This window comes from Rhodococcus maanshanensis NBRC 100610 (genome assembly GCF_001894865.1).
Taxonomy (GTDB): domain Bacteria; phylum Actinomycetota; class Actinomycetes; order Mycobacteriales; family Mycobacteriaceae; genus Rhodococcus_G; species Rhodococcus_G maanshanensis.
In genome coordinates, this window is sequence record NZ_BCXA01000045.1 from 1 (window position 1) to 57,462 (window position 57,462).

A 57,462-nucleotide genomic window follows, 5' to 3' on the forward strand; every position below is an offset into this window, starting at 1 on the left:
GGCGTCGCACCCATCGACGGGGAGATGTTGGCGGACTCACCGGACATGGCGACGGTGACGACGGTGCCGTCGACCAGGGTCTTGCTGATGGTGCCACCGGGCAGCGGCACGAAGGTGTCGGCGTTCGCCGCGCCTGCGGACAGGAAGCCGAGGGCGATCGCGGCGGTGGCACCGACGGCGGCGGTCTGCAGCCCGCGACGCAGGCCGTTCTTACGGGAGTTCATGAATTCCTCTTTGCTGGTCGATGTTTCAGGATCCGGACTGTGCGTGATCGGTACCCCAGTCGGGGTGCAACACGCGCACGGGCGGCGCAGCCGCCTTGCTAGCCGATGCTGAAGGGCTGGCCGTACAGGGTGGTCTTGGAGTAGTTGTCGCCGACGATCTCGACCACCGTGTAGGAACGGGCCTGGGCGAACCCGCCGCAGTTCTGGATCTCGAGCTGGGTGTCCTGGTATTGGACCGAGTACTTGCCGTTCTTCTTGATGTCCTTGCCCGCGACGTTCACGAACTTGACCTGACCCGCGGAGACCGGGACGGTCAGCGAACCGGAGATCGAGGGACCGGAGAGGTCGATGCCCGCGCCGATGGATCCACCGAGGCCGGTGATGTCGACCTGGCAGCCGACGATGTAGCCGGTGCTGATCCGCGAGACGCCGTGCGTCGAGGAGTTGTTGGTGCCCTTGTCGTTGGTCGCGCCGTTCCAGGGACCTGCCTCGGTCTCCTTGGTGACGCCGGTGACGTCCGCGGTGACCGTGCCCGAGACCCACGCCGTGCGGCCGGCGCCGTTGGCGGCCAGCGACGGGGAGATCAGGGCGCTCTCGCCGGTGCGGGAGACGACCGCTCCCGGTCCGGCCTTCTGCCCGTCGGGCAGCGGCACGAGGGTGTCGGCGTTCGCCGCACCGGTCGACATCAGGCCGATCGCCACCGCCGCAGCGGCGCCTGCGCCTGCGATGCGGGCGCCACGGCGCGGGCCAGAGTTGTTGGTGTTCATGGATTTCCTTTTGGTAGGGGCCGAGGACCGGCCGATCGGGGACGAAGTGTGGACGAACAGCGCTCCACGGTCGCGGACTCCGGGCGCCGCGCGGGGACAGCTTCCGTTAATGGTAACCATTATCGGTAAGGGAGATTGAAGTGCCCCTGCATTCGACTCCCGTAGGTGGTCGGCGAACGCCCCGACGATTGCCCTGACTCGTCGCGCGGGCCCCATCGATTCATGTCGACGACATCGTCCGCGAGCGTGTTCACGACGGCGGCATCATGGCTGATGACGAGCAGAGACAGGTCTTGGGTGCGTGTGAGGCTCTGCAGGATCTCGAGCACACGCTGTTGTGCGACGGGGTCGAGGCCGGTGGACACTTCGTCGCAGATCAGCATTGACGGTGCCGCGGCGATGGCGCGTGCGATGGCGGCGCGCTGCGCTTCGCCGCCGGAGATCGCGGAGGGTCGTTCCCGCGTGATCTGCTCGTCGAGTCCCACCTGCTCCAGCGCGGTCCGGGCGGCCGCTGCCGCCTCCCTGTCGGTGGCGCCGCGGAGTCGGACGGGGCCGCGCAGGATCTGTTCCCACACGGTGCGGTAGGGGTCGAAGGCGGCTTTGGCGTCCTGGAACACGTATCCGATGGCGGCGGTCTGCTCCCGCGTTCGCCGCCGCGTCGTGCCGGCCAGCGGCCGGCCGTCGAGGAAGGCGCGGCCAGCGGTCGGCGGGTGCAGCCCGGCGAGGACCCGCGCCGCTGTGGTCTTACCGCAGCCGGACGGACCCACCAGCGCCACGCATTCTCCTGGCTTGATCGAGAGCGAGAAGTTCTGCAACACAGCGTTGTTGCGGAACCCTGCGGTGATGTTGTCCATGGTCACCCGGTCGGTGGTCGGCGCGATGATCCGCGCCGTGGTGCGGTCGGTAGTGTCCTTGCGTCCCGTTCGGGAGTGCGCCGCGACCAGTGCGCGGGTCTGCGCCTGCGTCGTCGTCAGCAGCATCCCGGTGGTGCCGGCCTCGATGACCTGCCCGTGGGCCATGACGATCACGTGCCGGGCGACCGAGTGGACGGCGTCGAGGTCGTGGGTGAGGAGCACGACGGTCAGGTCCTGCTCGGACAGCCTGGTGATCTCTCGGAGGATGGCCGCCCTGTTGGCTGGGTCCTGCCCCGTGGTCGGTTCGTCCATGATCAGGCAGGTCGGGCTCGTCAGCAGGGTTTGGGCGATGACCAGGCGTTGCTGTTGACCGCCCGAGAGTTGATGGGGAAAACGGCGGAGCATCTTCGGGTCGCTCGGGAAGCCGGCCCGTGAGAGCGCGTCGGGTACGGACACCCGGTGTCCTGCGCTGTGGGCGGCGCGCTCGATGTCGCGGAGCACGGTGCCGATGCGTAGGGCGGGATTGAGCACCGAGGAGGGTTGTTGTGGCACATAGCCGAATCGCACTCCCTCGGCGTCGCGGCAGTCCATCGACAGTGCCACCCCGGGTCGGTGCTCGCCCATCAGGGCCAATGCGGTGGTGGTCTTTCCGCTGCCGGAGCTGCCGATGATCGCGGTGACCGCGCCTGCGTGGATGTCGAGATCGACATAGTCGACGAGGACCCGTCCGGGGGTTCGCGCGATGAGCCCGCGAACCCGGATGGCGCTATGCCGAGTGGTTTCGGCGACGGTCGCAGGCATTGTCTCGGTCATCTCGAACTCCTCGGGGAGAATTCTCGCGCCGCCGCGCGGGCGCTCGCGTCGAACAGCAGATTCACGCCCATCGCCAGCGCGATGATCATCACTGCGGGCAACACGACCCCCCAGGGAGCCAGCGCGATGCCGCTGCGGTTGCGGTCGATCATCACCGCCCAGTCGGTGCCGGTGGCGTCCGCTGTCAGACCGAGGAAGCTCGCGGAAGCGATCAGGTAGATGGCGCCGACGAACCGCAGTCCGGCGTCCGCGGCGAGAACCGGGAGCAGTGCACGCCCCAGATAGCCGAGGTTTCGGCGCCACCAGGTTTCACGTTGAAGGCGCAGCGCTTCCATGGCAGGGGTGTGCGCGATGTGCAGGGCCGAGGCCCGTATCAGGCGCGCCGAGTCCGGGAACTGCAGCATTGCCACCGTCGCTGCCAACACGAATGGGTTGGCCTCGGTGAGGGCGACCACCAGCAGGAGTAGCAGCATCGAGGGCAGTGAGAGCAGCAGATCCAGCGGCCGCATCAACGACTCGTCGATCGCCCGGCGCCGTGATGTTGCGGCCGTGACCCCCCATGGCACAGCGATCAGGTAGGTGAGCAGGACCGCCGCTGCGGCCACCAGCACCAGCGAGCGGCCACCGAGAAGCAGTTGCGTCAGTACGTCGCGGCCCTCGGAATCGGTGCCGGCGAGCCAGTTCTCGCCCTGGGTGAAGGCCGGACCGCGGGCACCCTGCTCGGCACTCAGCGGACCGAGCATCGCGACGAGGAGCGGCACGGCGGTGAGCACCGCGCCGAGCAGGAAACGTGGGCGTGTGCTCATGAGGCCTCGCCCGCCGTGGGATTGAGCCGGTACGCCATGATGTCCGCGATCGTGTTCACCATGACGGTGATCAGGCCGAACAGCGCGACCAGACCCATCAGCAGCGAGATGTCGCGGCTGCGGATGGCGTCGACCAGGACTTGTCCGAGTCCACCGACGGCGAACACCGCTTCGATGACGACGACCCCGCCGAGCAGCCAGTCGGCTACCCGGGCGAGATGCTGGATCGCCGGGGTGAGCGACCCCGGAAGGGCGTGCCGCCACACCACTCGACGCTCCGGCACCCCCAAGCGCAGCGTGTGCCGGACGTGCTCCGAGTCGAGTGTGGTGATCATCGACGCGCGTACCAACCGCGACAGCGAGCACACCGGGCGGATCACCAGTACCGCCACCGGCAACACCCAGAGTTCCGGCTGCAGCAGCAGTGGCCCGCTGGCGCCGACCGCCGTAGGGGCGAACAATCCCAGCCCCACCGCGAACACGGCGACCAGGATGATCGCGAGGGCGAACTCGGGTGCCGCGTAGAGGGCCACGGCCATCCCCGAGATCGCCCGGTCGATCGGCCCGCCCCGCCCGACCGCGGCGGCGACGCCCAATCCGACCGCCAGCGGAACAAGGGCCGCCAGCGCGAGTGCCGCCAGCGTGAGGGTGGGCGCCAGCGCAGAGAACAGCAGGTCGGTCACCGGGCGGCCGGAGACCGCGGACGTGCCCAGATCGCCGTGTAGCAGCCCGCTCATCCAGTCGCCGAACTGGGTGAGCAACGGGCGATCGAGCCCAAGGGAGGTGCGCAGCTGCGCAATTCGCTCCGGGTCGGCATCGTCCGCAGCGATCACCACCGCCGCGTCCCCTGGCAGCACCGAGGCCACCGCGAAGACGATGCCGAGCACCCCCAGCACCTGAGCCACCCCGAGCGCGACCCGCACGCCGGCATACCGGGCGAGGATCAAGCCAGCCACGCCTTGTCGAAACGGGCGTACCCCAGGGTGTTGGTGGGAGCGCTCTGCGCCATCCCCGCCAGCTTCGGCGCGAGTCCGTGCAGGCTGTCGGAGAATCCCCACACCAGCAGGCCGCCCTCGCTGTACAGCTGTGACTGCATCTGCTGGTATGCGCGGGTGCGTACCCCGTCGTCCGTGCTCTGGCTGGCGGTCGCGAACAGCGCGTCGAAGTCCGGTCGCCGCCACTGGGTGTAGTTCTTCGACGAGGTCGACAGCATCCGCTGCGCGGTATGCGATTCGATGGGCATGGCACCGGAGCGGAAGCTCGACAGCACCCCCTCGTCGAGGGTTCGTGTCCAGTAGGTCGACCCCTCACCGATTTTCACGTCGACCTTCAGTCCGGCTCGACCTGCCTGCTCGGCGAAGATGTTCGCCGCCTCGACGAATCCGTTGGTGGCACCGGTGGTCTGCAACTCCACGGCCAGGTTCTGCGCGCCGGCCTTCCGGATCAGCGCCTTCGCCTCGTCCAGATCGACCCGGCGCTGCGGCAGATCACCGGCGTAGTACTTGGTGTCCTTGCCGAACAGGTCGTTGCCAACCACCCCCGAGCTGCCGAGCACGGTGGACACCAGCTCGTCGCGGTCGACCAGTGCGAACATCGCCCGGCGCAGGTCCAGGTTGTCGAACGGGGGGCGGTCCACCTTCATCGCGAAACCCGACATCGCGCTGCGCGGCGAGCGCAGGATCTGCACCCTCGCATCGGTTTCGTAGGTGCGCGCCGACGTCACACTCATGTCGTCGGCGTACTCCACCTGACCGCCGAGCAGGGCGTTGACCCGGGCCGTCTCGTCCGGGGCGGTGAGGATTTCGAGCTGATCGACGTGCGGGGCACCGTCCCAGTAGTCACCGAACCGTGCGGCGACGAAGGACCGGCCCGGCTCGAACGAGACGAAGGTGAACGGCCCGGACCCGATCGGGTGGCTGAAGTCGGTGGTGCCCTCGGGAATGATGTAGGCGCCGAAGGCCGCCAGCACGTTCGCCAGGTCTCCGCAGGGCCGGGAACACACGAATTCTATGGTGCGGTCGTCGATTTGACGGGACCGGGCGATGTCGATCACCTCGAGCGAGGCCCGCGGGCGCAAAGCGTTCTTCGGATCGACGATGCGCTGGTAGGAGTACAGCACGTCCGCGGCCCTCACCGGCCTGCCGTCGTGGAACACCGCCGGGCGCAGCTCCACCGTCCAGGCGGTGGCGTCTCCGTTGGGTCGCCAGGCGGTGGCGAGCCGCGGCACCGGGCCGAGGTCGTCCCCGTACTCGACGAGTTTGTCGTAGAGAGCGTTCGAGCGCGCCACGTCGGCGTACAGGTTCGTCTTGTGGGGGTCCAGCACTTCTTGCGCGCCGCCGCCCGCGAACACCGCGCGCAGCCGGCCGCCGTCCCTCGGCGTTGCGGTGGCCGAGGTGGCGGTCTCGCCCGAGGCGCAGGCACCAAGCAGCACGGCGCCGGTGGCGGCGGCACCGAGGCCGAGAAAGGACCGTCGGCTCAGGGCAGGCAGTGGGGACTTGATCGATCGGTGGGCCGGATTCATCGGTGTGTAACTCCTTGTAGGGGAGGGAAGGACCTGAACAGGAAGGGAGGGGAGGAAGCCGTCGCGGGAGGGTTGTGGTCGCGGGTCAGATCGCTTGGGCAATGACGTGCAGTCGGTCCCCGGACATCGGGCTCTCGCCGAGGCCGGTGAGGGCGGCCCGTCCCGATCCGGTGGGCCAGCCGTCGTCGGTTCGGGGGCCGGGGGTGTCGAACATCGCCCGCACCGCGAAGCCGGCGCGGCGCAGGTGGCCGGTCAGCTCCAGCGGGAACAGGAGCCGCCACGCGGAGGTCTGGACGAGTTCGTCGGTGGAGTCGGGGAGGTGCCAGCGACGGCGGCGGCGCAGCAATTGGGCGGCATGGTCGATCGAGAGGGTGGTCTCCGCCCGCCAGGTGCGGCCCTGCCACTGAAAGGACGAGCGGCTTGGGCCGTCGAGCAGTTCTGCGTTGCCGAGGAAGAAGGCGCCGTTGCGCATCTCGGCGACCAGCAGTCCTCCGGGACGTAGGTGGGTACGGGTGCAGCGCAGGCACGATTCCAGCTCGGTGTCGCTGTGGCAGTACAGCAGTGAGCTGTCCAGACAGATGACTGCGTCGAACCGTTGGCCGACCTCGAAATCCCGCAGGTCGCCCACCGCTGCGCTCACCCCTGGATAGCGTTGTTGCGCGTAGTCGACCATCGCGGGTGACTGGTCGAGTCCGTGGCAGCGGTACCCGAGTTGGGCCAGGTAGCCGAGGTCGCGGCCCGTCCCGCACCCGAGGTCCAGGACCGCTGCCGGGTGCGTCCGCGAGCCCACTGTGGCGTCCGGAAGGTACGCCTGCAGGATCTCGTCGACGAATCTCGCAGCGGTGTGGTCGGGGTCGGGGAACCGTGCCTCGTACAGCGTGGGGTTGTCGGTCAACAGGTTCCGGGACTCGGCGGTCGTCATGCCTTCACCCCGGCGGGATCGGCGAGCAAGCCCCGGCGCTGCAGCAACCAGACGCCTGCCGCGGAGGCCGCTGCGAGTGCGATGCACACCAGGGCGCCGGGCCACCCGTTGCCCAGCTCGATGCCGTAGCCGATCAAGGCGTTGCCCCCGGCCGCCGCGATTCCGGACACCAGGTAGAACATCCCGAACAGGGTGCCCGACATGCGGGAATCTCCATACGCCGGAATCAGTTCCATCACAAACGGCTGGGCGATCATGATCCCGGACTCGAGGATCAGGGCCGAGACCACCAGCGGCGCCATCGCGAGCGCCACCTGCCCGGCGGTGTGCCCGGGATCGACCAACAGGACGGGCAGCAGCAGGACGAACGCGCCACCCATCAGGGCCAATCCTGTGGTGATCGCGGCGCCGCGGCTGGTGCGGGCATCGAACCAGCGGGTCAGCCGCACTTGGAACAGCAGGCTGAAGATGGTGGTGCTCAGGAAGAGGACCGCGACCGCACCCTGCCAGCCGGTGATCCGCCCGGCCAGCGCCGGGTACACCAGGTACATCTGGGTCTGCAAGACGAACATGCCGAGCATGGCGACGGTGAACAACACGAATCGGCGGTTGGCCAGCACCACACCCCAGCCGCGGAGCACTGTCGTCGTGGAGGGTTCGACGGCGTGGGCGGGCAGGAACCGCAGTTGCGCCAGGGTGAGGGCGGCGAAGAGCGCCGCCGCTGCGATGGCGACGGTGCGGAAATCCACCGCGAGCAGGGCGCTGCCGATCAGCGGCCCGGACAGCGCACCCGCCTGCGCGAAGACGTTGAACGTCGCGAACGCCTCCGCGCGCCGCGTCGGTTCGGCGACCGCGATGTAGGAGCGGACCGCCGGATTGAACAGTGCCCCCGCCAGTCCCGAGAGGACGGACGCGAGCAGGAGCAGCGGCACGCTGGTGCCGAAGGCGAAGACCGCGAAGCCAACCGATCGCAGCGCGCAGCCCGCGATGATGACCCGATGGGGTCCCAGCCGGTCGGCGGCGGTGCCGCCGATCAGGAACAGTCCCTGTTGGCCGAGGGTGCGGACGCCGAGGACGAGGCCGGTGACCGTGAGGGTCAGGCCGAGGTTTCCGGTCAGGTGCATCGACAGGTAGGGCACCAGCATGTAGAAGCCGGTGTTGACCCCGTACTGGTTGAGCACGAGCAGCTGGACGGACCGAGGGAAGCTGCGGAGCAGGGCAAGTGTCCCCGGGCCCGAGGGAGTCTCGGTCATCGATCGTCTCCTGCGCGGGGATGCACGCCGAGGCCGATGGCGTCCCTTGGACGCAACACCCCGTCCTCACCGCCCAGCCCGGTCCACGGATCCCACGCGAGCAGCAGGTGCCCGTCCAGGTCGCACCACCGCGCCAGCGAGGCCAGATGCACAGCGGGAGCGATGCCGAGCGAGCTGCTCACCAGGCAGCCGAGCATGACGTCCATCCCGCGTTCGCGGGCCGCGGTGGCGATCTCGTGGGCGTGATAGACGCCGCCGCACTTCGAGAGTTTGATGTTCACGGCGTCCGCGAGGCCGACGAGCGCGTCCAGGTCGGCCAGTGTGTGGATGGCTTCGTCAGCGATCACCGGAATGTCCGTGCGGCTGCGCAACTCCCGTGCTCCGTCGCGGTCACAGGTCGGTAGCGGTTGTTCGAGCGCGACCACCGGCAGGCCTCTGGTCTCCTCGAGCACCCGCAGCGCGGCCGCGGCGGTCCATGACTCGTTCGGATCGACGATCAGATCAGCCCCGGGAGCGGCTTCGGTCACCGCCGCCAGCCGTCTGACCGACTCGGCCGTGTCGGCGTCCGTCTTCACCTTCAGTAACCCGACTCCGCTTTCGGCCAGGCCGGTGGCCACGGCTGCCATCTCGTGGGGTGACCCGATGCCGAGGGTGCGGGAGATGGGAATCTCGGTCGGTAGCGGCAATCCGAGATGCGCCGCGACCGACATCTCGGCCGTACGAGCCCGGTGCTCGGCAATCGCGGACCACAGTGCGGCGGCGACCGCGGGATGCACATCCGGGAGAACCGACTCCAGGCCGGCGTCCACGCCCGCGCACCGGTCACGGACCATCCGCAGCTGTGCCTCGATTCGGTCCCGGTCCAGTTCGGCGTACACCGAGGTGACGACCTCGCCACGGCCGACGACGTCGGAGTCTGTGTCGGTCACCGTCACCGTGACGGCCTCACGTGCGGACATCACCCCGCGGCTGATCCGGAACGGGCGAGTCAACTCGAGGGTGTGTGTTTTCCAGGTCAGTTTCATCTCGCGGTCGCCTCCGTCCTGGCACTGACGCTTCCGATCGGCGAGCGCACCGATTCACACCGGGTCCAGCACCAGGTGGGGTCTTCGCAGTCGTCGATTTCGTGCGGCTGCGTGTGTGGCGGCTCGAGTAGGTCTCTGCGGCGGCACCAGTCGTCGTCGAAGATGGTGCGCAGGTAGCGATCCGGGCCGTCCGGGAAGATCGTGATCACGCTGCCCGGCCACCTGGCGGCCGCCCAGCCGGCGACGGTCGCGGTCGCGCCGGTCGACCACCCGCCGGTGTGGAAACCGCCGCGTGCCAGACCACGGCAGGCGTGGACGGCCTCGTTGGGGCCGACCCAGTGGACCTCGTCGAACATGTCGTAGCGGACATTGCCGGGGTGCATGCTGCTGCCGAGTCCGCGCATGACGCGGGGGGTGGCGGGTTGACCGAAGATTCTCGATCCGAGCGCGTCTACGCCGATGATCCTCAGGTCCGGCCACAATTGGCGCAGCCGGTGCCCGACTCCGCTGCTGTGACCTCCTGTTCCCACGCTGCACACCAGCACCTCGGCCCGCTCGATGCCCGCCGCGGTGAGTCCGCTGACGATCTCGTCGGCGAGGGCGTGATAACCCGCGGCGTTGTCCGGATTGTCGTATTGGTTGGGCCAATACGCGTCGTCGCCTGCCAGGATGTGGTGCAGGGCGTCGAGTCGGGCCTGCTGCCACCCGCCCTCGGGATGGGGTTCATCCACGATCACCAAGGTGGCACCCAAGGCCCGCAACAGATTCCGCATCGCCGGCTCGAGTTCGCTGTCCACCACCAGCGTTATCGGGTGCCCCAGGGCCTGGGCGACGTACGCCAGGCCAACGCCCAACGTACCGCTGGTGGATTCGACGATCCGGGCGCCGTCGCGCAGCTCTCCACGCCGGCGTGCGCCTGCCAGCATCGACTGCGCGGAGCGCGCCTTGAGCCCGCCGATCCCCAGTGCCTCGATCTTTGCGAAGTAGCCGGGATGGGGCTGCGGCACCGGAGTGGTGATGCGCACGAGCGGGCTGTGTCCGACACGCTCGAGCGGTTCGAAGACGGTCATCGCGGACACGCCGCCCGGTACAGGTAGATCGAGCTGGTGTCGCCGGTCAGCCAGAAGAACGGGTACGGCTCTGCCGAGAGTGCGTCGACGCCGTGCCCGAGCAGCTCCCGGGCCACCGCCGCCCCGCTCTGCGCAAACAGCGTGACCGGCACCGGTCGCCCGCTCGCCGCCACCAGGTCGAGCAGGGGGTCGAGGGTGCCGTTGCCGAGCATCATTCCGCTGGCCAGCACCGCATCGGAGCCGTCGAGCCCATCGGCGAAGTCGGTGACGATCGGCTCACCCCACTCGGTGGTACCGCCCTTCAGGTCGCACGGCACGTACCGCAGGCCGCGCTCACGCAGGGACGCGAGCAGGGAGTTGACCACCCCGATCACCAGCACCCGGCCACCAGGCGGTGTGTCGATCAGCCCCGTCACTGCCCTCGCCCGGGTCAGTGAGCGCTGCAGCGAATCGCCAGGATCCACCTGGACGGCTACCGCGCGGGCATCGAACGGGTGCGGGCGCAGGTGGGCGAGGTAGGCGTCGAGCGCTGCGACCCGAACGGCCAGCTCGTCGTGGTGCAGTAGCTCGATGACCGGCCTTCCCGCGCAGGCGTGGACCACTTCTGGGTCGATCGATCCGGGTTCGACGGCACACGATCCCGTTGTCGAACCGACCCGCAGGCTGATCACGTGATTGCGGTAACCGCCGCTACGCCCGTTGTGCCGCACGCATTGTGAGGTGGTGAATGCCACCGCGACCGTGTCGTCGACCGGGGGCATCAGGTCGGGATCGCTGCGGTAGCGGTCGAGGAGCGCGCTGACGGGCCCCGACTTCGCGGTACCGATCTGTGCGGCGGTGGTCACGGTGTGAACTCCTCGCCGTAGGTGAGGGAGATCGACGCCAGCAGGTTCTCTGCGAGCGGCCGGGCACCGGCCCGATCGGGCGAGACGGTGATCACGGAACCCAGGTAGCTGTTGTTGTCGACTGCCGCAGTCGTTTTGTGCCCCGCCGCCTTGAACGACGAGGACACCACCGCTGGGTGATCGGCGACCGCTGCCGTGCCGTCAACGCTGGTGAGGATGCCCGCGTCGCTTGGTACCAGCATGCAAACCGCCGCACTCTGTGGCCGCTTTGTGTCCTGCCGGGCCGGTGGAGACGCCAGGTGGTGGGGTGTGTCGCCGAGCGCGAGCTCGACCGCGACCGTCGGCAGGTCGATCCCGGTGACGTGCCTGATCAATTCGGTGATCTGGTTGCCGGCCGGACGAGGGTTGATCTCGATGATGCGCGGTCCGGCCGCGGTGAGCCGCAGTTCGGTGTGCACCACGCCGTGATCGAGCCCAACCGCGCAGAGCGCGGCCTCCGCGGTCGCCACCAACTGGGTGCGCACTGTCTCCTCGACGGCGGCGGGGAACATGTGCCCGGTCTCCACGAAACCTGTTGCGCCGCCGAGGCTCTTGTCGGTCACCCCGACGGTGTGGATCGCGCCGTGTCGAATCCAGCTCTCGACGCTGAACTCCGGTCCATCGAGGAACTCTTCGAGCAACACCGCGGGATCCCGTCGTTGTCCGCGCGCATTGACGGCGAATCGATGCAGATACCCGGCTGCGGTTTCGAGCGCGGCCCAATCGTCGGCGCGCTGCACGAACATCCCGGCGCACAAGTCCGTTGGCTTGACCACCAGCGGGAAGCCCACGATCTCGGCCGCTTCGCGAAGTCGGGTCGCGTCATCGGCCGGCGCGGTCGCGTGACGCGGACCGGGAAGGCCGGCGCGGTCCAACGCCGCTCGGGTCAGAGCCTTGTTGCAGGCCGACTCGACCGCTTCCGGGATGGGGCCGGGAAGCCCAAGGGCATCGGCGATCCTCGCGGCGGTCGGGAGGTAGTAGTCGCAGCTCGTGAGGACTCCATCGATCGGACTGTCCGCGTGGATTCGTCGCGCGGCGTGGAGCGCTGCGGCCGGGTCGTTGGTCTCCGCGGTGACCACGGCGCGGCCGAGGCGAAGCGGATGCGGTGAGCCGTCGGGCGCGCACTGTGGGTAGTGCCCCGGGCTCCTGGTCAAGAAGGTGAACTCGGCACCGAGTTCGGTTACCGCCCTGGGTAGGAGCGTTCCCATCGCACCGACCCAGCTCTCCACTAGCAGTAGGTGTGGCACCCGTGATCCCTCGCCTTTCCTCGGATTCAGAACGCGAACAGTAATGAGAATCGTTATCAATATCAAGAGCGGCACTGCGAAGTCCTGGATGGATGGTGTGCGGGTGCGTGCTCGAAGCGTGGGGCGAGCGCATGGCGGTCGTCGCCGGTTGGGGCCGCGCCATCGGGTCGCCAATTGACAACGAAAGTCATGTCAATTGGCGAGATTGAAGTGTTTAACTTCTGAGTGGGAGCGCTCTATGGTTTCATCGCACCGGCGGACCACACCCCGGAGCGCCCACGCTCGGGACAGTAATTGGATCGCCACAGGCAGAGAGAGCGGCTCGGGACCGCGGCCGCCAGTGGGCACTGATGGTCCACATCGGTCGGATCGGAGACCGGCTTCGCGGAGGTCCGGCTCGAGATTCGAGTTCGGATTCCACCGGCTCGCCAACTCGATAGGCATGCGGCCATTTCCCGCGTGCGATCCGGTCGTTCGTTCGGCGCAAACTGCATGTCCGTGGAAGGTCGTGGATCGACCCGCTGCTCGGTCAACCCAATGGCGATCGTTCGGGACGGTCTGCCAGACGCCACAAGTCACACATCACGCTGATCGGGAGTGCACACTTCATGACACAACACGGCGCGCATCTTCGCCGGTTCACCCAGGCGCTCTGCGCCGCAATGGCACTGATCCTCGGCGGTACCGGGATCGCGGCCTCGCAGGCCACCCCCGCGCCGACCTCGCTCGGCGACAACCCGGTGTTCGGTTTGGCGAACGGCTGCTACGCGGTCAAGTCCGAGCAATCCGGCACGTTCGTGCGCCGCGACGGCGGCGGCTACCGGGTGGACGGCGCCGACCTTGCCGCGGCCGAGCGATTCCGGATGCACGCCGCGCAGCTGGGTCGGTTCATGTTCTACGGCAAGGGCGGCGACATGCTCGCCCACGACGGCAAGCGCGCGATCGTCTCGACCCGCGACGCGCTGCCGACCACCGACTGGACGCTGACGCACACCGACGGCACCTACGCGATCACCGCCACTTCGGACGGTAGCCAGCTCACCGTCGACGGCAACGGCTTGCGGCTGACCGATCCGGGCACCAACCCCCCGGGCGGCCGGTTCCTGGTCGTTCCCACCTCGGGCTGCGCGGACTTCCCCGACGCCGAGGTGAACGCCACGGGCACGCCGCTGTCCGGCACCGGCCCGAACGGTGAGGTGCGCGGGTTCATCGACGCGCACGTCCACCTCAACTCCAACCTGTTCATCGGTGGTCAGGTGCACTGCGGCAAGCCCTTCGACCCGCAGGGCGTTGCGGTCGCGCTCCGCGACTGCCCCGACCAAGGCGCCAGCAAGGCGTCGGCTCTGCTCGAGAGCATCCTCTCGGGCGGCTCACCGCTCGACGGGCGCGACACCACCGGCTGGCCCACCTTCGCGAACTGGCCCGCCCACGACTCGCTCACCCACGAGCAGACCTACTACAAGTGGATCGAAAGGGCCTGGCGCGGCGGACTGCGCATGTTCAACGACCTGCTGGTGAACAACCGGGTGCTCTGCGACCTGTACCCGTACAAGAACCGCTCCTGCAACGACATGGACACCATCCGGGCGCAGGCCAAGCAGGTGCACGAGATGCAGGACTACATCGACGCCCAGCACGGCGGCCCCGGCCGCGGCTGGTTCCGCATCGTCAGCAACCCCGAGGACACTCGCAAGGTGATCGGCGAGGGCAAGCTGGCGGTGACGATCGGCATCGAGACCTCCGAGCCGTTCGGCTGCGGGCTGCGCGACGGCGTGCCGCAGTGCAACGAAGCCGACATCGATCGGGGCCTGGACGAGGTGTACGCGATGGGCGTGCGGCAGATGTACGTCACCCACAAGTTCGACAACGCCTTCGGCGGCACGCGGTTCGACGCCGGCACCACTGGCGTCGCCGTCAACGTGGGCAACTTCCTCGGCACCGGCAGGTTCTGGGAGGTCGAGCCGTGCAAGGGCCCCGAGCACGACCAGCCGCTGATTCCCGTCGCCGAGGGTTCGGCCGAGGTGCTCGCGGCGCTGCCGACCGGCAGCGCAATGCCGGTCTACCCGTCCGGGCCGATGTGCAATACCCGTGGCCTGACGAAGCTGGGCGAGCACATGGTCCGCGGCATGATGGCGCGCGGCATGATCGTCGACATCGACCACATGAGCGCCAAGACCGCCGAGGACGCCCTGCGCATCCTCGAGGAGGCCAGGTACTCCGGCGTGGTCTCCACCCACAGCTGGACCGACCCACTGAACCACAAGCGGATCTACGCGCTCGGCGGCTTCGTCGCCGGCTACGCGTCCGGACTGGGCGGTCACTCGGAGGACGGCCATGATCACGGGAACTTCATCGACGCCTGGCGGCAGGCTCGAGCGGACCGCAGCGACAAGTACTACTTCGGATTCGGCTTCGGCGCCGATACCGGCGGGTTCGCGCCGCAGGCCCCGCCCCGCGAGGACGCCGGCGCCAAGCCGCTGCAGTATCCGTACAAGACCTTCGACGGCGGCACGACGATGGACCGCCAGCGCACCGGCGAGCGGGTCTTCGATCTGAACAAGGACGGCGTCGCGCACTACGGGTTGATTCCGGACTGGATCGCGGACATGCGGAACGCGGCAGGCAACGAGGGCGACCAGATCATCGACGACATGAGCCGCGGCGCCGAGGCCTACCTGCAGATGTGGGAGCGGGTCGCCAAGTAGGCGACCTGACCGCGGACTGCTCGCTCCACGCGAGTGAACACGGCGATGAACCCCTCGGGTCCGTGCGATGAACATCCGGCGATCTGCCCCCGTGACGCGAGTTCCCGGCTCGCGGGGGTCGATCGGCGTCGATACAGTCCGGCCATGCACGTCTTGTTCGTCTGCAACGGCAACGTGTGCCGCTCGGCGATGGCCGAGCGCCTCGCGATCGCCATTGCCGCGGAGCTGGGACCGGCCGCGCCCGGTGCGAGGACGCTCAGCGCGGAGAGTGCGGGGACGAGGGCGCTGGTCGGGTTCCCGATGGAACCGGTCGCGGCCGAGGTGGTCCGCGGGCTCGGCGGCGATCCGTCGGGCTTCGTCGCCCGTCGGTTGCGGACCGAGCTGATCGAACGGGCCGACCTCGTGCTGGCGATGTCGGAGTCCGTGCGCGACGAGGTGGTGCGACTGGTGCCTGAGGCCGCGCCTCGGACCTTCACGCTGCCGGAGGCGCACCGCATCGTGTGGCTGACCGGGGCCAGGACCGTCCGCGAGATGGCCGCGGGTCGCGACAACGTCCGGCCCGGCGGCGAGTCGATCAGCGATCCGGTGGGTTTGCGCCGCGAAGCGTTCGAGCGGGTGGGGGAGGAGATCGCGGAGGCACTGCTGCAGGTGATCCCCGCCCTGCACGCCGGCGGGCGGTCCGAGGTCGCGTGACGGGCGGGGTCGCCTGGCATCTGGTCACCCGGTGACGCGCTCCCTGGTGCTCGAGCCGTCGATCGGCAGGCCGGCGGACTCCCAGTCCGCGATGCCCTCCCGGTACTTGCGCACATCCGTGTACCCGAGCGCGCGGAGCCGGTCGGCCACGATCTCGCTGTTGCGGCACGAGATGTTCGCGCAGTAGGTCACGATTGCCGCGTCTCGGTCCGGAAGGACTTGCGGTGCCATCGATTCCACGTCGGCCTCGACGAGGTTCAGTGCGCCGCGGATGTGTGCCTTGTCGTAGTAATCGGCGGGGAGCGTGTCGAGGAGCACCACGGAGTCGGTGCGGAGCGCGGCGGCCAGTTCGTCGCGCGTGATCAGCTCGGTCATCGTGTCACCTTCCATCGGGTCGCCGCACTCATGTGCGTGCGTACGCACATTTAATATCAATGTGCGTACGCACGCAACTGATGGGGTGGATCCGGTTAGACTGCCCCGGTGGCAGCGACACGGAGTTCCAGGAGACGTCACCTGGAGACGAGCGCGTGGGGCGCGCTCCTGCAGGTCCATGCGCAGCTGGTTCCCGAGCTCGACGGTGACCTGAAGCGCACGACGGGCCTGCCGCTGGCCTGGTACGACGTGCTGCTCGAACTCTCGGGAGCGGGCGACACCCCGCTGCGCATGAGCGACCTCGGGGAGCGTGTGGTGCTCAGCCGCACCCGGGTCAGTCGCCTGGTCGCCGAGATGGAGACCCATGGGCTCGTGCAGCGGGGCGCGAACCCCGACGATCGCCGGTCGGCCTTCGTCACGATCACCGATGCGGGCAGGCGCCGATACCGTGAGGCAGCGCCGATCTACCTGCGCGGCATCGCGGAGCGCTTCGCGGACCGGCTGGCCGACGAGGAGCTCACCGCGATCACGGCGGCGTTGCAGAGGGTGCTCGAGCCGGCCGACGACAGCGGCGACCGAGCGGGGATCCGTCCGGCCTGACCGTCGGCGAGGGCCGAGCCGGCGGTCGCGGCGTCACCGGTGGACGCCGCGACCGTCACTCCGGGTCAGGCGCCGAAGCGCTCCTCGACCTCGGCGGCGGTGAGCCCGAACTCCTCGAGGGTGTACTTGTGTGCGGGCCGCCGGTCACCGGACCGGCTCTCCTCGTGCATCGCCTCCATGGCCTGCTGTGCCTGCGTGGTCAGCGGGATGTCGAAGCGGGAGTAGATCCCCTCAACGGTGCCGAGCGGATCGGCGACGAAGTCCTGGTATTCGACGTCGATGAACTGGGCCGGATCGTGTTTGGCCCGTGCGGCGTTGAACTGCTCGAGGCCGCGTGCCCACAGCTCGAGCTGGCTGCGCCCGATCACCTCGCCCTTGAACTTGTTCGACCAGCCGTCGGTGGCCTGCTCGGCCAGGCTGCACACGGACGGGATGATCGTGGTCGGCGGGCGGTGGGTCTGGATGATGAGCGCGTCCGGGTACACCGTGAGCAGTTCGTCGAGCGCGAACAGGTGGCTCGGGTTCTTCAGCACCCACCGGCGGTCCTGATCCGGAAGGCCGATCAGCTGCAGGTTCTTCTTGTGTCGCGCATAGGCATTGGTCCAGTCCTGCCCCTCGAGCCACTTCGAGTAGGTCGGCAGGTTGGCCAGGCACTCGTAGGACACCGACTTGAAGGTCTGGCGCAGCAGCTGCCAGCACTCCTCGACCTCGCCCGCCGACATGTAGTGCACGCCCATGAACTCGGGGTGCTCGATGTGGTGCTTGCTGAACTGGGCCTCGATGCCCTGGAAGACCGGGTTCGACTCCCAGCTCTCGCGCGGCGGTCGTGGCTGCGGCATCTCGGTCAGCCACATCTCCAGGCCCTGGTGGGCGGGATCGACGGTGAGCAGCCGGTGCAGCGCGGTGGTGCCGGTCCTGGGCAGTCCGGTCACGAAGATCGGCCGCTCGATCGGCACGTCGGCATGCTCGGGGTGCTGCTTCCACGCTGCCTCGCTGAGCAGTCGCGCGACCAGGGCGCCGCGCAGGAAGACCCGAGAGATCTTGCTGCCGAACGGCGTCAGGTCCTCGTCGCCTGCGTAGGAGTCGAGCAGGACGCCGAGCGCCTCGGTGTAGTCATCGGTGCCGAAGTCGGTCATGCCGGTCATCCGGGTGGCGGAGGCGTGCAGGTCCTCGACGGTGCCGACGGTGGTGCGTTCAGTCATGTGGTGCCTTCTCTGTGTTGTCCGGTCGTTCCGCGGGCTGCGCTCCTAGTGGTGGAACTCGCCGCAGTTGACGTCGAGGCACTGGCCGGTGATGGCGCTGGCCATCGAGGAGGCCAGGAAGATCACCGCGTCGGCGATCTCCTCCGTCTCCGGCAGCCTCTTGAGGTCGGTGGCCGCCGCGGTGTGCTCGTAGATCTGCTCGACGGTGATCCCGAACTTCTTCGCCTGGTGCTCGAAGTACTGCTTGAGGGTGTCGCCCCAGATGTAGCCGGGCGCGACCGAGTTGATCCGGATTCCCTTGGGGCCCAGCTCGGTGGCGAGCGACTGCGACATCGCCAGGAGGGCGGCCTTGGCCATCTTGTAGCTGCCGTAGCGCTCCTGCGAGTGGCGCAGCACCATCGAGTTGATGTTCACCACCGCGCCCTTGCTCTCCTCGAGGGCGGGGGTGAACAGCTGCGTCAGCCGCAGCGCCCCGAGCACGGTCAGCTCGATGCTGTCGCGGATGTGCTGGTAGTCGGTGCGCGCGAGCGGCTTCATCGACGGGATCGAGAACGCGTTGTTCACCAGGACGTCCACCCGGCCGTAGGCCTCGACGCTGGCGGCGACCAGGTTCTCGGCCGAGGCCTGGTCGGTGATGTCGGTGGACACCGTCACCGCGCGCCTGCCGAGGTCGGTGACCTCCTTGGCCACCTCGTCGAGCCGGGACTGGGTGCGGGCGGCCAGTACCAGGTCGGCCCCGGCGGCTGCGGCCTGCAGCGCGAGGGTCCGGCCGAGCGCGGGTCCGACACCCGAGATCACAACGACTTTGTCCTGCAAGAGATTTGTCATGGTCGTACTACCCCAGCATCCGGTTGGCGACGGCGGCCTGGCGCGCCGCGATGCGGGCGGTCCAGTCCTCCGGCGTGATCTTGTTCTGTTCGTGGAACGGCAGCTTCGACGCGACCTCGTCCAGGCTCACCACCTCGACCGTCGGCCCGTCGGCAGGCGTGTACTCCCTGGAGGTGCGCTGCCAGCGGAACTGCAGGTACCCGCGGGGGTGTCCGACCGTCTCGATCCAGTTCGTGACGCCGGGATTGCGCTCGCTGACCACCATCCGGATCATGCCGTCGGGATCGACCTGGGCCTGGCCGTTGTTCAGCGACGTCTGGTGTCCGGTGTAGTCCAGCGAGATGTACCAGAGGCTGCCGAGCTGGAAACCCTGGTACGGCGCATCGGATTTCGGGACGGTGATGATCATCGCCTGGTCGTCGGCGAGCTCGTAGTGGCCGACGGACGAGTACTGGGTGGCCAGGCCGCCCGGGGTCAGTCGCGGCTCGGTCATCGTGTTCACGGGGAGCTTGAGGTAGAACCACTCGGGGAACTGCAGCCACGTCTTGACCCGGCTGACCAGGGCCTTGCCCGCCCTGGTGAAGCGCTTCGCGGTCTCCTCTCGGGTGAGGGCGTCGCCGGGCACCCCGATCCGGTCCACGCGGTCGATCCGGATGGTGCCGCGCTGCTGGCTCCAGTCGCTGTAGACCTCGCGGACGACCAGCTGAGAGGAGTCCGGCGCGAGGGTGAAGTGGTTGATGCGGCCGTCCGCCGGGCCGGGCCCGAAGGTGGCCACGAACGAACCGTCCTCCTCGATGTGGAGCTCGCGGTCGTCGAAGGCGGTCACGCTGCCCGGCACGTTGGAGTTGGTGTAGTTGCCGCTGAGCACCTGGAAGCTCAGATCGGCTGTGGTCCCGCGCTTGCCGGTGACGACGTATTCCGCGTCGCCGTTGATCCGGGCGCCGAAGTAGAGGGTGTCCGGGTTGTCGAGGCCCATCTTCATGTACGGGCCGGTGCCCTGAATGAAGGTGGGGTGCGTCTTCTCGGTGGCCCATGCGGCGTGCACGGTGGCCAGGATGCCGCCCGCGAGGTACTGGTAGCCCTCGAGCAGGTCCTGTTCGGACCGGATGTGTGGGGCGGCCTCGACCAGCTTCTCGGCCTCGGCGATGGCCTCGGCCAGGGGTTCTGTCAGCACTCCCGCTCCTCGCGTTCAAGTGGTACAAATATGTACCTAGGTGGTAGACCGGTGATGGTCCGACAATAGAACGTGTTCTAAGGAGTGGTCAATGGCTGAAGAGCAGGACACCGTCGCCGGGCGCCGATCGCCCCCGACCGAGCGGGTGGTGCAGGTGCTCGACTACCTGGTGGCCCGCCAGGATCAGCGGTTCGGCCTGTCCGAGCTGGCCCGCGCGCTCTCGATCAGCAAGCCGACCTGCCTCGGGATCCTCTCCGCGCTGGTCGCCGGCGGGTATCTCACCCGTGATCCGGCGTCGAAGACCTACGGGCTCGGGCCCGCACTGATCGCGGCAGGGCGGGCGGCGCAGCGTGGCTTCGCGGTCGGCCCGATCGCGCGCACCCACCTCGACCGGCTCGCCGCCGAGTTCGGGTCGGTGTGCACGGCGTCCGCGGTGGTGGGCGACCGAATCATGATCCTCGAGGTGGCCACCCCTTCCGGCATGAAGGGCGGGCGGACCGCCGTCAAGGTGGGTCAGGCGTACCCGTTCGCGCCCCCGGTTGGGCTCATGTACGTGCTGTGGAGCGCCGACCACGACCTGGAGGCGTGGCTGCGTCGCGAACCGACGCTGCCGGTGGTGCTCGACCGCGACCTGTTGCGCGAGGTCGTCGAGGACTGCCGGGACGCGGGCTATCTCGTCGAGCGGTTGACCCCGATGGGGCGCAGGCTCTTCTCGCTCATGCAGGGCGTCGCCGGGCACGACCTGCCGTCCGAGATCCGCGAACTGCTCGGCGAGATGGTCTCGAGCCTGGGGGAGCGGGTGTATCTGGGGCGTGAGCTGGCCGCCGACGCCGAGTATCCGGTGAGCCTGATCGCCGCGCCCGCCTACGACGCCGACGGGCATCAGTCGCTGGTCCTGACCCTGGACGTGGGCTCGTCGATCAGCGGCGCCGAGGTCGAACGGCGCGGGAAGGCCCTCGCGGCTGCGGCCGACGCGGTGACGGCGGAGGTGGGCGGGCGGTGGCCGGACCGACGCGGCGATCCGGGTTCGTCGTCGATCGGTGGAGGGATTGACCCGACCTAGAACGCGTTCTATTGTCGGCTCAGACTTCAAATTCGAACCGCCCCGGTACAAAAATGTACCGATGGCTCGGACCCCGATCAGTCGAGGAGCCGCACATGACAACCCGACATGCCCCACCCGCCTACGAGCTGTCCCATCTGGGCGCGCTCGAGGCGGAAGCGGTGCACATCTTCCGCGAGGTGGCCGCCACCTTCGAGCGCCCCGTCCTGCTGTTCTCCGGCGGCAAGGACTCGGTGGTGATGCTGCACGTCGCCGCCAAGGCGTTCTGGCCCGCGCCGCTGCCGTTCGCGGTGATGCACGTCGACACCGGCCACAACTTCGACGAGGTGATCGAGTTCCGGGACCGCGTGGTCGAGGAGTTCGGCCTCCGTCTCGTGGTCGCGCGGGTGCAGGACGACATCGACGCGGGCCGCGTCGCCGAGGAGCAGGGGCCGCGGGCCAGCCGCAACCGGCTGCAGACCGCCGCGCTGTTGCGTGGCATCCGCGACAACGAGTTCGATGCCGTCTTCGGTGGGGCCCGTCGCGACGAGGAGAAGGCTCGCGCGAAGGAGCGGGTGTTCAGCTTCCGCGACGAGTTCGGGCAGTGGGATCCGCGCGCGCAACGACCCGAGCTGTGGAACCTCTACAACGGCAGGCACCGCAAGGGCGAGCACATCCGGGTGTTCCCGCTGTCGAACTGGACCGAACTCGACATCTGGCAGTACATCCTCGAGGAGGAGATCGAGCTCCCCGCCATCTATTACGCACACCGCCGCCGGGTGGTGCCGCGCGATGGGATGTTGCTGGCGCACACCAGGTTCCTGACTTTGCTCCCGGGCGAGGAGCCGTACGAGGAGCTCGTCCGGTTCCGGACCGTCGGCGACGCCACCTGCACCGGCTGCGTGGAGTCCTCGGCGGCCACCGCGGCCGAGGTCGTCACCGAGGTGGCGGCCAGTCGCATCACCGAGCGCGGGGCCACCCGCGCCGACGACCGGATCTCCGAGGCCGGGATGGAAGATCGCAAGAAGGAGGGGTACTTCTGATGTCGCAGTCCCACCACGCCCTGCAGCTGCTCCGCGTCGCCACCGCGGGCAGCGTCGACGACGGGAAGTCGACGCTGATCGGGCGGCTGCTCTACGACTCCAAGTCGATCTTCGAGGATCAGCTCGAGGCGGTCGAGCGCAGCAGCCGCGAACGCGGCGACGAGTACGCGAACCTCGCGTTGCTCACCGACGGGCTGCGCGCCGAGCGGGAGCAGGGCATCACCATCGATGTCGCGCACCGGTACTTCGCCACCCCGCACCGCAAGTTCATCATCGCCGACACCCCAGGTCACGAGCAGTACACCCGCAACATGGTCACCGGGGCCTCCACCGCGGACCTCGCGCTGATCCTGGTCGACGCGCGCAAGGGCGTGCTGGAGCAGACCCGCAGGCATGCCTTCCTGTCCACCCTGCTCGGGATCCCGCACCTGGTGCTGTGCGTGAACAAGATGGACCTGGTGGACTGGTCGCAGGAGCGCTTCGAGGAGATCAAGGAGGAGTTCCGGCAGTTCGCGATCAAGCTCGACGTGCACGACCTGACGTTCATCCCGGTCTCCGCGCTCAAGGGCGACAACATCGTCACCCGGACCGAGAACATGCCCTGGTACGAGGGCTCGTCGCTGCTGCACCACCTCGAGGACGTGCACATCGCCTCGGACCGCAACCTCATCGACGCGCGGTTCCCTGTGCAGTACGTGATCCGGCCACAGCGCCAGACCGACGCCGAGCTGCACGATTTCCGCGGCTACGCCGGCACCGTCGCCAGCGGCGTCTTCAAGCCCGGCGACGAGGTCGTCGTGCTGCCGTCGGGTTTCACCTCCACGGTCGAGGCCATCTTCGGCCCCGGCGGCACGGTGATCGAGGAGGCATTCGCGCCGTCCGCGGTGACCATCTCGCTCGCCGACAACCTGGACGTCAGCCGCGGTGACGTGCTCTGCCGGCCGAACAACCGCCCGCAGGTCGGCCAGGAGATCGACGCGATGGTCTGTTGGCTCACCGAACAGTCCTCGCTCTCCGAGAACACCCGGTACACCCTGCTGCACACCACCAAGTCCACCAAGGCGCAGGTGGTCCGGCTCGACTACCGGCTCGATGTCAACACCCTGCACCGGGACGAATCCGCGCAGTCGTTGTCGCTCAACGAGATCGGCCGGATCCAGCTCAAGACCCAGCAGCCGCTGCTGTTCGACCCGTACCGTCGCAGTCGGGTGACCGGCAGCTTCATCCTGGTGGACGAGTCGACCGGGAACACCGTCGCGGCAGGCATGATCCTCGGGCCGACGCTCAAGGAGTCGAAGGTCGTCTGGCACGCCGCGTCGGTCTCCAGGGCCGAGCGCGCCACCAAGGGTGCGACGGTGTGGCTGACCGGGCTGTCCGCGTCCGGGAAGTCCACGGTCGCCGTCGAACTCGAGCGCAGGCTGGTGGCCTCCGGGGTGCCCGCCTACCGGCTCGACGGGGACAATCTGCGGCACGGGCTGAACTCCGATCTGGGGTTCGGCGCCGCGGACCGGGCCGAGAACGTCCGGCGCGTCGGCGAGGTCGCCCAGTTGCTCGCCGATGCGGGGATGGTCGCTGTCGCCTCGCTGATCAGTCCCTACCGGGAGGACCGGGACCGGGTGCGGGCCCAGCACCTCGCTGCAGGCCTGCCGTTCGTCGAGGTGTTCATCGACACCCCCGTGGAGGTGTGCGAGGCGCGCGACCCGAAGGGCATGTACGCCAAGGCGCGGGCCGGGGAGATCACCGGCTTCACCGGCGTCGACGATCCGTACGAGGCCCCGACAAACGCAGAACTGGTGCTGCGCCCCGAGGACGGCGATCCCGTCGCCCAGGCCGCCACGATCATGGAGTATCTCAACCTTTAACGCCTCCCTTGCCTTAAGGCAGGAGATTTCAAGCTCGGACCGCAACCGGACCATCCACCCGAAGGGAGGTGATCAGATTGTCTGACGTCGTCAGCACTTGTGTGGCCGCGTTCTGCCACAGCCAGGATCACCCTGGCAGCGTTCCGATCGCGCCCTTCGGTGTAACCGCAGGCCGTGCATCGGAAGGTTCGCTGCGCGAGTTCGAGGGGCTGCTTGGCTCTCGCGAAGCACCTCGAACACGTCATCGTTGTGTAGGCGGGCCGTACCAACACCACCTTCCGGCCAGCCCGCATGCCGCGCTCGATCAGTTCCCGTTTCGCCGCACCGATTGCGGCGTCCGCAGCCTTGCGTGCCATCGTCAACCGCGACAGGAACGCCGGCTTGAAGTCTTCGATTGCGATCATCGCGTGAGAGTCGACAACCTGTTTCGCCCACACGCGGGAGTCGTACTGGGTTTGTCGGGCCGCCTTCTTGTGCAGCTTCGCAGCCGTGCGCCTGGCCCGCTGGTAGCCGTTCGACTGGCTTCGACCCTTGCGGTGTCGGCGCATCACCTTCCGTTGCTCCCGCGCAAGTTCGGCGGCGCACCGCTTCCGATGCCCCCGATATGGCAAGTCGAACTCGCTGCTCGTCGTGGTGGCGGTGCACCTAACGCCCCAGTCGATGCCGATGACACCATTAGCGTCCGCGGCCGGCGGTACCTCGCGGCGGACAACGAACGAGGCATACCAATGCCCGAGCGCATCCCGGGTTATGCGGACACTAGTCGGGTCGGAAGGCAACTCCCGAGACCACACCACCGGCACGCTGATCCCCTTTGGCAGCAGCAGGCGACCGTTGCGGATCCGAAACCCGCGCCGCGTGAACTCCACACTCGGCAACGCCTTCTTGCGGGGTTTGAACGTCGGCCGGCCTCGATCCTTCAACGTGAAGGAGTGCTCGAGAGCCTGCGCGTATGTGCGCAGCGTCTGCTGCTGCGCGACCTGAGATCCGTCCCGCAGCCACGCGTCGCGGCCGCGGACTTCGGTGAGGAGCTTGCTCAGCTTCCCGAATGCCAGCCGGCTTCCCGACTTCTGCTGGTGGACGGCCTCATTCCACAGGAATCGGCACCGATGCCACTCCGCGGTCAGGGCACGCTCCGCCAGCGCGCCGGGCCGCAGCCGAAACGTGTACCGCACCGTTTCCTCCACACCAGGCAACCTAATCGACACCACCGACAGGAAGGAGGGCGGCGCTTCTTCTCTCTCTCGTGAACGAGTGAGTATCCGCGCCGAACTACCTATGACGACCGATGCCGCACTCGCGCGTGAACTGGCCACCCGCGCAGGCGAACTCCTCCTGGAACTCAGGAACCGCGAGCTGGGGGAGACCCCGCTCGAGAAGGCGCAGGCGCGCGAGCTCGGCCGCAGGGGCGACAAGGAGGCGAACACGCTGCTGCTTGGGCTGCTCGGGGAACGGCGTCCCGCCGACGCCGTGCTGTCCGAGGAGTCCGCGGACGACCGTGCCCGCCTCGACAATCCGCGGGTGTGGATCATCGACCCGCTGGACGGCTCGCGGGAGTACGGGCTGCCGGGACGTCCGGACTGGGCGGTGCACATCGCGCTGTGGGAACGCGGCGTGGGGATCACGGCGGCAGCCGTCGCCCAGCCCGCGCTTGGCGAGGTCTATGTGAGCGGGTCGGCCCGACCGGTGGATCCGGCCGGGCGGGAGCGCCCGCGAATCCTGGTCAGCGACAGTCGCCCACCCGAGTTCATCGGGGCGCTGGCCGAGCGGATCGGCGCCGATGTCGCGCCGATGGGCTCGGCCGGCGCCAAGGCGATGGCGGTGCTGCGCGGCGAGGCCGACGCCTACCTGCACGCCGGCGGCCAGTGGGAGTGGGATTCGGCGGCGCCCGTCGGGGTGGCACAGGCCGCGGGCCTGCACTGCTCGCGGATCGACGGGACACCGCTGATCTACAACGAGGCGCACCCCTACCTGCCTGACCTCGTCATCTGCAGGCCAGAACTGGCCCGGCCGCTGCTCGACGGGATCGCCGAGCTGACCGGCGCGCCCGCCGACAGCCCACGGGTGGCGATGGCGCGCGAGTATCTCAGCAGCCTGGTCACCCACGACGCGAGCAAGGTACGGCTGTCGGCGGACTGCTTCCGGGTCGAGAACGGTCAGCGGACTGGCGATTCCGGGCCGGAGATCATCGCCGAGTTGGAGCACGGCGAGCAGTACAAGCCGATCACCGGGATCCGGGATCTCGAGTTCCGGGAGTGGGGTCCGAACGTGGTCGCGCGGTTCCTGCTCGACATGGGCGCGGGCGAGCACGTCATCAGCGTCGCGATCACCGAGCACTTCGCGGTGCCGGGCGGGGAGATCGAGTCGATCCTGGCGATCATCGAGCCGCACGCAGCGGCCGGGTGACGGCGGCGTGAAGGTCTTCACCGGGGCGGATCCGCGGATGGGGCTCGGCGACGTCGCGGCGTATGCCCGGCGCGTCGAGGCCGCGGGTTACGACGGCATGCACGTCTCGGAGACGGTGCACGATCCGTTCCTGCTCGCGCTGATCGCGTTGCAGAGCACCTCTCGGATCGTGGTGCGGACATCGGTCGCGCTGGCCTTCGTCCGTAGCCCGCTGCTCACCGCGTACACGGCGTGGGACCTGGCGCGGATGTCCGGCGGCCGGTTCCACCTCGGGCTCGGCAGCCAGATCAGGCAGAACATCGAGCAGCGGTACGCGATGCCGTGGGCGGAGCCTGCGGCGCGGATGGCGGAGTACGTCCACGTGGTCCGGGCGGCGTTCGAGACGTTCCGGACCGGGAAGCTGACGCCCTTCGAGGGCGAGCACTACGGCTTCACCCGGATGCAGCCGTACTTCAATCCGTACGACGCGACCGACGCCGAGGCGCCGAGCCCACCGATCTACCTGGGCGGGGTCGGCCGCCGGATGTGCACCGTGGCGGGGGAGGTGGCGGACGGCCTGATCACGCACCCCACCGGCTCGAGCCCGTGGTTCCTGCAGCAGGACGTCCGCCCGGCGCTGGCGGCGGGCGCGGCGGTCGCGGGCAGGAACCCCGCCGACTGCGAACTGGTCGCGGGATTCCAGGTGATCACCGGCGAGACGGAGGCCGACCTCGATGCCGAGCGTGAGCGGCACCGGCGTCAGTTCGCCTTCCTGTACTCGACCCCGGAGTACCGCCGCGAGCTCGAACACTGCGGCCTCGGCGATCTGCGCGAACCGTTGGCACGGATGGTCAGGGCGAACGACTGGGACCGGCTACCGGAACTGGTCACCGACGAGGTGCTCGACGCGATGTTGCCGTCGGCACGCTACGCGGAGTTGCCGAAGCTGATCCACGACCGGATCGGCGGGCTGGCCGACGCGGTCACCCTGCCGCTGCCGGCGGATCCGGCGCGCGACCGCGCGATGGCGGACGTGGTGCGGCGACTGCGCGAACTGGACTGAGGCGAGTGTTCCGCCCATCGGGCCGACGGTGCCTCGGGCGCTTCGGTCCGGCCTAGCCTCGGGGACAAACGAACTCAGGACGGAGACAATCATGGAATCGGCTCGACAGCTGTTCAAAGGCAAGGTGGTGGTCATCACCGGGGCCTCGAGCGGAATCGGTGCGGGCCTCGCGCGGCACGCCGCAGGCCTCGGCATGCGGGTCGTGCTGGCCGATGTCGACGCGGAGCGGACCGAGTCGCTGCGAGCTGAGATCACCGAGCAGGGCGCCGAGGCGGAGGCCGTGGTGACCGACGTCTCCGACCCGGCCGCAGTCGAGGCGCTGGCAGAACGGGCCTGCAGGCGATTCGGCGGGGTGGACATGCTGGTCAACAACGCCGGGATCATGGCGTTCGGGTACTCCTGGGAGATTCCGGCGGAGCGCTGGGACGCCATGCTCCGGGTCAACATCGGCGGGTACGTCAACGGCCTGCGCGCCTTCGTGCCGAGGATGCTCGATGCCGGGACCCCGGCGTGGGTGGTCAACGTGTCCTCGGTCGGGGGTCTGCTGCCCAGCCCGCTCATGGCCCCTTACAGCGTCACCAAGTTCGGCGTCCTGGCGCTCACCGAGAGCCTGCACTACGAGATGCAGATGAAGAAGGCGCAGATCCGGGTGTCCGTGGTGACGCCGGGGCACGTCAAGAGCGACATCTTCCGGGCCGCGCGCCCCGGTGCTGACACCCCACCCGAGGTGCAGGGATTCCAGCAGTGGCTCCAGAACGACGCGGACGAGCACGGACTCACCCCGGACGAGCACGCGGAGCGGGTGTTCGCCCAGATCGCCGAGGGGCGGTACTGGGTGGTGCCCCAGCCCGAGGCCCTCGACCCGGCGCTGCAGCCCCGCACCGACATGATCCTGGGACGGGTCACTCCCGTGGTGCAGTTCGGCGACTGACCGCGCCACGGTTCCGGTCGCCCGCAGCCGCGTTGTCGGCGCAGGAGACGGCGGCGCTGGACGCGGAGGTCCGGCGGTATGGGGAGTTCCTGGAAGTGCCGCGTGAGAAGGTTTCCGCACACGAACACCACAACCGAAGGGGAACCAGTGAATCCGGAGTCCGTCGTCACCGAGTTCTGCGCGCTCTGGGCGCAGGGCGATCCCGATGCGATCGTCGAGTTCTTCGCGGAAGATGCCGTCTACCACAACATCCCGATGGAACCGGTCGTCGGGAAGCCCGCGATCAAGGACTTCATCACGAGCTTCATCGGATCGTCCGGCGGCATCGCGTTCAACGTGCACCACCAGGTGGCCAACGGCTCGATCGTGATGAACGAGCGCACCGACGTCTTCGCCATGAACGGCAAGCAGATCGACCTGCCGGTGGTCGGTGTCTTCGAGATCGCATCGGACGGCAAGATCGTGGCCTGGCGGGACTACTTCGACATGGCGCCGCTGACCGCGCTCGGCAGCTGACCGGAACCGCCACTGCGCTCACATTCCGTGGGCGCAATGGCGGTTTCCGCGCTTTTGCGTCACACAGTGTGAGGAAATTCCGCTGATCGCGGCTGAGAACTGCACCGATCCATCGATGGTGATGGTGGTGCCCCCGGCAGGATTCGAACCTGCGGCCTTTCGCTCCGGAGGCGAACGCTCTATCCCCTGAGCTACGGGGGCCCGCCGATACTTCCGGCGTGCCATTGGGCGGGGTTAGCGTAACCCACGATTGGCCGGATCCATATTCGGACCCCCCGAATGGGTAAAGTGCCTGGTACGCACCCGGTGTCCGCTACGAATACCGAAGGGCTCGTCGATGGCCGATCAGTATTATCCCGATGCCGAACTCGACCTGGACCTGCGCTGGTGGGCCGCCGCCAACTATCTGACGGTCGCCCAGATCTACCTGCGGGACAACGCATTGCTGCGAGAGCCGCTGCGCGCCGAACACATCAAGCCGAGGCTGCTCGGACACTGGGGGACCAGTCCCGGACTGTCCGCGATCTACGCCGTGCTCAACCGGCACATCCGCCGCACCGACGCGGACTGGCTGTACGTCACCGGTCCGGGGCACGGTGGCCCGGCGCTGGTGGCGGCGACCTACCTCGAGGGCACCTACTCGCAGATCTATCCCCAGGTCGGCGCGGATGCGGCCGGGATCGAACGGCTGTGTCGGCAGTTCTCGGCGCCGGGCGGGGTGCCGAGCCACGTGAGCGTGCAGACCCCGGGCAGCATCCACGAGGGCGGCGAACTCGGCTACGCGCTCGCGCACGCCGCAGGAGCCGCGTTCGACCGGCCCGATCTGCTGGTCGCGTGCGTGATCGGCGACGGGGAGGCCGAAACGGGCCCGATGTCCGCCTCCTGGAAGCTGCCCGCCTTCCTCAACGCGCGCCGCGACGGTGCGGTGTTGCCGATCCTGCACCTGAACGGCGCGAAGATCGCCGGGCCGACGGTCCTCGGGCGCAGCGCCGACACCGACGTCGCCGCCTACCTCTCCGGGCAGGGGTGGGCGCCCGTACTCGTCGAGGGCGATGACCCGAGACTCGTGTTTCGTGCGCTGTCGGCAGCGGTGGATCAGGCGTATGAGGCGATCACCGCGATCCAACGGGGAGCCCGCGCCGGCACCGCAGCGGACCCGCCGCGGTGGCCTGCGATCGTGCTGCGCACCCCGAAGGGCTGGACGGGTCCGCACACGGTCGACGGTGCGCTGGTCGAGGGCACGCACCGGGCCCACCAGGTGCCGTTGTCGGCCGTACGCGCCAATCCGGACCATCTCGCCCAGCTCGAGCGATGGATGCGGTCCTACCGGCCGGATCAGCTCTTCGACGAGAACGGCACGCTGGCAGCCGAACTCGCGGCTCTCGCGCCGACGGGAGACAAGCGGATGGGGTCCACCCCGTACGCGAACGGCGGGCGGCTGCGCAGGGCGCTGCCGGTCCCGCCGCTCGAGCGGTACGCCCTCGACGTGCCCGCGCCGGGGACGACCTTCCACGAGACCACCCGGGTGCTCGGCGAGCTGCTGCGCGACATCTACGCCGAGGGCACCCGGCCCGACGGCGGTGGCGACTTCCGGCTGTTCTGCCCCGACGAGACCGCCAGCAACCGCCTCGGAGCGGTGTTCGAGACGACGGACCGCTGCTGGCAACTGCCCGTCACCGAATACGACGACGCTCGGGCCCGACGGCCGGGTGATGGAGGTCCTCAGCGAGCACCTGTGCGAGGGGTGGCTGGAGGGATACCTGCTCGCGGGCGGGCACGGGATGTTCGCGAGCTACGAGGCGTTCGCGATGGTCAGTGTCTCGATGCTGATCCAGCATGCCAAGTGGCTCCAACACGCGCGGACACTGCCGTGGCGGGAGCCGGTCTCCTCGTTGAACGTGCTCCTCACGAGCACCTGCTGGCGCAACGACCACAACGGTTTCAGTCACCAGGGCCCTGGCATGATCGACGCGGCCATCCCGTTGTCCCCCGAGGTGGTCCGGATCTGGTTGCCGCCGGACTCGAACACGCTGCTCTCGATCGCCGACCACTGCCTGCGCAGCACCGACCACGTCAACCTGATCGTCGTCGACAAGCAGCCGCACCTGCAGTACCTGAGTCTCGAGGAGGCCGACCGGCATTGCGCCGCAGGCGCCTCGGTGTGGCAGTGGGCGGGGACCGAGGATGACGGGGCCGTCCGTCCGGACGAGCCGGATGTCGTGCTGGCGGCGGCAGGGGACGTGCCGACCCAGGAGATCCTGGCCGCAGCCGAACTGTTGCGCGTCTGGGTGCCCTACCTGCGGGTGCGGGTGGTCAATGTCGTCGACCTCATGGCGCTGATGCCCCAGGGCGTGCATCCGCACGGGTTTGCGGACGCGAGCTTCACCGAGCTGTTCACCGAGGACACCGACGTGGTGTTCGCCTTCCACGGGTACTCACGCGCGGTCCACCAACTGCTGCACGGCCGACCGAACGCGGACCGTTTCCACGTTCGGGGGTTCAACGAGCAGGGCACGACGACAACACCGTTCGACATGGTGGTGCTCAACCGGATGAGCCGATACGACCTGGTGCTCGAGGCGCTGCGCCGCGCCCGCCGGGTGCCCCAACGGGGCGACGAGCTGGCGCGGTACTGCCGGGATCAGCTCGAGCGGCACCGCGACCACGTCGTCGCGCACCTCGAGGACATGCCGGAGGTGCGCGACTGGACGTGGGGGTCGACCGCCCCCGCCGAGCCAACGGCGCGTTGACCGTGGGCGGTCGGGACGGTCAGTTCATCGGCAGGGGAGCCGCGCCCTTCTCGGCGAGCATGGTGGTGATCCGGTCCGCCTCGCTCTGCTGGGTGTTGACCATGGTCTTGGCCAGCATCTGAACCGCAGGAACCTCGGCATGCTGTGCGCCGTACTCCATCATCGGCAGGCCGCCCTGGTGATGACGCAGCATCAGCTGCAGGTAGAGGACGTCGGCGGCCGGTCCGCGGGCCTGCCGCAGCGCGGCCATGTCCTCGGAGCTGGCCATGCCGGGCATCGCCCCCGTCGACGCGGGCGCTGCGGCGGCGGAGGTCATCGCACCCATGTCGTGGCCGGATTCGGCGTGCCCGTGCCCGTCGCCACCGTGTCCGGCCTCGTCCGAGCTCATCCAGGTCATGTAGTCGCCGGTCGGGAGCAGCGGCTGGTTCCACAGCGACAGCCAGCCGGTCATCTGGCCGATCTGGTTCTGCTGGGTGGTCAGGATGTCGTACGCGAGGTCGCGGACCATCGGGTCGGTGGCGTTGGCGATCGCGATCGCCGACATCTCCACCGCCTGGTTGTGGTGCACGCTCATGTCCTGCGCGAACCCGACGTCCACCGAGCCGGCGCCCGGGGCGGAGGCGCCGTCGTCGCGCAGCGGCAGGCTCGCCAGGAACCCGATGGCGAACCCGATCGCGACGGCGGCGATCAGGCCGAGCACGGCGAGGGCGGTGCGCTGGCTGCGCTTGCCGCCCTCTTGCGCCTGCTCGGGCGCCTGCTGCTGGGCTGTGTGCTGCTCGGCTCCGGTCTGATCGGTCATGTCAGCCAGCCGGTGCCGGTGCCGGTGCCTCGGGCGGGAGCTGGAGCTCCGGCGGCAGCTGCATGCCTCCGGGCAGTCCACCCGGTACTCCGCCGGTGCCCAGTTCGCCCTGGTCCTGTGCCAGGCCCTCGCCGTTCATCGGCACCGCGTCGGGGCCGGGCGCCGAGCCGTCGAAGGCGGGCGGGTTGTCCGGGTCGAACGCACCAGGGATGGTCGAGCAGCTGGCTCCGACCTCGGGGTAGACCCCGAAGTTGTTCAGTCGCAGCGCGGCGATGAACTGGCTGATCCGCGGGTCGTTCGCGTCGTCCAGCTTGAGCTGGTGTCCCCAGCTCTGCAGCGAGATCGGGGAGTCGAGGCCCGGGTAAGGCGACATCAGCATGTAGGACTTGCCGTCGACCCGGTCGGCGAGCGCTTCGCGCTGATCCTCCGAGACCTTGTCCGGGTTGTAGGCGATCCACACCGCGCCGTGCTCGAGCGAGTGCACGGCGTTCTCCGTGCGGATCGCGTTCGGGTACACGATGCCGGTGCAGGTGGCCCACGTCGCGTCGTGCGGGCCGCCGAACGGCGGGGTCTTGTCGTAGGCCACCCGCTGCGTGGCGCTCACGTGCAGCGCCGGGGGGTACTCGTTCCGCACGACGCCGTCGATCTCGATCGAGGGATCCTTGTTCTCCGAGCTCGGCGCGAACTTGTCGGCCTCGGCCTTGTCCTGGTACTTCGGGAACAGGTTCACCGCGAGCACGCCGATCAGGGCCAGCACGGCAACCACCGCACCGATGGTCAGCCACGGGATGTTGCGTTGTTTGGGGATCCCGGCCTTGGGCTTGGCGCCGCCGGCACTCTTGTTGGCGGCTTTGATGGCCTTGGCTGACTTGGCGCCCGAGTTCTTGGCGCCGCGATTTTCCGAACCGCTTGGCATCGGTGAGTGCTCTTTCGGTGGTGGGACAGTCACAGGGCGGCGGTGGGTCCCGCCGGGGCCCCACTCTACGTTCAGTGCCTGAGCGCAGGCCGTGAACGGCCAGACCATAGGATAGATACCTGTGACTCCTGCCGACCTTGCCGAACTGCTCCGAGGGACCGCCGCGAAGGTCCTCGCCGAGCGTGGGCTCGATGCGAGCGTCCTCCCGGCGACGCTCGCCGTCGAACGCCCCCGCAACCCCGAACACGGGGACTACGCCAGCAACGTGGCCATGCAGGTCGGCAAGAAGGCCGGCGCCAACCCGCGCGAGCTCGCGACCTGGCTGGCCGACGCGCTGACCGCCACCGACGGCATCGAGACCGTCGAGGTGGCCGGTCCCGGATTCCTCAACATCCGACTGGCGGCGGCCGCCCAGGGCGTCATCGTCGCAAATGCCATCGCCGCGGGCGAGGCCTTCGGTTCGTCCAAGGCGCTGGCAGGAAAGCGGATCAACCTGGAGTTCGTCTCGGCGAACCCGACCGGTCCGATCCACCTCGGCGGCACCAGGTGGGCCGCGGTCGGCGACGCGCTCGGACGCATCCTCGCCGCCCAGGGCGCGGCCGTGACCCGCGAGTACTACTTCAACGACCACGGCGCCCAGATCGACCGGTTCGCGCGTTCGCTGATCGCCGCGGCCAACGGCGACCCGGCGCCGGAGGACGGCTACGCGGGGGCGTACATCTCCGACATCGCCGCGGAGGTCGTCCGGCAGCGGCCGGACGCGCTCGCGCTGCCCGCAGACGAGCGTCAGGAGACGTTCCGGTCCATCGGCGTGGCGCTGATGTTCGACCACATCAAGAAGACCCTGCACGAGTTCGGCACCGACTTCGACGTGTACTTCCACGAGAACTCGCTCTTCGAGTCCGGTGCCGTCGAGACGGCGGTGGCGACCCTCAAGGCGTCAGGGAACCTCTACGAGGAGGACGGCGCCTGGTGGCTCAAGAGCACCGACTTCGGTGACGACAAGGACCGCGTGGTCATCAAGAGCGATGGCAACGCGGCGTACATCGCCGGCGACATCGCCTACTTCCAGGACAAGCGCTCGCGCGGCTTCGACCTGTGCATCTACATGCTCGGGGCCGACCACCACGGCTACATCGGCAGGCTCAAGGCCGCGGCCGCGGCGTTCGGTGACAACCCGGACACCGTCGAGGTGCTGATCGGTCAGATGGTGAACCTGGTCCGCGACGGTGTCGCGGTGAAGATGAGCAAGCGGGCCGGCACCGTCATCACCCTCGACGACCTGGTCGAGGCGATCGGCGTCGACGCCGCCCGGTACGCGATGATCCGGTCGTCCGTCGATTCGAGCCTGGACATCGACCTCGAGCTGTGGGCGAGCACCACCAGCGAGAACCCGGTCTACTACGTGCAGTACGCGCACGCCCGGCTCGCCTCGCTCGGCCGCAACGCAGCCGAGCTGGGCATCTCCACCGAGAACCCGAAGCTGGAACTGCTCACCCACGACCGGGAGGGCGACCTCATCCGGACCATCGGCGAGTACCCGCGGGTTGTGGCCGCGGCGGCCGAGCTGCGCGAGCCGCACCGGATCGCCAGATACATGGAGGAGCTGGCAGGCACCTATCACCGGTTCTACACCGATTGCCGGGTGCTGCCGCAGGGTGACGAGCCCGCAGGCGATCTGCACACGGCCCGGCTGGCCCTGTGCGCGGCGACGCGCCAGGTGCTCGCCAACGGACTCGCCGTGCTCGGCGTCAGCGCACCGGAGCGAATGTGAGCGCGCATCCGGCGGGACCCAAGCACGCCGAGATCCCGCACGCGCCCGGACTGCCGCCGCGGCCGGAGTCCGCGGCCGAGCTGACCGCGCTGCCCGTCGATGTCTGGCCCCGCAACGCCGCCCGCGGTGAGGACGGCGTGGTCCGGCTGGCCGGGGTGCCCGTCACGGAGCTGGCCGAGCAGTACGGCACGCCGCTGTTCGTCGTCGACGAGGACGACTTCCGCTCCCGGTGCCGCGACATGGCCCGTGCCTTCGGCCCCACCGGCAAGGTGCACTACGCCTCGAAGGCATTCCTCTGCGGTGAGATCGCCCGCTGGGTGGCCGAGGAGGGGCTGTCGCTGGACATCTGCTCCGGCGGCGAGTTGGCCATCGCGCTGAACGCGAACTTCCCGGCCGAGCGAATTGCCATGCACGGCAACAACAAGTCGGTCGCCGAGCTCGAGGCCGGGGTGGCCGCGGGCGTCGGGCACATCGTGCTCGACTCGACCCAGGAGATCGACCGGCTGGACCGCGTCGCGGGCGCGCACGGCGTGGTGCAGGACGTGCTGATCCGGGTCACGGTCGGCGTCGAGGCGCACACCCACGAGTTCATCGCCACCGCCCACGAGGACCAGAAGTTCGGGTTCTCGCTCTCGGACGGGTCGGCGCTCGAGGCCGTCCGCCGGGTGTTCGCCACCGAGAACCTGCGGCTGGTCGGGCTGCACAGCCACATCGGCTCGCAGATCTTCGAGGTCGACGGATTCGAGCTCGCCGCGCACCGCGTGATCGGGCTGCTCCGCACCATCGTCGCCGAGTTCGGGGTGGAGAAGTCCTCGCAGATCTCGATCGTCGATCTCGGCGGCGGGATGGGGATCTCGTACCTCGAGAGCGACGACCCGCCGCCGGTGGACGACCTGGCCGCCAAGCTCGGGCACATCGTCGCCACCGAGTCGGCGCTCGCCGGACTGCCGGTGCCGACCCTCGCGGTCGAACCGGGCCGGGCGATCGCGGGACCGGGCACGGTGACCCTCTACGAGGTCGGGACGGTCAAGGATGTTCGCTTGGGCGCCAACGCAACCCGTCGATACATCAGCGTGGACGGCGGGATGAGCGATAACATCCGCACGTCGCTGTATCAGGCCGAGTACGACTCGCGTCTGGTCTCGCGCGACAGCGCGGCCGACCCGGTGGTCGCCCGCGTGGTGGGGAAGCACTGCGAGAGTGGCGACATCGTCATCCGGGACACCTGGATGCCCGAGGACGTCAACGCGGGAGATCTGCTCGCGGTCGCCGCCACTGGCGCATACTGCTATTCGATGTCCAGCCGCTACAACCTGCTCACCCGGCCCGCCGTGGTCGCGGTGCGTGACGGTCAGTCCCGACTGATCTTGCGCAGGGAAACAGTGGAAGATCTGCTCAGCTTGGAGGTACAGCAACATGACTGAACCGAGTGGCAACGCCGCGATCGGTGTGGCGGTCCTCGGCCTCGGCAACGTGGGCAGTGAGGTCGTGCGAATTCTGCGCGAGCACGCCCGCGAGCTCGAGGCGCGGGTCGGCGCACCGGTGGTGCTGCGCGGTATCGCGGTGCGCCGGATCGAGGGTGACCGCGGGGTTCCGGCCGAGCTGCTGACGACCGATGCGGACTCTCTGGTCACGCGCGCGGACGTGGACATCGTCGTCGAGGTGATCGGCGGCATCGAGGTGCCCCGCAAGCTCATCCTCGCCGCCCTCAACTCGGGCAAGTCGGTTGTCACCGCGAACAAGGCCCTGCTGGCCGACTACACCGGCGAGCTCGCCGAGGCGGCCGAGAACAAGCGGGTCGACCTGTACTTCGAGGCCGCGGTCGCGGGCGCCATCCCGGTGATCCGCCCGCTCACCCAGTCGCTCGCGGGCGACCGGGTCAACAAGGTCGCCGGAATCGTCAACGGCACCACCAACTTCATCCTCTCCGCGATGGACGAGACCGGCGCCGACTACGCCGACACGCTCGCCGAGGCGGGCCGCCTCGGCTATGCCGAGGCCGATCCGACCGCGGACGTGGAGGGCTACGACGCCGCGGCGAAGGCCGCGATCCTGGCGTCGATCGCGTTCCACACCCGCGTCACCGCCGCCGACGTCTACCGCGAGGGCATCTCGAAGATCACCTCGGCGGACCTCGAGGCGGCCAAGTCGCTGAACTGCACGGTCAAGCTGCTCTCGATCTGTGAGCGGGTCAACGGCACGGACGGCTCCGAGCGGATCTCCGCCCGGGTATACCCGGCGCTGGTCCCGCTCGACCACCCGCTCGCCTCGGTGAACGGCGCGTTCAACGCGGTCGTGGTCGAGGCCGAGGCCGCCGGACGGCTCATGTTCTACGGGCAGGGCGCGGGCGGTTCGCCGACCGCCTCGGCCGTGATGGGCGACCTGGTGATGGCGGCCAGGAACCGGGTGCACGGCGGCCGAGGCCCCCGTGAGTCGAAGTACGCGGACCTCAAGATCGCGCCGATCGGCGAGATCCCCACCCGGTACTACGTCAACATGCAGGTCGCGGACCGCGCGGGCGTGCTGTCGGCGGTCGCGGCGGAGTTCGCCAAGCACGACGTCAGCATCTCGACGGTCCGTCAGGAGGGCATCGGCAACGGCGCCGGGCTGATCGTGGTCACCCATCGGGCGACCGACGCGGCCCTGTCCGAAACCGTTGCGGCCCTCGGCAAACTCGAGTTCGTGACCGCGGTCACCAGTGTTCTCCGATTGGAAGGTTCCAGTGAATAGCCCACGCCTGCACACCCCCGTTCATTCCCCCTGGCCGGGGCTGATCGAGGCGTACCGCGATCGACTCGCCATCGGGCCGAACTGGAAGACGATCACGCTGCGCGAGGGCGGCACCCCGCTGCTGCCCGCCGCCCACCTGTCCGAGATCACCGGGTGCGAGGTCCACCTCAAGGTCGAGGGTCTCAACCCGACCGGGTCGTTCAAGGACCGCGGCATGACGATGGCCGTCACCGACGCGCTCGCGCGGGGCCAGAAGGCCGTGCTGTGCGCCTCGACCGGCAACACCTCGGCCTCGGCCGCGGCCTACGCGGCCGTCGCAGGCATGACCTGTGCGGTGCTGGTGCCGCAGGGCAAGATCGCGATGGGCAAGCTGGCCCAGGCCGTCATGCACGGCGCGAAGATCATCCAGGTCGAGGGCAACTTCGACGACTGCCTCGAGCTGGCCCGCAAGACCACCGCGGAGTTCCCGACCATCGGCCTGGTGAACTCGGTGAACCCGGTGCGCATCGAGGGTCAGAAGACCGCGGCGTTCGAGATCTGCGATGCGCTGGGCAAGGCGCCCGACGTGCACGCCCTCCCGGTCGGCAACGCGGGCAACATCACCGCGTACTGGCGTGGGTACTCGGAGTATTTCGCGGACGGGATCACCTCGGTTCGTCCCCGCATGCTCGGCGTGCAGGCGGCGGGCGCGGCGCCGCTGGTGCACGGTGCCCCGGTCAAGGACCCGGAGACCATCGCCACCGCCATCCGCATCGGCTCGCCCGCGTCCTGGGACGGTGCCGTCGCGGCCAAGGAGGAGTCGAACGGTGCCTTCCGCGCCGCCACCGACCAGGAGATCCTCGAGGCGTACCGGCTCATCGCTCGTACCGAGGGCGTGTTCGTCGAGCCCGCGTCCGCCGCGTCCGTGGCGGGCCTGCTCGCCGCGCGCAAGGAGGGCTGGCTGGACTCCGGGCTGACCGTGGTGTGCACGGTGACCGGAAACGGCCTCAAGGATCCCGACACGGCGCTCGCGGGAATGCCTGCTGTGCAGCCGATTCCGGTCGACCCGGTGGCGGTTGCCGCGGCGCTCGAGCTCGTCTAGTGGCCGCACCGCGCATCGGAGGGAGCACGATGACTCAGACGCTGCCCGCCGGGCTCACCGTGACCGCACGGGTGCCCGCGTCGACGGCGAATCTCGGTCCGGGCTTCGACACGCTGGGCATGGCCCTGGCGCTGTACGACGAGATCACGGTGACGACCACCGATGCGGGGTTGACGATCCGGGTGGAGGGCGAGGGCGCCGAGGACGTGCCCTGGGGCCCGTCGCACCTGGTCGTGCGTGCGATCGAGCGGGGGCTCGAGTCGATCGGTGTCTGGGCCGATGGTCTGGACGTGGTGTGCCGCAATGCGATTCCGCATTCGCGCGGACTCGGGTCGTCCGCGTCGGCCGCGGTCGGCGGGCTCGCGGTTGCGAACGGGCTGGCGAGCAAGCTCGACCCGGCGCTGGCGCTCACGCAGGAGCAGCTGGTCCAGCTCTCCTCCGAGTTCGAGGGCCATCCGGACAACGCGTCCGCGAGCGTGCTCGGCGGCGCGGTGGTGTCCTGGTCCGAGGACACCGGCGTCGCGGACTCGCCGCGCACCTACGCCGCGGTGCGGCTGGACGTGCACCCCGACATCCGGGTCGTGGCGCTGGTGCCGTCCGAGCGTTCCTCGACGGCGCAGACGCGGGGCCTGCTCCCGGAGCTGGTTCCGCACGCCGATGCCGCCTTCAACGTGAGCAGGGGAGCGCTGGCGGTGGTGGCGCTGACCAGTCGTCCCGACCTCCTGATGGCCGCGACCGAGGATCGGCTGCACCAGAGCCAGCGGGCGTCCGCGTTGCCGCTGACCACGCGTTGGATCGAAACGCTGCGGCAGGCAGGCATCGCGGCGACGGTGTCGGGCGCGGGTCCAACCGTGCTGGCGCTGTCGACCATGGCGTTCCCCGACGATCTGCGCGCCAAGGCGGAAGCGGACGGGCTCCGGGTGCTCGAGCTCGGCGTGGCGGACGGCGTGCAGGTCGGTTGATCGGCTGATCGGACGGCATACCGGCGGGTCGGTCCTTGCCCGCGGCCCGGTTGGAGGCTATCCTGAGGGTCGTTCGCCCATCGTGCGCATCAGACGCCGGTGTTCTACCAGGGCATTCACTCCGAAGATTGGCTCCCGTACCCCGGGACTGCTGAAGCAGGAGTAGACGCACCTGGCTCGATTCCCTCGCGTGATTTCCGCGGTGATCGACTCGGAACGTGCCTGTTCGAGAGGCCACGGGGGCGGACGAGCCGATAGTTCCATCCAGCGAACACGTCCGGCACAACCGAGTTCAGCGAGTGAGCTGAATCTCGGGACGAACCCTCGACACGCGCCGCGCGAGCGAGGGAAGGAAAGGATCTCCGTGACCGATACGGACCTGATCGCCACACCTGTTCTCGACACCCCGGTTGACTCCGCGGCGAGCCAGGCCGGCGGCAATGCACGAACTTCAGAGGCCACCGGCGACGCGGTGGCAGCCTCCACCAAGCGCGCCGAGGCCCGGCGCGGTTCCGGCCTGTCCGGAATGGTGCTGGCCGAGCTGCGCGGACTCGCGACCGAGCTCGGCATCAAGGGAACGTCCGGCCTGCGCAAGGGCGACCTGATCGCGGCCATCAAGGAGCGTCAGGGCGGCTCGGCCGCCACCAAGACGGCGGCTCCCAAGGCGGCCCCTGTCGAGGCCGCCGCGAGCGAGACCACGACCGCGCCGCAGCGGGTCGCCGAGGTCGCTCCGGCCGCCGAGTCGGCCCCCGCGACCACCGAGCGTCCGGCCGCGCAGCCCGCCGAGTCCGCCGAGGGCGAGCAGGGCGGCCGCCGAAACCGGCAGCGCCGCGGGTCCTCTCGCCAGGCCGGTTCGCCCGAGCAGGGTGAGTCGACGGCATCGACGGCCCCCGCGACCGAGCAGGGCGGCGACCGCCAGCCTCGTCAGGAACAGGGCGCACGCCAGGAGCAGGGTGGCGAGCGCAACCGTCGCGACCGCAACCAGGGCGAGCGTGGCCAGGGTGACCGCAATCAGGGTGAGCGGAACCAGGGCGAGCGTGGCCAGGGTGACCGCAACCAGGGCGAGCGTGGCCAGGGTGAGCGCAACCAGGGCGAGCGCAACCAGGGTGGCAACGGCCCGCGTGGCGAGGGTCGCAACGACAACCGCGGCGGCGAGGACGAGGACGGTCGGGGTCGGCGGGGACGCCGGTTCCGTGAGCGTCGTCGTGGACGCGACCGCGGCGAGGGCGGCGGCGCAGGCGCCGACCGCGACCTGGAGATCCGCGAGGACGATGTCCTGCAGCCGGTCGCGGGCATCCTCGACGTGCTCGACAACTACGCCTTCGTGCGGACCTCCGGTTACCTGGCGGGCCCGAACGACGTGTACGTCTCGATGAACCTGATCCGCAAGAACGGACTCCGTCGCGGCGACGCCATCACCGGTGCCGTCCGCGTCGCCCGTGAGGGTGAGGGCGGCGGCGGTGGCAGCCAGCGTCAGAAGTTCAACCCGCTGGTCCGGCTGGACACCGTCAACGGCGGCGACGTCGAGGCGGCCAAGCGGCGCCCCGAGTTCGGCAAGCTGACGCCGCTCTACCCGAACCAGCGTCTGCGCCTCGAGACCACGCCGAACATCCTCACCACCCGCGTCATCGACCTGGTGATGCCGATCGGTAAGGGCCAGCGCGCCCTGATCGTCAGCCCGCCGAAGGCCGGTAAGACGAGCGTGCTGCAGGCGATCGCGAACGCCATCGCCACCAACAACCCCGAGTGCTACCTGATGGTCGTCCTTGTCGACGAGCGTCCGGAAGAGGTCACCGACATGCAGCGTTCGGTGAAGGGTGAGGTCATCGCCTCGACCTTCGACCGGCCGCCGTCAGACCACACCTCGGTCGCCGAGCTCGCCATCGAGCGGGCCAAGCGACTGGTCGAGGAGGGCAAGGACGTCGTCGTGCTGCTCGACTCGATCACCCGACTCGGCCGCGCGTACAACAACTCGTCGCCCGCCTCGGGACGAATCCTCTCGGGTGGTGTCGACTCGACCGCGCTGTACCCGCCGAAGCGTTTCCTCGGCGCGGCCCGCAACATCGAGAACGGTGGCTCGCTCACGATCATCGCCACCGCGATGGTCGAGACCGGCTCCACCGGTGACACCGTGATCTTCGAGGAGTTCAAGGGCACCGGCAACGCGGAGCTCAAGCTCGATCGCAAGATCGCCGAGCGTCGGGTCTTCCCCGCGGTCGACGTCAACCCGTCCGGCACCCGCAAGGACGAGCTGCTGCTCAACCCGGACGAGGCGGCGGTGCTGCACAAGCTGCGCCGGGTGCTGTCCGGCCTGGACTCGCACCAGGCGATCGATCTGCTGATCGACCGGCTCAAGAAGAGCAAGAACAACCTCGAGTTCCTGATGCAGGTCTCCAAGACCGCGCCGGGAGCGATGGGCGACGACGACTAGCAATCGTGCGACGAGGCGGGCCCAGGACACCACACGGTTTCCTGGGCCCGCCTCGCGTTCGCGCCGGTCGGGAACAGATCGCGGCACCTGGTCGTTAGGACTTGATGCACGCGTTCTGGCAGAATGAACGATCGCGCCCGTGGCACTCGCCGCGTGCGAGCACAACAATGTCCGGTTCCGGTTCACGGCTTCGATTGGCGAAGGCGACCCGGCGACCACCGAAAGGGACACCATGAAGGCAGGAATCCACCCCAACTACGTGGCGACCACCGTCGTCTGCGGTTGCGGTAACACGTTCGAGACCCACAGCACCAAGGAGTCCGGACGCATCAACGTCGAGGTCTGCTCGCAGTGCCACCCGTTCTACACCGGCAAGCAGAAGATCCTCGACACCGGTGGACGCGTCGCGCGCTTCGAGGCTCGCTACGGCAAGCGCGCCGGCAAGAAGGCCGACGCCGACAGCTAGCTGTCCCGCCGACGCCCGTCCTGTGTTCCATTGCAGGCCGGGCGTCGGTTTTTTTGTACCCGTGGTGCGGGAGCCGGACCCGGCGCCGACATCCACCCATTGCACTGCCCGGCATCCCCTCGGGGGTGCCGACAACCGAGGAGCGAACCATGGCGGGGACCACCCAGCCGTCGGCGATCGATGACATCCTGGCCGAGCACGCCGGCCTTGAGCTGCAGCTGTCCGACCCGTCCCTGCACAACGATCCCGCGGCCGCCCGCCGGGTCGGCAAGCGGTTCGCCGAGCTCGCCCCGATCATGGCCACCCACACCAAGCTGCAGGCCGCCCGCGAGGACCTGGAGGCCGCGCGCGAGCTGGCAGCCGACGACTCGAGCTTCGCCGCCGAGGTGCCCGAGCTGGAGGCCAAGGTGGCCGAGCTCGACGTCGCCCTCACCGATCTGCTCGCGCCGCGGGACCCGCACGACGGCGACGACGTGGTGCTCGAGGTGAAGTCGGGGGAGGGCGGCGAGGAGTCCGCGTTGTTCGCCGCGGACCTGGCTCGGATGTACCTGCGCTACGCCGAACGGCACGGCTGGCGGGTCGAGGTCCTCGACGCGAACATCTCCGACCTCGGCGGCTACAAGGACGCGACCCTGTCGATCAAGTCGAAGGGCGACACCCGCGATGGTGTCTGGGCCCGGCTCAAGTTCGAGGGTGGCGTGCACCGCGTTCAGCGGGTGCCGGTCACCGAGTCGCAGGGGCGCGTGCACACCTCGGCGGCGGGCGTGCTGATCTACCCGGAGCCGGAGGAGGTCGAGGAGGTGCAGATCGACGAGACCGACCTGCGCATCGACGTGTACCGCTCGTCGGGCAAGGGTGGCCAGGGCGTCAACACCACCGACTCCGCGGTCCGGATCACCCACCTGCCCACCGGCATCGTCGTGACCTGCCAGAACGAGCGCTCGCAGCTGCAGAACAAGGCCCGCGCGATGCAGGTGCTCGCGGCCCGGCTGCAGGCGGCGGCCGAGGAGGCCGCCGCCGACGAGGCCTCGGCGGGCAGGCAGAGCCAGGTGCGCACCGTTGACCGCTCCGAGCGCATCCGCACCTACAACTTTCCCGAGAACCGGATCACCGATCACCGGATCGGGTTCAAGGCGCACAACCTCGACGCCGTGCTCGACGGCGACCTGGACGCGCTGCTGGACGCGCTCGGCAAGTCGGACCGGGAAGCCCGGCTCGCCGCCGAGTAGGCACCGGGCCACGGTCGGGTAATGCGGGGTTCCGGCGCAGACGCATGGCAGGCTGAACGGGTGAGTCGTCAACCCCTCCGCCTCGCGATCCTCGAGGCCGCCAAGCTGTTAGAGGAGGCGGGCGTACCCAGTCCCCGCACGGATGCGGAACTGCTCGCCGCCCATGTCGTCGGGGTGGAACGGACCAGGCTCGGGCTGGTGCCGCTCGTCGACCCCGAGGTGATCGAGCGGTACCGGGCGCTGATCGCCCGGCGAGCCGAACGCGTTCCGCTGCAGTACCTCACCGGTGTGGCGTCGATGGGAGACATCGACCTCCAGGTCGGTCCGGGGGTCTTCGTGCCGAGGCCGGAGACCGAGCTGATGTTCGCGTGGGCGCTCGCCGTCCTGGAGGGGCATCCCGCGCATCCGCCGGTGATCCTCGATCTGTGCACCGGCACCGGGGCCCTGGCGCTGGCGCTGGCGAACGCCCGCCCCGACGCGATCGTGCACGCGGTGGAACTGGATCCGGCGGCACTGGCCTGGACCCGCCGCAACGCCGAGGCCAGGGCGAACGAGGGCGACACCCCGATCACGCTGCACCAGGGCGACGTCACCGACCGGTCGCTGCTCACCGAGCTCGAGGGCAAGGTCGACGTCGTGGTGTCGAATCCGCCGTACATCCCCGAGGGCGCCGAGCTCGATCCCGAGGTCGCGGAGTTCGACCCGCACCTGGCGTTGTTCGGCGGTCCGGACGGGCTGTCGGTGATCACCCCGATGGTCTCCAACATCGCGCGCTGGCTGAAGATCGGCGGCGCGATGGCCATCGAGCACGACGACACCAACGGCGGTCAGGTGGCGGCCCTGCTGCGCGAGCGGCGGGTGTTCGGCGAGGTCGCCGAGCATCCGGACCTGGCGGGCAAGCCCCGGTTCGTGGTCGCCCGCCGGGTCGCGACGGACGCCGAGGCGGCCCGCGGGCACTGATCCACCGGCGTGCGAGCCCGCGGAACGGCCAGGGGTGTCTGCAACGGATCGACGCGGATGGAAGGATGGGGGCGTGAGCATCGTCTACGACTGCCGGAACACCGATTCGCGCGAGGCTGGCATCGCGGCCGCGACGAATTCGCTCAAGGCCGGGCGGCTGGTCGTCGTGCCGACCGACACCCTCTACGGCCTCGCGGCCAACGCCTTCGACGGCGAGGCCGTCACCGCGCTGCTGCGCGCCAAGGGCCGCGGACGGGACATGCCCGTGCCGGTGCTCGTCGGCTCCTGGAACACCATCGACGGACTCGTCTTCACGGTGCGGCCGCAGGCGCGTGAGTTGATCCGCGCCTTCTGGCCCGGTGGACTGAGTCTCGTTGTGCAGCAAGCGCCCTCGTTGGCGTGGGACCTTGGCGACACCAGGGGGACGGTGATGTTGCGGATGCCGCTGCACCCGGTGGCCCTCGAACTGCTGCGGGAGGTCGGACCCCTCGCCGTGTCCAGTGCGAACATCTCCGGGCACGCGCCGGCCGCCACCGTCGAGCAGGCCCGCGATCAGCTCGGCGGCGCCGCATCGGTGTACCTGGACGGTGGCCCCGCCCAGCATGCGGTGGCCTCGACGATCGTCGATCTCACGGCCGACGAGCCGCGCATCCTGCGCGAGGGGGCGGTCGCGGCCGCGGACATCGCGGAGGTCCTCGGCGTGACCGTCGAGAGCCTGCTGCCTGGACGGGTACCGGAATGAGCGACGCGGGATCCCCGCGACCGGCCCCCGCCGACCAGGCGTTCTGGGGCCCGGACTTCTCCGAGCTCGAGCGGATCGACCCGGAGATCGCCGAGATCACGCTCGCCGAGCTGGACCGGCTGCGCGGTGGGTTGCAGCTGATCGCGAGCGAGAACCTGACCAGCCCCGCGGTGCTGGCGGCGCTGGGCTCGACGCTGAGCAACAAGTACGCCGAGGGATACCCCGGTCACCGGTACTACGGCGGCTGCGCCGAGGTCGACCGCGCCGAGAGCCTGGCGATCGAGCGGGCCAAGACGCTGTTCGGGGCCGAGCACACCAACATGCAGCCGCACTCGGGGGCCAACGCCAACCTCGCGGTGTACGCCGCGTTCGCGCAGCCAGGCGACCCGGTGCTGGCGATGAGCCTGCCGCACGGCGGTCATCTCACCCACGGGTCCAAGGTGAGTTTCTCGGGCAAGTGGTTCACCCCGATCCCGTATCACGTGGACAAGTCGACCGAGCTCATCGACTACGACGAGGTCCGTGACCTCGCGCTGACCCATCGGCCGAAGATCATCGTCGCGGGCGCGACCGCATATCCGCGACTGATCGACTTCGCGAAGTTCCGGCAGATCGCCGACGAGGTGGGCGCCATCCTGTGGGTCGACGCCGCGCATTTCATCGGGTTGGTGGCGGGCGGGGCGATTCCGTCGCCGGTGCCGTATGCCGACGTCGTCTCCGCGACCACCCACAAGGTCCTGCGGGGGCCTCGCGGCGGCATGTTGCTGTGCCGGGCCGAGCACGCCAAGGCCGTCGACAAGGCGGTGTTCCCCTTCAGCCAGGGCGGTCCGCTCATGCACTCGATCGCGGCCAAGGCGGTCGCGCTGAAGGAAGCGGCGTCCGACGAGTACCGGGCCTACGCGTCGAGCGTGGTCGACAACGCCGCGGCGATGACCAAGGCCCTCGAGGCGGGCGGCATGCGCGCGGTGTCCGGCGGCACCGACACCCACCTGGCGCTGCTGGACCTTCGCGAGCTCGGGGTGAGCGGGGCCGAGGCCGAACGGCGATGCGAAGCGGCCCGAATCACGTTGAACAAGAACGCGATCCCATTCGATCCGGCGCCGCCGATGGTGGCGTCCGGGATCCGGGTCGGATCCGCAGCGGTGACCACTCAGGGCTTCGGCACCGACGACTGCGCGGCGGTCGGTGCGCTGATCGCCAGGGCGGTGCGGGCCGAGGACGGCACCACCGCGGGCGACGCCGAGCTGGCCGACGTGGCGCGCGAGGTCTCGGAGTTGGTGGCGCGCAAGCCTGCCTATCCCCGGCAGGCGCCGCAGTCGAGTGCAGCGGCGGGGGACGGCGCGCGGTGACGGTAGCCTCTTCGACGTGATCGCCGCCCATTCAGCATTGCTCGCTCAGTCGGGCCGGGGGGCCGGGGTCCCGATCAGGGAACTGTTGCTGGTGCTCTTCACCGCGGCGGTCATCACCTTCCTGGCGACCGGAGCCGTCCGGTTGTTCGCCCTCAAGTTCGGCGCCGTTGCCGTCCCGCGCGACCGCGACGTGCACGTGACGCCCACGCCCCGGCTCGGCGGCGTCGGGATGTACGTCGGCTTCGCGGCCGCGCTGCTGTTCGCCCAGCAACTACCGGCGCTGACGCGGGGGTTCGAGTACGGCACCAAGGACATCCCTGCGGCGCTCGTCTCCGGCGGCGTCATCGTGCTGGTCGGGATCATCGACGACAGGTGGGGCCTGGACGCGCTGACCAAGTTCGTCGGACAGGTCACCGCGGCTGGCGTGCTGGTGGTGATGGGGGTCAGCTGGTTCGTGCTGTACCTGCCCTTCAACGGCACAACGCTGGTCCTGGACCAGTTGCAGTCGGGCCTGGTGACGGTGCTGATCGCGGTCGTGATGATCAACGCCATGAACTTCGTCGACGGTCTCGACGGTCTCGCCGCCGGCCTCGGGCTGATCGCGGCGCTGGCGATCTGCGTGTTCTCGGTCGGCCTGCTGCACGAGCAGGGCGGTGACGTGAGCGCGTATCCGCCCGCGATGCTGGCCGCCGCGCTGGCGGGCGCGTGCCTCGGCTTCCTGCCGCACAACTTCCAGCCGGCCCGGATCTTCATGGGGGACTCGGGGTCGATGCTGATCGGCCTGATGCTGGCGGCCATCTCCACCAGCGCCTCCGGCCGGATCCCGCTCAGTGCCTACGGAACAAGGGACATCCTCGGTCTGCTCTCACCGCTGCTGCTGGTCGGCGCGGTGATGTTCATCCCGATCCTCGACCTGCTGCTCGCGGTGGTCCGGCGGACCAGGGCCGGGCGCAGCCCGTTCAGCCCCGACAAGATGCACCTGCACCACCGCCTGCTGCAGATCGGACACTCGCACCGTCGCGTGGTCCTGCTGATCTATTTGTGGGTCGGGGTGCTCGCGTTCGGCGCCGTTGGCTCGGCCCTGTTCGACCGGCGGATCGTGGTGCTGCTGGTGGCGGGCGGTCTGGTGTTTGCGCTGGTCGTGACGGCAGTGCCGTCGCTGCGCCTGAAGCAGGTCCCCGGCCGCGATCGGGTGGGCGAGCCGTAGCCAGCTAGGCTGGCTCATCGTGACCTTCTCTCCGGAACCCGTGCCCGACCAGTCCGCTCCGCTGCGCGCCGCGGTCCGCTATGGCGTCATCGGCCTGATCGCGCTCGCAGTGGTCGGCTCGATCATCGCCGTCCTGGCGGCAGGCATGCCGGGACTGTGGGGCGCGTTGATCGGCGTCGCGGTCGGGGGCGGCTTCATCCTGTGCACCGCGCTGGCGGTCCTGTTCACCGAGAAGCTCCCGCCCGCCACCTCGGGTGCGGTGTTGTTGGGCAGCTGGCTGCTCAAGATGATCCTGGCGATCCTGGTCCTCGGCGTGCTCAAGGGCATGGACTTCTACAGCAAGCAGGCGCTGGTCATCGTCATGGTGCTGGCGCTGGTGATCGTGCTCGGCGCCGAGACATATGGGCTGCTCAAGGTGAAGGTGCCCTATGTCACTCCCGCACAGCAGGACGGCTCTCCCGCACAGCAGGACGGCACATCCGGTGAGACGGAATCCGACGAAAAGTAGTACGACGACCTGTCGTAATCGGTCAAGCTGGACCCCCGTCTACACAACGTCGTAGTTGTATTGGTAGGGTCAGGGCCAAGCGAGAGCCGGAACGACGCGAAACACCCATTTCGCCGGGTCAGGCATCCTCGCAGGTGACCACGATCGTCAATTCCGCGTGTTCGGAAATGGCGAGTCGGGGAACACCGAGTCGACGACAGTCCGCCGACACCGACAGACGCGGGGCCGAGTGAATCGGCCACAGCAGCTGACGAATACGCGAGCCGACCTTGTCGACTTGTTAGATCGTCAATGTCCGATCGAACCGCAGGCGATGCCGCCTGCGGCCACGACTACGGGAGAGACCGCTGAGCGTCACCACCCTGGCCGCGGAGTTCCATCCGCCGTCACTTGCAGACTTCTTCCCTCCCGCCGTGCTGTTCGAGGGCACGCCCTTCGAGCTCGACCGGCTGATGCTGATCCGCATCCTCATGACGGTGGTGCTCCTCGCCTTCTTCGTGATCGCGATGCGCAGCCCGAAGCTGGTGCCGCGTGGCGCGCAGAACCTCGCCGAGATGGGTCTGGGATTCGTCAAGAACCAGATCGCCGATGAGGTACTCGGCAAGGAGCAGGGCAAGCGTTTCCTGCCCGTCATCACCACGATCTTCTTCACCGTGCTGTTCCTGAACGCGTCGAGTGTCATCCCGTTCCTGAACATCTCCTCGAATGCCCGCGTCGGCATGCCGATCGTCCTGGCGGCCCTCGCGTACATCACGTTCAACTACGTGGGTATCAAGAAGTACGGCTTCTTCAAGTACGTGAAGAGCAGCATCGTGGTCCCGAACGTCCCGATCGCGCTGCACGTGCTGCTGATCCCGATCGAGTTCATCTCGACGTTCATCCTGCGGCCGTTCACGCTGACCGTCCGACTCATGGCCAACATGCTGGCCGGCCACATCATGCTCGTGCTGTTCTTCAGCGCCACGCAGTTCTTCTTCTTCGAGGCAGCCGCCGGGATGAAGGTCTTCGGTGTGTTCTCCCTGGCAGCAGGTTTCGGGTTCACCCTCTTCGAGATGCTGGTGATCTTCCTGCAGGCGTACGTCTTCGCCCTGCTGACCGCCGTGTACATCGACCTCGCGCTGCACGCAGACTCGCACTGACCGCACTACACACAAACTGACCCATCCGCCGAATCCCGGTGGTGGGCAACGGAAAGGGAACGGAAACCAAATGAGCCTCGCGTACCTGGCACAGGAAGCCGTTGAGCAGACGACCACCGGCAAGGGCTACGGCGCCATCGGCTACGGCCTCGCGGCCATCGGCCCCGGCATCGGTGTGGGCATCGTCGTCGGCAAGGCCATCGAGGGCATCGCGCGTCAGCCCGAGCTGGCCGGCCAGATCCGTACCAACATGTTCCTCGGTATCGCATTCACCGAGGCCCTCGCGCTGATCGGCCTCGTCGCCGGCTTCATTTTCTGATCTCGCCATGTCAACCATTGCATTGATCGCAGCCGCGGAGGGCGAGGAGATCAATCCTCTCGTCCCCGCGACCTACGACATCGTGTGGTCGGCGATCTGCGTCATCGTCATCGGATTCGTCTTCTGGAAGTACGTCCTCCCGAAGTTCCAGCAGGCGCTGGCGGATCGTACCGAGCAGATCGAGGGCGGCATCGCCCGCGCCGAGGAAGCCCAGGCCGAGGCCAAGGAGACGCTGGAGCAGTACCGCGCCCAGCTCGCCGAGGCTCGGACCGAGGCCGCGGCCATCCGTGAGGATGCCCGGACCCAGGGCCAGCAGATCATCGCCGAGATGAAGGTCCAGGCACAGGCCGAGAGCGACCGCATCGTGGCCGCTGGCAGCAGCCAGCTCGCCGCTCAGCGTCAGCAGATCGTCACCGAACTGCGCAGCGACCTGGGCAAGACCGCGGTCGATCTGGCCGAGAAGGTCATCGGCGAGTCGCTGGCCGACGAGGTCAAGCGGTCGGGTTCGATCGATCGTTTCCTCAGCGAACTGGACGCCGTCAGCGCTGACTCCGCAGCCGGAAAGTGAGCACCATGTACGCAGCAAGCCGTGAGGCGCTGACTCATACGAGGAGCGCCCTGGAATCAGCGTTGGCCGGAGTTTCGGCCGGCGCGGCGACTGCAGCTGCGGCACAGACCGGTGCCGAGCTGTTCACGGTGGTCGAGGTTCTCGACGGCCAGCGCACGCTTCGCGCGTCGCTGTCCGACCCCTCGGCCCCCGCGGCGGTTCGGCAGGCCTTGGCCGAGCAGGTGTTCTCGGCCAAGGTTTCGGCCGAGGCGCTCGCGACGCTGAAGGCGGCTGTCTCCCAGGACTGGTCGAGCTCGGCCGACCTGCGGAACTCGCTGGTGCTGCTCGGTCGGGAGTCGCTGCTCAAGGCGGCCGACGATCAGGGTCAGCTCGACACCGTCGAGGACGAGCTCTTCCGCCTCGGCCGCATCGTGGCGGGCGACTCGAGCCTCGAGCAGGCGCTGTCAGATCGCGCGACGCCCACTGCGGCCAAGCGGGAACTGCTGTCCAAGCTGCTCTACGGCAAGGTCACCGCGATCACCGAGGCCCTGGCCAAGCAGGCCGCAGGCCGGTTGCGGACCGCACCAGCGGATGCCTTCAACGAGCTGTCGGAACTGGCGGCGGCGCGACGCGACAAGGCGGTCGCACATGTGCGCAGCGCCTCGGCGCTGTCCGCTGATCAGGAGGAGCGGCTCGCCGCGATCCTGACCCGCACCTACGGCAAGCCGGTCACCGTGCACGTGGAGGTCGACCCCGAGCTCCTGAGCGGCCTTGTCGTTCGCGTGGGCGACGAGGTCATCGACGGCAGTGCGGCGGGACGTCTCGCGTCACTGCGCAAGACCCTCAAGTAGTCCCGGCGTTCGCGCCCGACCTCAAACTCCAGATATTCGAAGACCAGATACCGAGAGCAGGAAAAACATGGCGGAGCTGACGATCTCCTCCGACGAGATCCGTAGCGCGATTGAGAACTACACCGCGAGCTACTCCCCGGAGGCCTCCCGCGAGGAGGTCGGAGCGGTGTCCGACACCAGTGACGGCATTGCGCACGTCACCGGCCTGCCTTCGGCGATGGCCAACGAGCTGCTGGAGTTCCCCGGCGGCGTGCTGGGCGTGGCGCTGAACCTGGAGGCCACCGAGATCGGTGCCGTCATCCTGGGTGACTTCGCTGACATCGAAGAGGGCCAGCCGGTCAAGCGGACCGGCGACGTGCTGTCCGTGCCGGTCGGCGACGCCTTCCTCGGCCGCGTCGTGAACCCGCTCGGCCAGCCCATCGACGGCCTGGGCGACATCGAGAGCACCGAGAACCGTGCCCTCGAGCTGCAGGCCGCGACCGTGCTGGAGCGTCAGCCCGTCGAGGAGCCGCTGCAGACCGGCATCAAGGCCATCGACGCGATGACCCCGATCGGCCGTGGACAGCGCCAGCTGGTGATCGGCGACCGCAAGACCGGCAAGACCGCGGTCTGCGTCGACGCCATCCTGAACCAGAAGGCCAACTGGGCGACCGGCGACCCGAAGCAGCAGGTTCGCTGCATCTACGTCGCGATCGGCCAGAAGGGCTCCACCATCGCGGGCGTCAAGCAGGCCCTCGAGGAGCAGGGCGCGATGGAGTACACCACCATCGTCGCGGCCCCGGCCTCCGATTCGGCCGGCTTCAAGTGGCTCGCCCCGTACACCGGTTCGGCCATCGGCCAGCACTGGATGTACCAGGGCAAGCACGTCCTCATCGTGTTCGACGACCTGACCAAGCAGGCCGAGGCGTACCGCGCCATCTCGCTGCTGCTGCGTCGTCCGCCGGGCCGCGAGGCGTACCCCGGTGACGTGTTCTACCTGCACTCCCGCCTGCTGGAGCGTTCGGCCAAGCTGTCCGACGAGCTCGGCGGCGGCTCGCTGACGGCACTGCCGATCATCGAGACCAAGGCCAACGACGTCTCGGCCTACATCCCGACCAACGTCATCTCCATCACCGACGGTCAGGTCTTCCTCGAGTCCGACCTGTTCAACAAGGGCATCCGCCCCGCGATCAACGTCGGTATCTCGGTTTCCCGAGTCGGTGGCGCCGCGCAGACCAAGGGCATGAAGAAGGTCTCCGGTTCGCTCCGTCTCGAGCTGGCCCAGTTCCGTGAGCTGGAGGCCTTCTCGGCCTTCGCCTCCGACCTGGACGACGCCTCCAAGGCTCAGCTCGAGCGTGGCCAGCGTCTGGTCGAGCTGCTCAAGCAGGACCAGTACTCCCCGATCGCCGTCGAGGACCAGATCGTCTCGATCTACCTCGCGGGCGAAGGCGTGTTCGACTCGGTGCCGGTCGGCGACGTCCGCCGCTTCGAGGCCGAGCTGCTCGAGGACCTGCACCGCAACGCGACCTCGGTCTACGAGGCCATCAAGGGTGGCAAGGCCCTCGACGACACCTCGATCGACGCTCTCAAGGCCGCGACCGACAAGTTCAAGGAAGGCTTCATCGCCTCCGACGGCAGCCGCGTTGTCAACGAGGCCGAGGCGACGACCCTCGGCGCGGACGAGGTCAGCCAGGAGCAGGTTTCCGTCACTCGCAAGCACGTCAGCAAGTGAGCGTGACGGCCGTGTCGGAATCTCGTGGGAAGGGAGTGTGACTGAGTAGATGGCAAGCCTGCGCGAACTGCGCTCACGTATCAAGTCAGTCAACTCGACCAAGAAGATCACCAAGGCGCAGGAGCTGATCGCGACCTCCCGCATCACCAAGGCTCAGGCCAGGGTTGCGGCGTCGAAGCCCTACGCCGAGGAGATCACCAAGGTGCTCTCCGCGCTGGCGAGCGCCTCCGGGTCGCTCGACCACCCGCTGCTGAACGAGCGGCCGGAGCCCAAGCGGGCTGCCGTGCTGGTCGTCACCAGCGACCGCGGCATGTGCGGCGGCTACAACTCCAACGTCCTCAAGGAGGCGGAGGAGCTGATGCAGCTGCTGCGCTCCGAGGGCAAGGAGCCGGTGCTGTACGCGATGGGCGCGAAGGGCCTGACGTACTACACCTTCCGTGATCGCGATCTGAAGGGTGCCTGGACCGGCTTCTCTCAGCAGCCCGGTTACGCGGACGCCGCCAAGGCGAGCCGGCACCTGGTCGAGCTCTTCATGGCCGGGTCGGGTTCCGAGGTCGCGGCGTACAACGGTGAAGGCACCGTCGAGGGCGTTGACGAACTGCACATCGTCTACACCCGCTTCGTGTCGATGCTGACCCAGACGCCTGAGGTCCGGCGGATGGCTCCGCTCGAGGTCGAGTACAAGGACGAGAACTTCGAACTCGGGGAGGACATGCTCTCCGATTCGAACGGTGCTCAGCCGACGGCGCAGTACGACTTCGAGCCGGAGGCCGGGACGCTGCTCTCGGCGCTGCTGCCGAAGTACATCAGCACCCGTATCTACTCCTCGCTGCTCGATGCGGCGGCCTCGGAGTCGGCTTCACGCCGTACCGCCATGAAGGCGGCGACGGACAACGCAAACGAGCTGGTGAACACCCTGAGCCGCCAGGCCAACCAGGTTCGCCAGGCCCAGATCACCCAGGAAATCAGCGAGATCGTCGGTGGCGCGAATGCGCTCGCCTCGAGCGCAGGAAGTGACTAGACACATGACCGCAGCAGTAACCCAAACCAACGCGAACGGCTCGGGCACCACGTCCGGCCGGGTCGTGCGGGTCATCGGTCCCGTTGTGGACGTTGAGTTCCCGCGTGGCGCCGTTCCCGCCCTGTTCAACGCGCTGAACGCAGAGGTCACTCTGCCGACGGTCGCGAAGACCCTGACCCTCGAGGTGGCGCAGCACCTGGGCGACAACCTGGTGCGCACCATTTCGATGCAGCCGACCGACGGCCTGGTCCGCGGCGCGGCGGTCGTCGACTCCGGCAAGCCGATCTCGGTTCCCGTCGGTGACGTCGTCAAGGGCCACGTGTTCAACGCCCTCGGTGACTGCCTCGACACCCCGGGCCTCGGTCGCGACGGCGAGCAGTGGGGCATCCACCGCAAGCCCCCCGCCTTCGATCAGCTCGAGGGCAAGACCGAGATCCTCGAGACCGGCATCAAGGTCATCGACCTGCTGACCCCGTACGTCAAGGGCGGCAAGATCGGTCTGTTCGGTGGTGCCGGCGTCGGCAAGACCGTTCTGATCCAGGAGATGATCACCCGTATCGCCCGCGAGTTCTCCGGCACCTCGGTGTTCGCAGGCGTCGGTGAGCGCACCCGTGAGGGCACGGACCTCCACCTCGAGATGGCCGAGATGGGCGTTCTCCAGGACACCGCGCTCGTGTTCGGTCAGATGGACGAGCCGCCGGGAACGCGTATGCGCGTCGCCCTGTCGGCGCTGACCATGGCGGAGTACTTCCGCGATGTGCAGAACCAGGACGTGTTGCTCTTCATCGACAACATCTTCCGTTTCACGCAGGCCGGCTCCGAGGTCTCGACCCTGCTGGGTCGTATGCCCTCCGCCGTTGGTTACCAGCCGACGCTGGCGGACGAGATGGGTGAGCTCCAGGAGCGCATCACCTCGACCCGTGGCCGTTCGATCACCTCGCTGCAGGCGATCTACGTCCCCGCCGACGACTACACCGACCCGGCGCCCGCGACCACCTTCGCGCACCTCGATGCGACCACCGAGCTCTCGCGTCCGATTTCGCAGATGGGTATCTACCCCGCTGTGGACCCGCTGACGTCGACCTCGCGCATCCTCGAGCCCGGCATCGTCGGTGCGGAGCACTTCCGCGTCGCGAACGAGGTCAAGCGGATCCTGCAGAAGTACAAGGAGCTGCAGGACATCATCGCCATCCTGGGTATGGACGAGCTGCAGGAAGAGGACAAGATCCTCGTCGGCCGCGCGCGCCGTATCCAGAAGTTCCTCGGCCAGAACTTCATCGTGGCCGAGAAGTTCACGGGTGAGGCCGGTTCCGTTGTGCCGCTGCGCGACACCATCGAGGCCTTCGACCGCGTCTGCAAGGGCGAGTTCGATCACCTGCCCGAGCAGGCGTTCAACAGCTGCGGTGGACTCGACGACGTCGAGGCCGCTGCCAAGAAGATCGCCGGGAAGTAGTCGACAATGGCTGAGATGACTGTTGAGCTTGTTGCCGTCGAGCAGCGGCTGTGGTCGGGTTCGGCGACGCTCGTCAGCGCTCAGACCACCGAGGGCGAGATCGGCATCATGTACGGACATGAGCCGGTCCTCGGACAGCTGATCGAGGCAGGCGTGGTTGCCATCACCACCGCCGACGGCGAGCGCGTCGTCGCCGCGGTGCACGGTGGCTTCCTCTCGGTGACGGGCACCACCGTCACGATCCTGGCGGAGTCCGCGGACTTCGCGGGCGACGTCGACGTCGAGGCCGCCAAGGCGGTCCTGGCCGAGACGACCGAGGATCTCGAGGCGATCGCGATCGCCAGGGGTCAGCTCCGCGCCGTAGAGCGCGCCTGACCGGTACCAACCCGATAGCCGCGACGAGCAAGGCCGACGAGCAGTGACAACCGGAGTGACAGTTCTATTCGTTCTGGTTGTCCTGCTCGCGGCGCTCGTCGCGGCTTTCGTGTATCGGTTGGGGGTGCTGCGCCGCGGCGGCACGGCGGCGATCGTCCGGGCCACCCCCGCTGCCGCTGGCCAGGGCTGGCGGCACGGTGTCATCCGGTACGGCGAGGAGGATCTCGTCTTCTATAAGCTCTCCAGCCTCCGGCCGGGACCCGACTCGCGGATCAGCAGGCAGGGCATCGAGGTGGGGGATCGGCGCGGGCCCCGCGACACCGAGTTCGACATCATGACCGACGAGATCGTGATCCTGTCGGTGCAGGACGGCGATCACGGCTACGAGGTGGCGCTCGATTCCGGCGCCCTCACCGCGTTCCTGTCCTGGGTGGAATCGCGTCCCTCGGGACGCTCCATGCGGGGCCGTCCGGCCTGACACGCACCCATATCGAAGACCCCGGCGCATCGCCGGGGTCTTTCTCGTTCAGTGCCCGCCCGCGGATTCGGTGCCGCCCGCCCCCGGCTTCCACAGCACGTCGCCCTCGGGGTTCGCGGCGCGGCTCAGGATGAACAGCAGGTCGGAGAGTCGGTTCAGGTACTTGGCAGGCAGCACACTGGTGTCCTCGGGGGAGGCGTCCACCGCAGCCCACGCGGAGCGTTCGGCCCGTCGCACCACGGTCCGCGCCACGTGCAGGAGCGCCGCCAGCGCCGTGCCACCGGGCAGGATGAAGGAGTTCAGCGGCGTCAGCGGCTCGTTGTACTGATCGCACCAGCCCTCGAGTCGCTCGATGTAGCCGGCCGTGACCCGCAGCGGCGGGTACTTGGGATCCGCGACGACCGGGGTGGACAGGTCCGCGCCCGCGTCGAAGAGATCGTTCTGGATCTGACGCAGCACCGCGACGAACTCGGGTCCCGGCCTGCCAAGCGCGAGGGCCACGCCCAGGCTGGCATTGGCCTCGTCGCAGTCCGCGTACGCGATCAGCCGCGGATCGTTCTTCGACACCCGCGAGAAGTCGCTGAGACCGGTGGTCCCGTCGTCGCCGGTACGGGTGTAGATGCGGGTCAGGTGTACGGACATGACGTCACGGTACCGCTCGTGCTTATCGAATCGGGACCGCTCGCGGTCGGGAGCCGGTCGCGGCTGACTAGGCTGTCGCACTGTGAGTGAACGCTTTCTTGTCACCGGCGGCAACAGGCTGACGGGTGAGGTCTCGGTGGGCGGCGCGAAGAACAGCGTCCTGAAGTTGATGGCGGCTGCCCTCCTTGCGGAGGGCACGACCACCATCACCAACTGC

At 68.7% G+C, this 57,462-nt stretch carries 53 protein-coding genes, 1 tRNA gene and 2 pseudogenes (1 of these 56 only partly in view); 35 read left to right on the forward strand and 21 right to left on the reverse strand.

The features are described 5' to 3' along the window. From RM1_RS20360 to RM1_RS20415, 12 genes and pseudogenes are all read right to left on the reverse strand, one after another. Window positions 1-224 (reverse strand): annotated as a pseudogene (locus RM1_RS20360) (MspA family porin); the annotation flags it as partial. Between the two features lie 98 nt (window positions 225-322). After that, window positions 323-991 carry an MspA family porin gene (locus RM1_RS20365; RefSeq protein ID WP_072753526.1) on the reverse strand — a complete coding sequence of 223 codons (669 nt, stop codon included), beginning with the start codon at window positions 989-991 and terminating at the stop codon, window positions 323-325. A gap of 119 nt (window positions 992-1,110) precedes the next feature. Further along, on the reverse strand, window positions 1,111-2,658 hold the full coding sequence (locus RM1_RS20370) for an ABC transporter ATP-binding protein (RefSeq protein ID WP_083576866.1): 1,548 nt from the start codon (window positions 2,656-2,658) through the stop codon (window positions 1,111-1,113). Then, on the reverse strand, window positions 2,655-3,464 hold the full coding sequence (locus RM1_RS20375; protein WP_072753527.1) for an ABC transporter permease subunit: 810 nt from the start codon (window positions 3,462-3,464) through the stop codon (window positions 2,655-2,657). Before RM1_RS20375 ends, RM1_RS20370 begins: the two co-directional genes overlap by 4 nt. Next, a complete protein-coding gene (locus RM1_RS20380) occupies window positions 3,461-4,420 on the reverse strand; it encodes an ABC transporter permease (protein WP_245816514.1) in 960 nt (319 codons plus the stop codon). The genes RM1_RS20375 and RM1_RS20380 overlap by 4 nt, the downstream gene beginning before the upstream one ends. Further along, window positions 4,408-5,985, reverse strand: coding sequence for an ABC transporter substrate-binding protein (locus RM1_RS20385; RefSeq protein ID WP_072753528.1), 1,578 nt, complete (start codon window positions 5,983-5,985; stop codon window positions 4,408-4,410). The genes RM1_RS20380 and RM1_RS20385 overlap by 13 nt, the downstream gene beginning before the upstream one ends. 85 nt (window positions 5,986-6,070) lie before the next feature. Then, the gene (locus RM1_RS20390) at window positions 6,071-6,907 is read right to left on the reverse strand and encodes a class I SAM-dependent methyltransferase (protein WP_072753529.1); all 837 of its coding nucleotides are present in this window, start codon (window positions 6,905-6,907) and stop codon (window positions 6,071-6,073) included. Continuing rightward, entirely contained in the window at window positions 6,904-8,160 is a 1,257-nt protein-coding gene (locus RM1_RS20395) for an MFS transporter (RefSeq protein WP_072753530.1), read from the reverse strand. Before RM1_RS20395 ends, RM1_RS20390 begins: the two co-directional genes overlap by 4 nt. Beyond that, on the reverse strand, window positions 8,157-9,185 hold the full coding sequence (locus tag RM1_RS20400; protein WP_072753531.1) for a dipeptide epimerase: 1,029 nt from the start codon (window positions 9,183-9,185) through the stop codon (window positions 8,157-8,159). Before RM1_RS20400 ends, RM1_RS20395 begins: the two co-directional genes overlap by 4 nt. Beyond that, a complete protein-coding gene (locus RM1_RS20405; RefSeq protein WP_072753564.1) occupies window positions 9,182-10,255 on the reverse strand; it encodes a PLP-dependent cysteine synthase family protein in 1,074 nt (357 codons plus the stop codon). Before RM1_RS20405 ends, RM1_RS20400 begins: the two co-directional genes overlap by 4 nt. Then, window positions 10,252-11,100 carry a hypothetical protein gene (locus RM1_RS20410; RefSeq protein WP_072753532.1) on the reverse strand — a complete coding sequence of 283 codons (849 nt, stop codon included), beginning with the start codon at window positions 11,098-11,100 and terminating at the stop codon, window positions 10,252-10,254. Before RM1_RS20410 ends, RM1_RS20405 begins: the two co-directional genes overlap by 4 nt. Next, window positions 11,097-12,386, reverse strand: a complete 1,290-nt coding sequence (locus RM1_RS20415) for an ATP-grasp domain-containing protein (RefSeq protein ID WP_072753533.1) — start codon at window positions 12,384-12,386, stop codon at window positions 11,097-11,099. The genes RM1_RS20410 and RM1_RS20415 overlap by 4 nt, the downstream gene beginning before the upstream one ends. Window positions 12,387-12,994: 608 nt before the next feature. Here RM1_RS20415 and RM1_RS20420 point away from each other — a divergent pair. Further along, window positions 12,995-15,091, forward strand: a complete 2,097-nt coding sequence (locus RM1_RS20420; RefSeq protein WP_072753534.1) for a membrane dipeptidase — start codon at window positions 12,995-12,997, stop codon at window positions 15,089-15,091. Between the two features lie 144 nt (window positions 15,092-15,235). After that, complete coding sequence (locus RM1_RS20425) at window positions 15,236-15,784, forward strand: arsenate reductase/protein-tyrosine-phosphatase family protein (protein WP_072753535.1); 549 nt, start codon at window positions 15,236-15,238, stop codon at window positions 15,782-15,784. 24 nt (window positions 15,785-15,808) lie between these two features. Here the strand turns inward: RM1_RS20425 and RM1_RS20430 are convergent, their stop codons facing one another. Next, window positions 15,809-16,159 carry a rhodanese-like domain-containing protein gene (locus RM1_RS20430; RefSeq protein ID WP_072753536.1) on the reverse strand — a complete coding sequence of 117 codons (351 nt, stop codon included), beginning with the start codon at window positions 16,157-16,159 and terminating at the stop codon, window positions 15,809-15,811. A 108-nt stretch (window positions 16,160-16,267) separates the two neighbouring features. Between RM1_RS20430 and RM1_RS20435 the strand changes: the two genes are divergently transcribed. After that, complete coding sequence (locus RM1_RS20435; RefSeq protein ID WP_083576867.1) at window positions 16,268-16,759, forward strand: MarR family winged helix-turn-helix transcriptional regulator; 492 nt, start codon at window positions 16,268-16,270, stop codon at window positions 16,757-16,759. A gap of 65 nt (window positions 16,760-16,824) precedes the next feature. Here RM1_RS20435 and RM1_RS20440 read toward each other — a convergent pair whose 3' ends face one another. Genes RM1_RS20440 through RM1_RS20450 form a run of 3 tightly spaced genes read right to left on the reverse strand, consistent with a single transcriptional unit; the run spans window position 16,825 to window position 19,963 of the window. Then, the gene (locus RM1_RS20440; protein ID WP_072753537.1) at window positions 16,825-17,961 is read right to left on the reverse strand and encodes a sulfotransferase family protein; all 1,137 of its coding nucleotides are present in this window, start codon (window positions 17,959-17,961) and stop codon (window positions 16,825-16,827) included. Between the two features lie 45 nt (window positions 17,962-18,006). Beyond that, a complete protein-coding gene (locus tag RM1_RS20445) occupies window positions 18,007-18,789 on the reverse strand; it encodes an SDR family oxidoreductase (RefSeq protein WP_072753538.1) in 783 nt (260 codons plus the stop codon). Between the two features lie 7 nt (window positions 18,790-18,796). Then, entirely contained in the window at window positions 18,797-19,963 is a 1,167-nt protein-coding gene (locus tag RM1_RS20450) for a hypothetical protein (RefSeq protein ID WP_072753539.1), read from the reverse strand. Between the two features lie 91 nt (window positions 19,964-20,054). On the opposite strand from RM1_RS20450, the gene RM1_RS20455 reads away from it, so the two are divergent. The 3 genes from RM1_RS20455 to cysN all read left to right on the forward strand — a co-directional run bounded on the left by RM1_RS20455 (window position 20,055) and on the right by cysN (window position 23,910). Then, the gene (locus tag RM1_RS20455) at window positions 20,055-21,026 is read left to right on the forward strand and encodes an IclR family transcriptional regulator (protein ID WP_072753540.1); all 972 of its coding nucleotides are present in this window, start codon (window positions 20,055-20,057) and stop codon (window positions 21,024-21,026) included. Window positions 21,027-21,121: 95 nt separating this feature from the next. Further along, window positions 21,122-22,048 carry a sulfate adenylyltransferase subunit CysD gene (gene cysD, locus RM1_RS20460; RefSeq protein ID WP_072753567.1) on the forward strand — a complete coding sequence of 309 codons (927 nt, stop codon included), beginning with the start codon at window positions 21,122-21,124 and terminating at the stop codon, window positions 22,046-22,048. Further along, entirely contained in the window at window positions 22,048-23,910 is a 1,863-nt protein-coding gene (gene cysN / locus RM1_RS20465; protein ID WP_083576868.1) for a sulfate adenylyltransferase subunit CysN, read from the forward strand. The genes cysD and cysN overlap by 1 nt, the downstream gene beginning before the upstream one ends. Here cysN and RM1_RS20470 read toward each other — a convergent pair. Further along, window positions 23,907-25,097: an RNA-guided endonuclease InsQ/TnpB family protein gene (locus RM1_RS20470; RefSeq protein ID WP_245816516.1), complete on the reverse strand. Its 1,191-nt coding sequence runs from the start codon at window positions 25,095-25,097 to the stop codon at window positions 23,907-23,909. The genes cysN and RM1_RS20470 overlap by 4 nt on opposite strands. Window positions 25,098-25,188: 91 nt before the next feature. Between RM1_RS20470 and RM1_RS20475 the strand changes: the two genes are divergently transcribed. From RM1_RS20475 to RM1_RS20490, 4 genes are all read left to right on the forward strand, one after another. Next, entirely contained in the window at window positions 25,189-26,316 is a 1,128-nt protein-coding gene (locus RM1_RS20475; RefSeq protein ID WP_072753542.1) for a 3'(2'),5'-bisphosphate nucleotidase CysQ, read from the forward strand. A gap of 7 nt (window positions 26,317-26,323) precedes the next feature. Then, window positions 26,324-27,358 carry a TIGR03617 family F420-dependent LLM class oxidoreductase gene (locus RM1_RS20480; RefSeq protein WP_083576869.1) on the forward strand — a complete coding sequence of 345 codons (1,035 nt, stop codon included), beginning with the start codon at window positions 26,324-26,326 and terminating at the stop codon, window positions 27,356-27,358. A 91-nt stretch (window positions 27,359-27,449) separates the two neighbouring features. Next, on the forward strand, window positions 27,450-28,289 hold the full coding sequence (locus RM1_RS20485) for an SDR family NAD(P)-dependent oxidoreductase (protein WP_072753543.1): 840 nt from the start codon (window positions 27,450-27,452) through the stop codon (window positions 28,287-28,289). 147 nt (window positions 28,290-28,436) lie between these two features. Further along, the gene (locus RM1_RS20490) at window positions 28,437-28,805 is read left to right on the forward strand and encodes a nuclear transport factor 2 family protein (RefSeq protein WP_072753544.1); all 369 of its coding nucleotides are present in this window, start codon (window positions 28,437-28,439) and stop codon (window positions 28,803-28,805) included. 125 nt (window positions 28,806-28,930) lie between these two features. Here RM1_RS20490 and RM1_RS20495 read toward each other — a convergent pair. Continuing rightward, window positions 28,931-29,006: transfer RNA gene (locus RM1_RS20495), tRNA-Arg, on the reverse strand. Between the two features lie 136 nt (window positions 29,007-29,142). Between RM1_RS20495 and RM1_RS20500 the strand changes: the two are divergent. Both RM1_RS20500 and RM1_RS27210 read left to right on the forward strand, forming a co-directional pair. Further along, window positions 29,143-30,808, forward strand: a pseudogene (locus tag RM1_RS20500) (phosphoketolase family protein); the annotation flags it as partial. Then, window positions 30,800-31,555 carry a phosphoketolase family protein gene (locus tag RM1_RS27210; RefSeq protein WP_369693548.1) on the forward strand — a complete coding sequence of 252 codons (756 nt, stop codon included), beginning with the start codon at window positions 30,800-30,802 and terminating at the stop codon, window positions 31,553-31,555. The pseudogene RM1_RS20500 and the gene RM1_RS27210, both read left to right, overlap by 9 nt. Window positions 31,556-31,574: 19 nt before the next feature. On the opposite strand, the gene RM1_RS20505 is transcribed toward RM1_RS27210, so the two are convergent. After that, complete coding sequence (locus RM1_RS20505; protein ID WP_072753545.1) at window positions 31,575-32,354, reverse strand: DUF305 domain-containing protein; 780 nt, start codon at window positions 32,352-32,354, stop codon at window positions 31,575-31,577. 1 nt (window position 32,355) lies between these two features. Then, window positions 32,356-33,270, reverse strand: coding sequence for a thioredoxin-like domain-containing protein (locus tag RM1_RS20510; RefSeq protein ID WP_072753546.1), 915 nt, complete (start codon window positions 33,268-33,270; stop codon window positions 32,356-32,358). Between the two features lie 121 nt (window positions 33,271-33,391). Here RM1_RS20510 and argS point away from each other — a divergent pair, with 121 nt between their 5' ends. From argS to RM1_RS20620, 22 genes are all read left to right on the forward strand, one after another. Beyond that, window positions 33,392-35,044, forward strand: a complete 1,653-nt coding sequence (gene argS / locus RM1_RS20515) for an arginine--tRNA ligase (RefSeq protein WP_072753547.1) — start codon at window positions 33,392-33,394, stop codon at window positions 35,042-35,044. Beyond that, window positions 35,041-36,468, forward strand: a complete 1,428-nt coding sequence (gene lysA / locus RM1_RS20520; RefSeq protein WP_072753548.1) for a diaminopimelate decarboxylase — start codon at window positions 35,041-35,043, stop codon at window positions 36,466-36,468. Before argS ends, lysA begins: the two co-directional genes overlap by 4 nt. Further along, window positions 36,461-37,774, forward strand: coding sequence for a homoserine dehydrogenase (locus tag RM1_RS20525; RefSeq protein ID WP_072753549.1), 1,314 nt, complete (start codon window positions 36,461-36,463; stop codon window positions 37,772-37,774). Before lysA ends, RM1_RS20525 begins: the two co-directional genes overlap by 8 nt. Further along, entirely contained in the window at window positions 37,767-38,855 is a 1,089-nt protein-coding gene (gene thrC, locus RM1_RS20530) for a threonine synthase (RefSeq protein WP_072753550.1), read from the forward strand. The genes RM1_RS20525 and thrC overlap by 8 nt, the downstream gene beginning before the upstream one ends. A 29-nt stretch (window positions 38,856-38,884) precedes the next feature. Then, complete coding sequence (gene thrB / locus RM1_RS20535) at window positions 38,885-39,817, forward strand: homoserine kinase (protein ID WP_072753569.1); 933 nt, start codon at window positions 38,885-38,887, stop codon at window positions 39,815-39,817. A gap of 364 nt (window positions 39,818-40,181) precedes the next feature. Then, the gene (gene rho / locus RM1_RS20540; protein ID WP_072753551.1) at window positions 40,182-42,248 is read left to right on the forward strand and encodes a transcription termination factor Rho; all 2,067 of its coding nucleotides are present in this window, start codon (window positions 40,182-40,184) and stop codon (window positions 42,246-42,248) included. 232 nt (window positions 42,249-42,480) lie between these two features. Beyond that, entirely contained in the window at window positions 42,481-42,714 is a 234-nt protein-coding gene (gene rpmE, locus RM1_RS20545) for a 50S ribosomal protein L31 (protein ID WP_027503018.1), read from the forward strand. 149 nt (window positions 42,715-42,863) lie between these two features. Continuing rightward, window positions 42,864-43,943, forward strand: a complete 1,080-nt coding sequence (gene prfA, locus RM1_RS20550; protein ID WP_072753552.1) for a peptide chain release factor 1 — start codon at window positions 42,864-42,866, stop codon at window positions 43,941-43,943. Between the two features lie 60 nt (window positions 43,944-44,003). Then, complete coding sequence (prmC, locus tag RM1_RS20555; RefSeq protein WP_072753553.1) at window positions 44,004-44,903, forward strand: peptide chain release factor N(5)-glutamine methyltransferase; 900 nt, start codon at window positions 44,004-44,006, stop codon at window positions 44,901-44,903. Window positions 44,904-44,976: 73 nt separating this feature from the next. Beyond that, window positions 44,977-45,645 carry an L-threonylcarbamoyladenylate synthase gene (locus RM1_RS20560; RefSeq protein ID WP_027503021.1) on the forward strand — a complete coding sequence of 223 codons (669 nt, stop codon included), beginning with the start codon at window positions 44,977-44,979 and terminating at the stop codon, window positions 45,643-45,645. After that, complete coding sequence (gene glyA, locus RM1_RS20565; protein WP_072753554.1) at window positions 45,642-46,994, forward strand: serine hydroxymethyltransferase; 1,353 nt, start codon at window positions 45,642-45,644, stop codon at window positions 46,992-46,994. The genes RM1_RS20560 and glyA overlap by 4 nt, the downstream gene beginning before the upstream one ends. A 16-nt stretch (window positions 46,995-47,010) precedes the next feature. Further along, window positions 47,011-48,201, forward strand: a complete 1,191-nt coding sequence (locus tag RM1_RS20570) for a glycosyltransferase family 4 protein (protein WP_072753570.1) — start codon at window positions 47,011-47,013, stop codon at window positions 48,199-48,201. A 19-nt stretch (window positions 48,202-48,220) separates the two neighbouring features. Beyond that, on the forward strand, window positions 48,221-48,709 hold the full coding sequence (locus RM1_RS20575; protein WP_072753555.1) for a Cg1360 family ATP-synthase-associated protein: 489 nt from the start codon (window positions 48,221-48,223) through the stop codon (window positions 48,707-48,709). A 320-nt stretch (window positions 48,710-49,029) separates the two neighbouring features. Then, window positions 49,030-49,848, forward strand: coding sequence for a F0F1 ATP synthase subunit A (atpB, locus tag RM1_RS20580; RefSeq protein WP_486363892.1), 819 nt, complete (start codon window positions 49,030-49,032; stop codon window positions 49,846-49,848). A gap of 70 nt (window positions 49,849-49,918) precedes the next feature. Next, a complete protein-coding gene (locus RM1_RS20585; protein ID WP_027503025.1) occupies window positions 49,919-50,167 on the forward strand; it encodes an ATP synthase F0 subunit C in 249 nt (82 codons plus the stop codon). 7 nt (window positions 50,168-50,174) lie between these two features. Beyond that, window positions 50,175-50,735, forward strand: a complete 561-nt coding sequence (locus RM1_RS20590; RefSeq protein ID WP_072753557.1) for a F0F1 ATP synthase subunit B — start codon at window positions 50,175-50,177, stop codon at window positions 50,733-50,735. 5 nt (window positions 50,736-50,740) lie between these two features. Further along, the gene (locus RM1_RS20595) at window positions 50,741-51,565 is read left to right on the forward strand and encodes a F0F1 ATP synthase subunit delta (RefSeq protein ID WP_072753571.1); all 825 of its coding nucleotides are present in this window, start codon (window positions 50,741-50,743) and stop codon (window positions 51,563-51,565) included. Between the two features lie 67 nt (window positions 51,566-51,632). Beyond that, window positions 51,633-53,276 (forward strand): F0F1 ATP synthase subunit alpha, encoded by a 1,644-nt coding sequence (gene atpA / locus RM1_RS20600; protein WP_072753558.1) that lies wholly within the window; start codon window positions 51,633-51,635, stop codon window positions 53,274-53,276. A 49-nt stretch (window positions 53,277-53,325) separates the two neighbouring features. Then, complete coding sequence (locus RM1_RS20605) at window positions 53,326-54,297, forward strand: F0F1 ATP synthase subunit gamma (protein ID WP_072753559.1); 972 nt, start codon at window positions 53,326-53,328, stop codon at window positions 54,295-54,297. 4 nt (window positions 54,298-54,301) lie between these two features. After that, window positions 54,302-55,750 (forward strand): F0F1 ATP synthase subunit beta, encoded by a 1,449-nt coding sequence (gene atpD / locus RM1_RS20610; RefSeq protein WP_072753560.1) that lies wholly within the window; start codon window positions 54,302-54,304, stop codon window positions 55,748-55,750. 6 nt (window positions 55,751-55,756) lie between these two features. Continuing rightward, window positions 55,757-56,125, forward strand: a complete 369-nt coding sequence (locus tag RM1_RS20615; protein ID WP_072753561.1) for a F0F1 ATP synthase subunit epsilon — start codon at window positions 55,757-55,759, stop codon at window positions 56,123-56,125. A 55-nt stretch (window positions 56,126-56,180) separates the two neighbouring features. Continuing rightward, complete coding sequence (locus tag RM1_RS20620) at window positions 56,181-56,603, forward strand: DUF2550 domain-containing protein (protein WP_231496677.1); 423 nt, start codon at window positions 56,181-56,183, stop codon at window positions 56,601-56,603. A 48-nt stretch (window positions 56,604-56,651) separates the two neighbouring features. On the opposite strand, the gene RM1_RS20625 is transcribed toward RM1_RS20620, so the two are convergent. Then, window positions 56,652-57,245, reverse strand: a complete 594-nt coding sequence (locus RM1_RS20625) for a cob(I)yrinic acid a,c-diamide adenosyltransferase (protein ID WP_072753562.1) — start codon at window positions 57,243-57,245, stop codon at window positions 56,652-56,654. 82 nt (window positions 57,246-57,327) lie between these two features. Between RM1_RS20625 and murA the strand changes: the two genes are divergently transcribed. Then, on the forward strand, window positions 57,328-57,462 hold the 5' portion of the coding sequence (murA, locus tag RM1_RS20630) for a UDP-N-acetylglucosamine 1-carboxyvinyltransferase (protein ID WP_027503034.1). Its footprint extends 1,137 nt past the window's final position; only the first 135 of its 1,272 coding nucleotides appear in the window; it begins with the start codon at window positions 57,328-57,330; its stop codon lies off the right edge, out of view.

Coding starts and splice junctions, on each gene's coding strand:
- RM1_RS20365 (WP_072753526.1), bottom strand. CDS start 991: ATGAACACCAACAACTCTGGCCCGCGCCGTGGCGCCCGCATCGCAGGC.
- RM1_RS20370 (WP_083576866.1), bottom strand. CDS start 2,658: ATGACCGAGACAATGCCTGCGACCGTCGCCGAAACCACTCGGCATAGC.
- RM1_RS20375 (WP_072753527.1), bottom strand. CDS start 3,464: ATGAGCACACGCCCACGTTTCCTGCTCGGCGCGGTGCTCACCGCCGTG.
- RM1_RS20385 (WP_072753528.1), bottom strand. CDS start 5,985: ATGAATCCGGCCCACCGATCGATCAAGTCCCCACTGCCTGCCCTGAGC.
- RM1_RS20390 (WP_072753529.1), bottom strand. CDS start 6,907: ATGACGACCGCCGAGTCCCGGAACCTGTTGACCGACAACCCCACGCTG.
- RM1_RS20395 (WP_072753530.1), bottom strand. CDS start 8,160: ATGACCGAGACTCCCTCGGGCCCGGGGACACTTGCCCTGCTCCGCAGC.
- RM1_RS20400 (WP_072753531.1), bottom strand. CDS start 9,185: ATGAAACTGACCTGGAAAACACACACCCTCGAGTTGACTCGCCCGTTC.
- RM1_RS20405 (WP_072753564.1), bottom strand. CDS start 10,255: ATGACCGTCTTCGAACCGCTCGAGCGTGTCGGACACAGCCCGCTCGTG.
- RM1_RS20420 (WP_072753534.1), top strand. CDS start 12,995: ATGACACAACACGGCGCGCATCTTCGCCGGTTCACCCAGGCGCTCTGC.
- RM1_RS20425 (WP_072753535.1), top strand. CDS start 15,236: ATGCACGTCTTGTTCGTCTGCAACGGCAACGTGTGCCGCTCGGCGATG.
- RM1_RS20430 (WP_072753536.1), bottom strand. CDS start 16,159: ATGACCGAGCTGATCACGCGCGACGAACTGGCCGCCGCGCTCCGCACC.
- RM1_RS20440 (WP_072753537.1), bottom strand. CDS start 17,961: ATGACTGAACGCACCACCGTCGGCACCGTCGAGGACCTGCACGCCTCC.
- RM1_RS20445 (WP_072753538.1), bottom strand. CDS start 18,789: ATGACAAATCTCTTGCAGGACAAAGTCGTTGTGATCTCGGGTGTCGGA.
- RM1_RS20455 (WP_072753540.1), top strand. CDS start 20,055: ATGGCTGAAGAGCAGGACACCGTCGCCGGGCGCCGATCGCCCCCGACC.
- cysD (WP_072753567.1), top strand. CDS start 21,122: ATGACAACCCGACATGCCCCACCCGCCTACGAGCTGTCCCATCTGGGC.
- cysN (WP_083576868.1), top strand. CDS start 22,048: ATGTCGCAGTCCCACCACGCCCTGCAGCTGCTCCGCGTCGCCACCGCG.
- RM1_RS20475 (WP_072753542.1), top strand. CDS start 25,189: ATGACGACCGATGCCGCACTCGCGCGTGAACTGGCCACCCGCGCAGGC.
- RM1_RS20485 (WP_072753543.1), top strand. CDS start 27,450: ATGGAATCGGCTCGACAGCTGTTCAAAGGCAAGGTGGTGGTCATCACC.
- RM1_RS20505 (WP_072753545.1), bottom strand. CDS start 32,354: ATGACCGATCAGACCGGAGCCGAGCAGCACACAGCCCAGCAGCAGGCG.
- RM1_RS20510 (WP_072753546.1), bottom strand. CDS start 33,270: ATGCCAAGCGGTTCGGAAAATCGCGGCGCCAAGAACTCGGGCGCCAAG.
- RM1_RS20525 (WP_072753549.1), top strand. CDS start 36,461: ATGACTGAACCGAGTGGCAACGCCGCGATCGGTGTGGCGGTCCTCGGC.
- thrB (WP_072753569.1), top strand. CDS start 38,885: ATGACTCAGACGCTGCCCGCCGGGCTCACCGTGACCGCACGGGTGCCC.
- rpmE (WP_027503018.1), top strand. CDS start 42,481: ATGAAGGCAGGAATCCACCCCAACTACGTGGCGACCACCGTCGTCTGC.
- prfA (WP_072753552.1), top strand. CDS start 42,864: ATGGCGGGGACCACCCAGCCGTCGGCGATCGATGACATCCTGGCCGAG.
- glyA (WP_072753554.1), top strand. CDS start 45,642: ATGAGCGACGCGGGATCCCCGCGACCGGCCCCCGCCGACCAGGCGTTC.
- RM1_RS20585 (WP_027503025.1), top strand. CDS start 49,919: ATGAGCCTCGCGTACCTGGCACAGGAAGCCGTTGAGCAGACGACCACC.
- RM1_RS20590 (WP_072753557.1), top strand. CDS start 50,175: ATGTCAACCATTGCATTGATCGCAGCCGCGGAGGGCGAGGAGATCAAT.
- RM1_RS20595 (WP_072753571.1), top strand. CDS start 50,741: ATGTACGCAGCAAGCCGTGAGGCGCTGACTCATACGAGGAGCGCCCTG.
- atpA (WP_072753558.1), top strand. CDS start 51,633: ATGGCGGAGCTGACGATCTCCTCCGACGAGATCCGTAGCGCGATTGAG.
- RM1_RS20605 (WP_072753559.1), top strand. CDS start 53,326: ATGGCAAGCCTGCGCGAACTGCGCTCACGTATCAAGTCAGTCAACTCG.
- atpD (WP_072753560.1), top strand. CDS start 54,302: ATGACCGCAGCAGTAACCCAAACCAACGCGAACGGCTCGGGCACCACG.
- RM1_RS20615 (WP_072753561.1), top strand. CDS start 55,757: ATGGCTGAGATGACTGTTGAGCTTGTTGCCGTCGAGCAGCGGCTGTGG.
- RM1_RS20625 (WP_072753562.1), bottom strand. CDS start 57,245: ATGTCCGTACACCTGACCCGCATCTACACCCGTACCGGCGACGACGGG.